Raw genomic sequence first — 55,059 nt, forward strand, 5'->3', positions numbered from 1 at the left:
TTCCCCCCCCCCCCCCCCCCCCCCGCCGCACTACCGGGGTGTCGAATCCGGGTGCGTCAGATCTTGCCTACGAGGTCCAGCGACGGGGCGAGGGTGTCGTCGCCCTCTTCCCACTTGGCCGGGCAGACCTCGCCCGGGTGCGACCGGACGTACTGGGCGGCCTTGACCTTGCGGACGAGTTCGGCGGCGTTGCGGCCGATGCCCTCCGCGGTGACCTCGGTGAACTGGATGATGCCGTCCGGGTCGACGAGGAAGGTGCCGCGGTCGGCCAGGCCCTCGTTCTCACGCAGCACCTCGAAGTTGGTGCTGATCTGCAGGGTCGGGTCGCCGATCATGGCGTACTTGATCTTGCCGATGGTCTCGGACGAGTCGTGCCACGCCTTGTGCGTGAAGTGGGTGTCGGTGGAGACCGAGAAGACCTCGACGCCGAGCTTCTGCAGCTCCTCGTAGTGGTCGGCCAGGTCGCCGAGCTCCGTCGGGCAGACGAAGGTGAAGTCGGCCGGGTAGAAGAAGAAGATCGCCCACTTGCCCTTGATGTCCTCGTCGGACACGGAGACGAAGCCGCCCTCCTGGTAGGCGGTCGCGGAGAAGGGCTTGATCTGCTTGTTGATCAGGGCCACGTTGAACCTCTGTTCGGTCGATATGGGTTTCTGACGTTGTGAACACTAACGACTTTCGATAGATAATGCCAATCGACCGGTCCGATTCGATTGATAGTCTGCATCTATCGGTATGATTGGTCGCGCCCGTCACCGCACCATGAAGACGGCGAGAGTCGTTCTCTCCGCTGCCGAGCGGAGCCGGTGCGGCACGAGGCTCAGCCCGCCTGCAGGAACGGGTAGTCGGTGTAGCCCTCGGCGCCCGGCGAATAGAACAACGCCGGCCGCAGCTCGTTCTCCGGGTGCTCGCCGTGCCAGCGCTCGACCAGATCGGGATTGGCGATGAGCGCCCGGCCCACCGCCACGGCGTCGGCATGGGCGGCCTCGATCAGCTGCACCGCCTCCGCACGGGTGGTCGGGGACGCGAAGCCGCTGTTGGCGATCAGCCTGCCGCCGAACCGCCGGCGCAGCTCCTGCACCAGCTCACCGGCCGGGTCCTCGTGCAGCACGGACAGGTAGGCCAGATTCAGCGGGCGCACCTGCTCGAGCAGGGTGCCGTAGGTGGCCAGGACGTCGTCCCGGTCGGTTTCGTAGGCGTCCTGGATGTTGTGCTCCGGAGAGATCCGAAGCCCGACCCGGCCGGCACCGACGGCCGATGCCACCGCCGTGACCACCTCCACGACGAAGCGAGCCCGGTTCTCCGGCGAGCCGCCGTACTCGTCGGCGCGCTGATTGGCGGCCGGGGAGAGGAATTCGTGCAGCAGGTAGCCGTTGGCGCCGTGGATCTCCACGCCGTCCAGCCCGGCCTCGATCGCCCGGCGGGCCGCGGCGACGAAGTCCCCGATGATCGCCCGCGCCTCCTCGGTGGTCAGCGCGTGCGGCACCGGGTACGGCTGCTTGCCCTTCTCCGTGTGCCCCACACCGTCGATCGCGATCGCGCTCGGGGCGACGACCCGCCGGCCGCCGTTCACGTCGGGGTGCGTGACCCGGCCGCCGTGCATCACCTGCAGCACGATGCGGCCGCCGCGGTCGTGCACCGCCTCGGCCACCCGCCGCCAGCCGGCGACCTGCTCGCCGGTGACGATCCCCGGCTGGCCGACGAAGGCCTGCGATTCGTGGTTCAGATAGGTGCCCTCGGCGATGATCAGCCCGGCACTCGCTCGCTGCCGGTAGTGCTCGACCACCAGGTCTCCGGGGACGCCGGAGGAGCCGGACCGCAGCCGGGTCAGTGGGGCCATGACAACGCGATTGGCGAGTTCGAGGTCTCCGAGGGTGACGGGTGTGAACAAATCCATGTCGGGCGCAACCGGGCTGGCGTACCCGCGATTCCCGAACGTGAGCGACTGCGACCGGCGTCACGTCCACCGCGACGGTTGTGCCGGGTCATGCTGCGCGCGAAGATGGTCCGATGACCGGCCACGTCGAGGTCCGGGCGTACGCCGAGCTGAACGACTTCGTGGCGCCCGAGTCGCGGGGCATCGCGGTGCGGCGGCCGTTCCGTGCCCATCAGACGGTCAAGGACGTCGTCGAGGCGATGGGCATACCGCACACCGAGGTCGATCTGATCGTGGTCGACGGCGAGCCGGTGGATTTCGCGTACCGGCCGCACTCGGGCGCCCGCATAGCGGTCTATCCCTTGTTCGAGGCGCTCGACATCGAGCCGATCACCCGGCTGCGCCCGGTTCCCCTGCGTGACCCCCGGTTCGTGGTCGACGTCAACCTGGGCCGGCTGGCGCGCCTGCTCCGGTTGCTGGGGTTCGACGTGATCTGGACGTCCGACATGGACGACGCGGAACTGGCGCGGATCGGGCATGCGGATCAGCGGATCCTGCTGACCCGCGACCGGGGACTGCTCGAGCGCCGGGAGATCACCCACGGGCTGTTCGTGCACGCCGACCGTCCGCTCGAGCAGATCGTCGAGGTCGTCCGCCGGCTCGATCTCGCGGCGCGGTTCGCCCCGCTCACCCGGTGCCTGCGCTGCAACGGCCGGCTCGTCCCGGTGCCCAAGGGCGAGGTGCTCGATCAGCTCGAGCCGCTCACCCGCCGCTTCTACGACGAGTTCGCCCGGTGCACGGACTGCGGCCGCATCTACTGGGCCGGGTCGCATCACCGGAAGCTGGTCGCTCTCGTGCGGGAGATCGCGGCGGAGGTCTGACGCCGTCAGATGCGCAACCCGACCTCGACGATCGCCTGCGCGACGGCGCGCACCGGAGCCTGATGGCGGCGCGCGTAGGCGCGGATCAGCTCGAACGCCGCGGCCGGCGTGACGCCGCGGGCCTGGGCGGTGATGCCCTTGGCCTGCTCGACGACGATGCGGGCGTCGAGCGCGGTCTGCAGCTGCGCGGAGAGCTGCTCCTGCTGGCGCAGCTTGTCGGAGTTGACGATGTAACCGGTGGCCATGTCGGCGAACACCTGCGCGGCGGCGAGCTCGTCGTCGGCCCATTCCCGGTGCGCGCGGCAGTAGAGGTCCAGGGCGCCGACCTTGACCTCGCCGAGCTGCATCGGGACGCCGGCGACGGCGGCGATCTCCAGCCGCCGCGCCTCGGCGGCGAATTCCGGCCACAGATCGTCGCGGCGGCGGACATCCGGGACGGCGATGGTCTCGCCGTGCGCGAAGGCGTGCGCGCACGGTCCGGCGGCGAATCGTTCCTGGCACCGCTCCATCGCCTCGATCCGTTCGCCGGCGGCGGTGACGAACCGGAGCCGGCCGTCGACGTGCAGAGTCACTCCCGATCCCGACAGATCGAGCACGGTGGTCACCTTGCGGACGACTGCGTCGAGGGCGGCGTCGACCTCGTACGGGGTGAGGAGGCGCTGCGCGAACTTCGACAGCGCGGCGACGAATTCCGTGTGCCGGTAGGCCATCACCACCCCCTGTACCGCGCGGACGGGCCCAGTTTCCGTCGTCTGTACCGGAGTGTTCCCCGAAACGCCGAGATAATGCCGCGAAAGCCCGGATCCGGTTCGCTCGACGTCGCCGAGTGGCGTCGAGCGGCCGGATCCCTAGGATTCGATCACGCGATCCGGGCGCCGCAAGGGCGCGGGCGACGGAGAAGGAGGCAGCGCGATGACCGACGAAGCCGGCGCTCGGGACGTCCCCGTCCCGAGACCCGAGTTCCGGTCCAGCTACCGCCACGGCTTCCTGCGGGTCGCGGCCTGCGCGACGCCGACGACGATCGTCGATCCGGCGGCGAACGCGGCGGCGGTGCTGCGGGCCGCCCGGGTCTGCCATGACGACGGGGTCGGACTGGCGGTGTTTCCCGAGCTGACGTTGACCGGGTACTCGGTCGAGGACCTGTCGATGCAGGACACCGTGCTGGAGGCGGCCGAGCGGGCACTGGCGGAGATCGTCGCCGGCTCGGCCGGCCTGCTGCCCGTCCTGCTGGTGGGTCTGCCGCTGCGGCACCGGCACCGGATCTACAACGCTGTCGCGGTCGTGCACCGCGGCCGGGTCCTGGGGGTCGCCCCCAAGTCGTATCTGCCGACGTATCGGGAGTTCTACGAGCGCCGGCAGATCGCGCCGGGGGACGATGCGAGCGGCACGGTCCGGGTCGCCGGTCAGGAAGCACCGTTCGGTCCCGATCTGCTGTTCGAGGCCACCGACGTTCCCGGCCTGGTGCTCCACGTGGAGATCTGCGAGGACATGTGGGTCCCCATCCCGCCCAGCGCGGAGGCAGCCCTGGCCGGCGCGACGGTGCTGGCGAACCTGTCGGGCAGCCCGATCACCGTCGGCCGCGCCGAGGACCGTCACCTGCTGGCTCGTTCGGCGTCGTCGCGGTGCCTGGCCGCCTACGTGTACTGCGCGGCGGGATCGGGGGAGTCCACCACCGACCTGTCCTGGGACGGGCAGGCGATGGTGTACGAGAACGGGATGCTGCTCGCCGAGACCGAGCGGTTCCCGCGCGGCGAACAGCACGCGGTGGCCGACGTCGACCTCGAACTGCTGCGCAACGAGCGCACCCGCATGGGCACCTTCGACGACAACCGGCGTCATCACGCGGCCCGCCTCGACGCGTTCCGCCGCATCGCGTTCTCCCTCGCACCTCCGCTCACCGACATCGGGCTGCGGCGCCGGGTGGAGCGATACCCCTTCGTGCCGTCCGATCCGGCCCGGCTCGAGCACGACTGCTACGAGGCGTACAACATCCAGGTCGCCGGGCTCGAGCAGCGTCTGCGTGCGCTGAGTGGTCCGAAACGGGGCGGTCCGAAGGTCGTGATCGGCGTGTCGGGTGGACTGGACTCCACGCACGCGCTCATCGTCGCAGTCAAGGCGATGGACCGCCTCGGCCGTCCGCGCGAGGACGTGCTCGCCTTCACCCTCCCGGGGTTCGCGACGAGCGACCGGACCCGGGAGAACGCCCGCCGGCTGTGCCACTCCCTCGGGGTGACGCTCGAGGAAATCGACATCACCCGTGCCGCGCGCGTGATGCTGGAGGACCTGGGTCACCCGTTTGCGCGCGGGGAGCGGGTCTACGACATCACGTTCGAGAACATCCAGGCCGGGCTGCGCACCGACTATCTGTTCCGGGCCGCGAACCAGCGCGGCGGCCTGGTGCTCGGGACGGGCGACCTGTCGGAGATCGCGCTGGGCTGGTCGACGTACGGCGTCGGGGACCAGATGTCGCACTACAACGTCAACGCCGGGGTGCCGAAGACGCTCATCCAGCATCTGATCCGCTGGGTCGTCTCGTCCGGGCAGTTCGACGACGAGGTCGGCGCCACCCTCGAGGCCGTGCTGGGCACCGAGATCAGTCCCGAGCTCGTCCCCGTCGAGGTGGGGGAGACGCCGCAGAGCACCCAGGCCACGATCGGTCCCTACGACCTGCACGACTTCTTCCTGTTCCAGGTGCTGCGCTTCGGGTTCCGGCCGTCGAAGATCGCCTACCTCGCATGGCAGGCCTGGCACGAGGCCGGTGCCGGGGACTGGCCGTCCGGCCATCCCGGGCACGCCCGCCGCGAGTACGACCTTCCCGATATCCGGCGGTGGCTGGGTGTGTTCGTCCAGCGGTTCTTCGCCTTCAGCCAGTTCAAGCGGTCCGCGATGCCGAACGGGCCGAAGGTCGCCGCCGGTGGGTCCCTCTCACCGCGCGGGGACTGGCGTGCGCCCTCCGACGCGTCCGCGCGCATCTGGCTCGACGAACTCGACCGGGAGGTGCCGGAGGACCGGGGCGGGTCAGGTGCCGAGGAATTCCGTCAGCGGTGAGACGGCTCGTCGCCCGCGCATCGCCACCGAGATGCCGTCGAGGATGTGCTCGAGGACAGCCGCCGACGTGGCGAAGTTGATCCGCACGAATCCCGCTGCCGCGCTTCCGAAGGGTGTGCCGCCGTCGACCAGCACCCGGCCGAGGTCCCGGATCCGGCGGATCGGATCGTCGACGGGTGCGGCCGAGACATCGACCCAGCTGAGGTAGGTGGCTTCCGGCAGATGGTGGCGGGCTTCCGGCAAGTGCTCGCGCAGGACCGTGTCGACACGTCGCCGGTTGCGGTCGAGCACTCGGAGCAGCGTGTCCTGCCAGCTCTGGCAGCGTTGCCATGCGGCCAGTGTGCCGAGCACCGCCGGGGTCGAGACGGTTCCGTACAGGTCGGGCGGTTCGCCGTCCCGCACGGCGAGCAACTGCTTCGACCCGTAGTGCGCGACGGCGCAGCGCAGTCCGGCGATGTTGAACGCCTTTCCGGCCGACGTGATGGTGATCGTCCGAGCTGCCGCGTCCGGACTGATCGACGCGAACGGGATGTGCCGGTGCGGCGCGTAGATCAGCTCCGCATGAATCTCGTCGCTGATCACGAGAAGGTCGAACTCGACGGCCAGTTCGGCAATGCGGGTGAGTTCGGAACGGGTGTGGACGCGTCCGGTCGGGTTGTGCGGATCGACCAGGACGAGCACTTTCGGGCGCGTGGCGGCGAGCGACGCCCTGAGCGCATCGAAGTCGAGCCGCCACCCGTCCTGTGTGTCGGCGAACGGGAATTCGACCGTCCTGCGGCCCATGGCCGCGATGGTGGCCAGGAACGGCGGGTAGTTCGGAGTCTGAATCACGACGGCGTCGCCGCGCTCGGTGTGCAGGTGCAGGATCAGTTGCAGGGCCTGGATGAGATCGGTCTGCTCCCGGACGTCGGCGGGGTCGATCGTCCATCCGTATCGGGACTGCATCCGCCGGGCGAACTCCGCACGCAGCGGGGTACCGCCGAGCCAATCGGGGTAGCCGAGTTCTCCCGACCGGGCCGACTCGCACAGCGCGTCCCGGATCTCGGGGGCGATCGGGAAGTCCATGTCGGCCACCCAGGCCGGCAGGGCGCCCGCGCGGACGGCACGTGCCCACTTGACGCCGGTGCGACGGACGAGATCGCCGACCTCGATATCGTCGAATCCGGGATGCCGGGCTGCCGACGCGGGTGGCAATCCGGTCATCGGACGGCCCCGGAACGGGGGTCCCCCCGGGGCGCCGACCGCGGCGCTCCACATCCGGACGGCGTCGCTCCTTGTCGGGTGGCCGAGCAGTCCATGCAGTGAGTGTGCCCGTGCCGCGTACCGGACGGAAGCGAACCCGAAATCCGATCCGCCCTCGGCCGCAGCTGCCGTTGACTCCGCGAGTGGTCGATCGAAGCGCGAAAGCGCCTGCCTGCCGTGCCGGCTGCTGCCACCCGACCACTGGACCGGGCGGGCCTGTGTCCCCGTCGCGCTGCACCTGGCAAGGGGTGTGGTTGACGACGCCTGCGTGGTGGGTGGAGCCTGACGACATGGCGAGGCGGTTGCCGGAGTGGGAGTTGCTGGTACCCGGGGAGGGGCCGTATGTCGGCACGATCCGGATCGAGGACGAGGCGGGGCGGCCGGTGCCGATCGTCGGCGGGGCTGCGGTGGGGGCGTGCGCGTGGCGGGCGAAGTGTCTGCATTGTGACTGGCTGGGCAGCACGGCGGTGCGGGTCGGTTCGGGCGAGGCGTTGCGTCCGGGGCGCCTGACGCGGGAAAAGCTCGAGGAGCAGTGGGTGCGGCACATCTATCGGGTGTCGGCGAAGGCGGCAGTGCTCGATGCGCTCGAGCAGCTCGACCGGTTGGCGGCCGAACAGCAGGCCTTGACCGAAGTGGTGGACGAGGGGGTACGGCGCCTGCGCGCCGAGGGTGCCTCGTGGGCGCAGGTGGGGGAGCTGGTGGGGATGACGCGTCAGTCGGCGTGGGAGCACTGGGCGGACTCGTCGGCGGCGCGCCGGCACCGCCGATGACGGTTGAAGGGTGCGCGCGCCGTTATCGGGGCTGTCAGCCCCTCCTGACCACTGACGTTGATGTGGCGGTGTGAACAGTGGAGATCTGCGCAACGGTGAAGTGCCGGTCGGTGCCGGGGCGCTCGATTTCGTCCAGGGCGGCCACGGCGAGGTCCTCGGCGGTGATGCGTGAGGTGCCGTCCGGCTCGGTGAGCAGGGTGGTGGTTCCCCGACGGTACGTGCCGGTGCGGGTTCCGGGTTCGAGGATCGCGGGCGGGCTGAGGTAGGTCCAGCGGTGGTTCGGGTGCTGGGCGCAGGTGCGGAGTTGGGTGGCGCTGGCGTCGGCGATCGCTCGCCATTCGGTCGGCACATAGTTCGGATCGTCGATGACCAACACGTCGCCCTTGTGAGGTGAGCGTAAGGGCCCGGCCCCGCCGATGACGAGTAGACGGGCCCCGGCCCGGCCTGCCGCGTCCAGAACCGCGGTGGTCAGCGGTGCGATCGTCTGCTCCTGGCCGGGAGCGGCACGGACGGCGAGGATCGCGGCGTGGGCGTCGGCGAGTGCGGCATCGAGTTGCCCCGGTGCGCCGGCATCGACGGCGAGGGGAGTGACGGCGGGGTCCGGGTGCGTGCCGGGGTGCCGGGCGGCGGCGGTGACGCGGTGCCCGCGGGCGGCGGCTTCGGTGACGAGGCGCGAGCCGACCATGCCGGTGGCGCCGATGACGGTGATGTTCACGACGGAAGTCCTTTCCTCGTACGGGGAGGAGGGATGACCTGTCCGGCGCCCAGCGCTGCGAGGGCGAGCGCGAAGCCGACAAGTTGGAGTGCGCTGAGGGTTTCGCCTGCCACGAAGACGCCGAGGACGGCGGCCACGAGTGGGGAGAGCAGCCCGAGCAGAGCCGTCGCGGTGACCGGCAGGGTGCGTAGGCCGTTGAACCAGAGGGAATAGGCGAGAAGCCCCCCGACGATGCCGAGCCAGAGGTAGCCCGCCACGGCGGGGGCGCCGATTCGGCTGGGAATCCCCTCGAGCAGCAGCGTCGGGGCCAGCAGCATCAGGCCGCCGGCGGTGAGTTGCCAACCTGCGAAGCCGATCGCGCTGACTTCCTCGGGCCGGCCCCACCGTTTGGTGAGAACGACGCCGAGTCCCATCGCAGCGGCACCGGCCAGACCGGCGATGATGCCGACGGGGTCGAACAACGCTCCGGGGCCCAGCACCACCAGCCCCACCCCGATCACGCCGATGACGCCCCAGCTCAGGCGCCAGCGCGAGAGGCGTTCGGACAGAACGATCACGGCGAGGACGGCGACGATGATCGGCTGGGTCGCCCCGAGAGTGGCGGCCACTCCGCCGGGCAGTCGTTCCGCGGCGAGGAACAGCAGCGGGAAGAACAGGCCGATGTTCAAGGCGCCCAGCACCGCGGCCTTCCACCACCAGGCCCCGCGCGGAAGCGTGCGGGAGAGCAGGAGGCCGAGTACGCCTGCGGGCAGAGCGCGCATGAGCGCGGCGAACAGGGGGTGGTCAGGCGGTAGCAGTTCGGTGGTGACGAGGTAGGTCGTGCCCCACACCGCCGGGGCCACGGCGGTCGCCGCGGTGAGCGCCGCACGATTCGTCACCGGGCCGGGCGACGTGGGCGGAGAAGTGGTCGTCGTAGTCACCCCACCACTGTCGTGCCCGGCCGGTTGATGAGTCCAACACATGCTTTTCATCACAACGATCGCGATGCACGATAGATGGATGGAGTTGCAGCAACTGCGGTACGTGCTCGCCGTGGCCGAGAAGAAGAATTTCACCCGAGCGGCCGAGCAGTGCTTTGTCGTCCAGTCGGCGCTCAGTCACCAGATCAAGGCGCTCGAACGAGAGCTGGGCGTACCGCTGTTCGCCCGGACCAGCCGTCGGGTCGAGCTCACTGATGCCGGGGCGGCGTTCCTGCCCGCGGCGCGGGCGAGTCTGGAGGCCGCCGAGCGTGCCGCCGCCGACGCGGCCGCGACCGTAGGGCAGATTCGTGGCCCGTTGACGATCGGTGTTATCCCCACCGTGACCGCCATCGACATTCCCGCTGCGCTGGGCGAGTTCCACCGCGCTCACCCGGCGGTGAGCATCGCGCTTCGAAACGGCGGCAGCGACGAACTCATGACCGCGATCCGCGCGGGCGACGTCGACATCGCCGTGCTGGGCCTGCCTGACGCGACCACCCCACACCGTGTCCGGTCCATCGAGTTGGCCCGCGAACGTCTCGTTGCCGTACTCGCCGCTGATCATCGACTGTCGGGGCGGCGCCGTCTGCGCCTGCGCGATCTGGCAGATGAGACCTTCGCGGATTTTCCTGCCGGGACTCAGGGGCGCGCCCAGAGCGACCTGGCCTTCGATGCTGCCGAACTCCGGCGCGAGGTGACCTTCGAATCGATGTCTACCGATCTGATCCTCGACCTCGTGAAACAGCGCCTCGCCGTCGCGCTCCTGCCCCCCGCATTCGTCCCCTCGAACCCGAACCTGGTCAAGGTGCCCGTCAGCGACGGGCCGACCCGAGTCGAATATCTCGCCTGGAGCGACTTCAACCCCGCGCCCGCCGCGGTGGCATTCCTGGACGCATTGCACGCTCAAATGGCATCGAATTAACTGAATTCCAACCTATTCCGATGCGACCATTGCCACGCGGTGCGGCGCCTCACGCCGCGCCCCACATTGCTCTGCCATACAGCCTCGATTCTGTAACTGCGTCAGGAGCGATGACCACACCTGTTCTGCAGGACGAGGTGACTGAGGTCGATGCCGTGGGAGAGTGGGAGGAAGTTCACGAACGCTACGCCGAGCGTTTCGCGATCGACCCGACGCCGAGACGGCGCTTCCTGGCGGCTCAGCGTGTCGGCAAATGATGATCCAGCAAGCCTCGATCCACCGACTCACCGTGATTGAAGGCTGATTCGGCATACGGTGGCGGATCCGACATGCAGATATGAATGAACTTCCGACCTGGGTGTCGGAGTGTCCACTGGGTTTGTTTCGGTCGCCCCGTCTCTGGCCGGGTTGTCAGGTGTCTATCTGATTTGGTGGTCCGCAGACTCGGGTGAACAGTTCGGTCCATGACCAGGCGTGCGGCAACGCAGGGCGATCCACGGGAGCGTTTGCGGAGGCGTTGGGCGACGATCGCAGGTGCGGCCTGCTGGGTGGCGACAGCGTCGAGTTGGCGGATGTTCCCGAAGGTGAACGCCCGCAGGAACGAACCCGATGTCGAGGGCGCATAGGGTCGGTCGAACCCCTTGCCGATCCCCCGTGCCGCAGCAGCGCCATGTCATCGATGCTGTCAGCGCCGGCGATCATGCCCGCGACCAGCGAGGTCACCTAGCGGCCCGCGTTCGCGCCCGTATCCGTGGCCACGGAAAGAGGGTCATCGCCCAGGGTCCGTAACCCGGCATCCTGGGCGGCGTCACCAACGGGATCAGTCCAGCACACGAGACCGGATTCGAGTCGTCGAAGGACGCATCGGTCACCGGACGAGTTGTCGACAGCTGCACGGACGAGCCTCTCGAATCGACGCAATGCTGATACGGCCGGGCCGGGTTTTCGGAAGTGCCGGACTACGGTGCGGATGCCGCGACGTGCTCCGAACACGTCAGCACGACGGGCGCGCCGTCGGTGATGGCGATGGTGTGTTCGCTGTGAGCGGTACGAGATCCGTCGGCTGAGCGGATGGTCCACCCATCATCGTCGTAGATGATCTTGTCGGTGCTGCGGGCGAACCAGGGTTCGAGTGCAAGGGTCAATCCGGGCTGCAGCTCGAGACCGCGTCCCGCACGTCCCATGTTGGGGACGTGTGGGTCTTCGTGCATGGTGCGCCCGATTCCGTGGCCACCGAACTCGGCGTTGACCGAGTACCCATAGTCGGCGGCCACGGCGCCGATCGCAGCGGAGATGTCGCCCAAGCGGTTGCCGGGCAGCGCTGCGGCAATCCCTGCCGCCAAGGCACGTTCGGTGGCTTCGATGAGGCGCTCGTCCTCGGCTCGCGGGGCACCGACGATCAAACTCCGCGCCGAATCGGCGACCCACCCCTCGATCGACACCGCGATATCCATGCTCAGCAGGTCCGCGTCACGCAGCTCATAGTCATGCGGCAGCCCATGCAGCACAGCGTCGTTGACCGACAGGCAGATGACGTTGCGGAACGGACCTCGCCCGAATGACGGCGCGTAATCCCAGTAGCACGATTGGGCACCGCGTTCGGCGATCAGCTGGCGGGCACGGTGTTCGAGGTCGAGTAGGTTCGCCCCTGGCTGGGCCCGGTAGGCGAGGTCGTCGAGCAGCTCGGCGATGAACGCGCCGGTGACGCGCATCGCTTCGATCTCTCGAGGTGTCTTCAGTTCCAGCACAGCAATTCCTCTCCACCCGGCCTGATGGCCGGTATTAAAATACCACCATAGTTGATTGGCCGGTATTTTCATACCGCTTTCGAGTAGGTCGGTGACCTGTTGCGTCTCCCGCCCAACTCGCGGCCGGTCAGCGCCTGGGTGCATACCTGCGCCAAGTTCGAGGCGATCGCCGAGGTGGCCCAGGAGGCGGCGATCGCACCGGAGACTCTGCGCAGAATCGAGACCGGCCGGATGCCGACTCCGGCATTTACGACCATTGCAGCATCGGCCAGCGCCCTCACAGTGCCCCTCGACGACCTTGCGCATATCTGCCTTGCTCGCGCTGACCTCCAGGAGAGCGGCTGACGCAGACTTGCACTGAAGCCGTGCGCGGAGCACGGCCTGGATTGCGATTGTCGATTACGCCATTGCCTCGGCGGTCTCGAAGCGACGCCTGAAGCGTGCATCAGCGAGATGCACACAGGTATCACGCCACGACATTTGCCGCTGTCGGCGCGGAAGACCGTCGTTCGTGCCGACGTTCGCCGCGGGACTCATCGGCAGGTGGCCGATGAGTCCCGCGGGCCGGGGTCATGGCCCAATTCCGTGGGTTCAGTTGATCACTGCGGTGGCCTCGACCTCTATGAGGAGTTCGGGTTCGGCGAGTGCTGCGACACCAATGCCCGTGAGCGGAGGCAGTGGAGTAGCAATTCCTAGCTTTGCGGATGCCCGGGTAACGCCTTCCACGAACTGACCCATCTTGTCGGGGGCCCAGTCGACGAGGTAAACGGTCAGTTTCACGACGTCGTCGAAGGATGCCCCGGCTGCGGCCAGGGCGGTGGCGACGTTGAGATAGCACTGTTCAGCCTGAGTGGTGAGATCTCCGACGCCCACGATGGCACCGTCGACATCGACCGAGACTTGGCCTGCCATGAAGATCAGCTTCGATCCGGTGGCTATCGACAACTGCCGGTATAGATCGACCTCCGGCAGTCCTTCCGGATTCACGAGATTGATGGACATTTGTACTCCTTGGTGGATGAGACGCCGGGACGTTCGCTACGTCCCTGTGGGGTGCGTACCCGAGGAATTAACTTCTCTGACGGTTCATAACAGCCCATGGATATGTATGTGTACGGGGACCGGTCGCGGGGCTGTGGCTACGAATATGTCAGTCCTCCGTCGACCGGGATGATCGCGCCGGTGACGTAGTCGCTGAGGTCGCTCGAGAGGAACTCGATGACTCCAGCGCAGTCCTCCGGCGTACCGTATCGGCCAAGCGGAACATCATCGAGGAGCTGTGCGTCTCCCATTGCGCTCAGTATTGGAGCGAGCCGTCCGGTCGAGATGTATCCAGGAGCAACGCAATTCACTGTGACTCCGAACGGGCCCAGATCGCGCGCCAGATACTGGGTGTACTTGGCGACCGCAGCCTTCGCGGCGCCGTAGTGGGCATAACCTCCGTTGTCTTCGATCCGATGGCCCGCCTGGCTGCCGACGGTGACGATCTTGCCTGATCGCTGCTCCTTCATCGGTACGGCGACGGCTTGGCAGGTGTGGATCGTGCCGGTGAGGTTGCGCGCGAGGACGACGTCGACGAGATCCTTCTCGACAATGGATGCGCGCGTCTCCTCAGGCGATCCGACACCACCGCCCGCGTTGCAGATCGCGATATCGAGTCGGCCCCATTCACCCACGATCTGTTGAACTGCCTCGTTCAAGGTCGTCGCATCGGTGACGTCCGCCTGGAAACCTAGTGCGCGCATCCCGATTTCGCGAATCTCATCGACCACCGTGTCTCCGCGCATCGATGCTGCCTCGAGTTGGTAGTCCTTGTACGAGTGCAGATCGAAGTCCACCACTGCGACGTCAGCCCCGCGTTTCGCGAGCCTGAGTGCGTAGGCGCGGCCAATTCCACGTGCCGCCCCGGTGACCAGCGCGACCTTCCCACGTAAGGGCAGGTTGTCCGTCATTGTCGAAATCTCCTCAGGTTCATTGATCGATCTGGCCGAGTCGGTCCGGTGTGACGTAGGAGCCTCGGCATTGGTTCCCGGTGCTCACACGATGTCTTGCAACGGAACTCCTTTGGTCTCCCTCCAGGTTGAGACAACGGCCATGCCGATGAGGCAGAGCACGATGATGTACACGTTGAACGCCCAGCCAATCTCCTCGCCGTAGAGCCATTGGTTCAGGTACGGGGCCGTTCCACCGAAAATCGCAACCGCAAGCGATAGTGCGAAGCCGAGCATCCGGGTGCGGTACCGCGTGGGCAGTAGTTCGGATAGGACCGCGGGCTTTGATCCTGCGACGAGGGCGATGAAGACCAAGGCGATCGACTGGGCGACGAAGAGGGTCCACGGTTCGTCGGTGATCATGCCCATGAGTGGAAAGATGCCGATGATGAACGCGCCATAGAAGAGGAGGGTGACCGGTTTGCGCCCCCATTTGTCGGCCAGGAACCCGCCGATCGGGATGGCGGCAATGTAGATGAGTTGCGCAAAAACGCTCGCCAAGAACGCGCTTGCGGCGTTCATGTCGTGATACGTGATCGCGAAAACGGCGGCGAACGATGTCCACGTGTAGTAGACGACATTGGTGCCGCCCTCGTACAGCATCAGTTTGAGTCCGCGGAGGACGAGGGTCCGGCGGGGTAGCTTCGGGGTCTCGGTGGCCGTGGTCCCGTCCTCGGCCCCGGCGATTTGTTCCTCGTATACTTCGCTCTCCATCATCCCGCGGCGAAGGAACAAGGCGAACACGGCGAGGCCGGCGCCGAGGAAGAACGGGATGCGCCACCCCCACCGGTCGGCGTCCGCGGCGGGCAGCGCTGCGGAGATTCCAGCTCCTAGAGCAGTGGCACACAGAGTGCCGACGGAGACAGATAGGAACACAGCGCTCGACCAGAGTCCGCGGTGCCGGGGAGGGGCGATCTCGGATACGTATGCGTAGGAGGCGGCCGTCTCTCCGCCGTGCGCAAGACCCTGCATGAGGCGGGCCACTACGAGGATCAGCGAGGCAAGTCCGCCGATGGCGGCGTAGCTCGGTGTGACGGCAATCAGCAGGCTTCCCGCCGCCATCAACAGCATCGTCGTGATCATCGTCGTACGACGACCAACTCGGTCTGCGAGGGTGCCGAACAGAATTCCGCCCAGCGGGCGGAACGCGAAGCCCACAGCGAAAACTGCGAGCGTGCTGAGGAGAGCCGACGTCGGGTCGGAGGGGTCGAAAAGAGCGTTCGCGATGAACGGCGAAAACACCGCGTAGATGGTCCAGTCGAACCATTCCAGGAGGTTGCCGACACTGCTCGCGATAAGCGAGCGTCGACGTACCTGCGTTGTGGCGCCGGCCTCCTTCGAGGGCACGGTCAGAGTTGAATTCTCCATTGACGACTCGTCTCGGTTGTGATTTGTCTATATCTTTCGGTGCACGTACCGACGAAGCCCCCATCGGCATGGTCGGCAAGCTCGTCGCGCGACACAAAGGCGCGTCGAACTCGAACGCCTCTTGCCGGGATGGTCGGCGACCGGTGGGGTTCCAGCTTCCGCAGCCGCGAGCGCGTCAAGGTCACCATCGACGATCACGCTGGTGGGCGTCATTTGCAGGCCGCGACCTTCGTGAACAGCGCGTCGTGCTCCGCGTACTGAATATCCGAAGGCGCCACCATTGCGGCGCCACCCCCACGGAAGGGGTGCGTCAGGCCACGAAGAGGTCCTTGACAAGAGGCATGCCCGGCACCACTTCGTACTTGCGGAAGTCGGTGCTCCCACGCTGCCGCAAGAGATCTTCGTCGATGAAGAAGTTGCCGGTGAGTTCGGAGCTGGGACTGGTCACGATTGCATGCGCGGCATCGGACATAATCTCTGTGGTGCGGCACCCGGCGGCCTCGACGCCGATGACAGAACTCGCGGCGGTTTCGATCATTGTCTGTGGCCACAAGGCGTTGACGGCGATGCCACGATCACGGAACTCCGCCGCCAGTCCGAGCACGGTCATGCTCATCGCATACTTCGACATCGTGTATGCGCAGTGAGCGGCAAACCACTTCGGATTCAGCTCCAGCGGTGGCGACAAGGTCAGAATGTGGGGGTTCGTGCTCCTCGCCAGGTGCGGCAAGCACGCTTGCGAGACCGCGAATGTGCCTCGCACGTTGATGTCGAAGACGAGGTCGAATCGGCTCATGGGCGTCGAGGGTGTTTGCTCGAGGAATATCGCACTCGCGTTGTTGACGAGCACGTCGATCCCACCGAACGTGGCAGCCGCCTTGTCTACGGCGGCGGCGATCTGGTCGTCGTTGCGAACGTCGACCACTAGTGGCAGCGCGCGGCCACCCGCGGTAACGATCTCGTCTGCAACCGAGTGGATCGTGCCGGGCAACTTGGGGTGCGGTGTGTCCGTCTTTGCAGCGATGACGATGTTGGCGCCATCAGCCGCCGCGCGGAGCGCGATCGCGCGCCCGATGCCGCGGCTGCCGCCGGTGATGAATACTGTTCTGTCTCTGAGCGTTGTCATGGAATCTCCCCGCTGAGCGGCGTCGATGAATTATTGATAGAGCGTGGGTGTACACCCGGCGCTTTCGTAGCCGGTGCGGTTGGTGGGCGCCTACTCCGACGTGGCTTGGTCCGCATGCGTGCGCAGGTCTTCGAGATATCGGTCGCGGAGGACGAACTTCTGGATTTTTCCGGACGCAGTCTGCGGCAGCTCGGTTCGGAATTGCCAAACACGCGGGATCTTGTACGAGGCCAGGTAAGCGCCGCAGTGCGTGGCCAGATCGTCCTCGGTGACGTGTGCTCCCCTAGCAGCGACGATGAAGGCCGCCACGATCTCACCCCATTCGGTGTCGGGAAGCCCGACGACGGACACCGCGCTGACCGCTGGGTGTGCGAAGAGGACGTCTTCGATCTCCCGAGGAAAGATGTTCTCGCCGCCCCGAATGATCATGTCCTTGAGCCGGCCGCGGATCGTGACGAATCCGGAGGCGTCCATGGTGCCCAGATCGCCTGTGTGGAGCCACCCCTCGATGTCGATGGTCTCTGCGGTCGCACGAGGATCGTCGAAGTACTCCGTCATCACGCAGCTGCTTCGGGTACACACCTCGCCGAGTTCACCTACATCGATCGCGTCGCGAGTATTCGGGTCGACGATCTTGACCTCGATACCCGGGAGCGGTCGGCCGACGGTGCTCAGCGTCTGCGTCCGCTGGTCTCCGCTCTCAGTGTGGGTGATGTAGGGCGACGACTCCGTCTGTCCATATCCGATACCGACCTCTACTCCGAGGACACGTTGGGCACGCAAAGCCAGATCGAGCGGAACAGGCGCTCCGCCGAGCGTGGTCAGTCGCCAACTCGACACATCACGTGGTTGGTCTTCCTGCCGTTCAAGCATCCGGATGAGCATGGTCGGCACGCTCAGCATCACGGTGCCCTGCTCGGCCTCGAACAGGTCCAACAGCAGGTCGGCATCGAAACTCGGTGGGATGACGTGGCAGCCGCCGGTCTGTAGCGCACCTAAAGTCACGAGACCGCAGCCGGCGGTGTGGAACAGCGGCATGGGATTGATCCATACATCGCCCGGACGCGCACCGATGACGGTCGCGTAGCGCCGACCATTGGTGGCCAATCCGCGATGGCTCAGCAGAGCACCTTTCGGCCGGCCCGTCGTTCCCGAGGTGTATTGGATCTGTGCCGGGTCCTCGGGCCGGACCGCCGGCAAGGGACCGAATGGTATGCAGAAGTCTCTTCCGTCGGCAACAAACTCGTCCCAATCTCCGAACGAAATCACCTCGCGGACCTGCGTGCCGTCGAGTGCGGCGGTCACGATCGGCAGCAGATCCCGGGACCGGAACCGCGGTTGCACCACGATCCCCACCGCCCGAGACTGACGCAGCACGTACGCCAGCTCGGCCTGCCGGAAGGCCGGGTTCACCGTGACCAGCGTTAGTCCCGCCAGCGCGGCGCCGAATTCCAGCTGAATCCACTCCGGGCTATTGGCGGCCCAGACAGCCAGATGCTCGCCGGGGGAGAACCTGAGCAACAGGGCCCGGGCGACGTGGGTGGATGCCTCCAGTAGCTCCTCGAAGGTCCATCGGCGTGCTTCGTCACCTACGACGCCCTCCACGAGAGCCGTTCGGCCTCCCCACTGCGATGCGGCGCGGACGAGGGCATCCCCAATTGTGCTGTCAAGATCGTCTGGATCCACATCTGCACACCAGATCGATGTGGACAGGGGCGGCCGGCTGCTCTGCACGGTCATTTCCTCGCTCCTGCGAAATGTCGTTGTGGGTTGTCGACCAAGATGGTCTCGACGTCGCGTTCGGTGATTCCTGCGTCGAGTAGCGCAGGAATCACGTCCTCGGGGATGTGACGGTAGTTCCACTTGGGGCCGATCTGGTCCCGGGATTCGACGGCGATGAAGTCGAGGAAACAGGACGCATCGTGCGAGATGACGATGCTTCCGGTGTAGCCCCGGCGGACGAGTTCGACAAGGGTGTCGACCCGCTCACGGAACGGCAGGAAGGCGTCGGCCCCGAACCGGTCAAGTCCGAGCAGGGATCCGGCATCGGCCAGACGACACAGGTAGTCCACATCGGTGGTGTCACCAGCGTGACCGATGATCACCTGCGTCAGTTCGACGCCTTCCTCCGCGAGCACTCGCTGCGCAACGAGCCCGGATTCCGATCCGGCATGAGTGTGAACGGTGATCGGTGCACCGGTCTCGACACTCGCCTGACCGACTGCCCGCATTGTGCGCTCGACACCGGGGGTCAGTCCCGGAGCATCGATGGCGCACTTGAGGAATGCGGCACGCACACCGGTATCACCGATGCCCTTGGTCAGATCGCGGATGAACAGCTCGGTCAGCGGTTCCGCGGTGTCGACCATCAGACCGGGTCCGCGGTAGGAGAACTGAGGAGGAAGGTCGTTGAAGGTGTACAAGCCGGTGGCGACAATGAGGTTGAGGGACGTTCGTTCCGCGATGCGCTGGATGCGCGGGATGAAACGGCCGAGACCAAGCACGGTTGGGTCCATGATGGTGTCGACGCCGAGGTTCTTGAGTTCGTTCAGGTCGTGGACGGCCTGCTCGATCTTCTCGTCCTCGTCCCAGTCATCCTGATAGTTCAGCCGGAACTCCTCGCCGAGCACAAAGACGTGTTCGTGAACGAGCGTCCGGCCGAGTTCAGCAGAATCGACGGGTCCGGCAACTGTCTGCACTTCGGTCATGATCTGTTCCTTGTGGGTGTGGGTTCAGAGCGCGACGACGACGGACTTGGTTTCCAGATACTGCTCGAGCACGGCGTCCCCCTTTTCTCGACCCCAGCCGCTCTGCTTGTAGCCGCCGAAGGGAAGTTCGGCGGCGAACACGTGGTAGGTGTTGACGTGCACGGTTCCGGCTTTGAGTCGCTTCGCCAGCAGGTGTGCCTTCGACAGATCGGCGGTCCACACACCCGCGGCGAGTCCGTAGATGGTGTCGTTGGCTTGCCGTGCCAGGTCGTCGATGTCGCTGAACGGCAGTGCGGTGACGACCGGACCGAAGATCTCCTCTCGGACGATCGGATGGTCCCGGTCTGGCCGTGCGATCACACTTGGTTGCACGTAGTAACCGTCACGGTCCAGTACGCTGCCGCCGGCCAAGGTCTGGCCGCCGGAACCCTTGCTCAGGTGGAGGTAGCGGCCCACGCGTTCGAAGTGCTCCGCCGACACCAGCGGACCCATGTCGGTGTCCGGGTCGAGCCCGTAGCCCACCTTGATGCCACGGGCATGTTCCGCGAGGCCTTCCACGACACGATCGAACTGGGACTCATGAACATAGAGGCGGCTGCCGGCCGAGCACACTTCGCCCTGGTTGTAGAAGATCGCAAGGGCAGCGCCGGCGATGGCGGCGTCGACGTCCGCGTCGTCGAGGACGATGTTCGGTGACTTGCCGCCCAACTCCAGCGACACCCTCTTGAGGTTGCCCGCGGCGGCGCGCACGATGCTGCGACCGACCTCGGTCGAACCGGTGAACGCGATCTTGTCGACCCCGTCGTGTGCGGCGAGGTGCGCCCCCGCGCGTTCTCCGAATCCGGGCACGATATTGACCACCCCATCCGGGAGGCCGGCCTCGAGCAGGAGTTCACCGATCCGCAGCGCGGTCAGTGGAGTCTGCTCGGCGGGCTTGAGGACGACGGTGTTGCCCGTGGCCAGCGCCGGGGCCAGCTTCCACGCCGCCATCAAGATCGGAACGTTCCAGGGGATGATCTGGCCTGCGACCCCCAGAGGCTCGCGAGTCGTGTACGCGTGAAACTCCCCGCCGGGCATGTAGGGAACCGAGGGCGTGAGCGTCGACCCGGTGATTCGGCGTGCCGCACCGGACATGTACCAGAACATGTCTGCTGCGAGTGGAATTTCGACGGCGAGCGCTGCACCCGCCGGCTTTCCGCTGTCCAGCGATTCCAGCTCGGCGAGTTCTTCGGCATGCTCGGCGATCAGATCTCCGATCCGGTGAACGAGGCGTCCTCGCTCGCTCGGTGACATTGTGGACCACGGACCCTCTGCCGCGCGCCGCGCGGCCTTCACCGCACGGTCTATGTCGCGTTCCGCACCCTCGGCCACAGTGGCGAGTACTCGCCCCGTACCGGGGTCGATGGTCTCGAACGTCCTGCCGTCCGCGGCGTCGACGAACCGGCCATCGATGAGCAGTCCGTGGCGGCGGGCCAGGAACTCTGTTGAGTGCTTGGGTGATATTGCGGCTGAAGTCATTTCGTTCTCTCCATTCTTGACAGGTGTGCATCTGCGATGCGGACGCTACGACGGTGACGTCGGTGCAACCTTGGCTATGCGCTGTCCACGGAGCGCATATGGCCGATGAGCAGTGCGAAACGCGGGTCGCCTGGATCCGATTCCGCGGCGAACACTTCGAGTAGGGATTGGTCGTACGGGTGTGTCCGGAGGTAACGCAGTGCCAGCTATCGAGACCGGGGAGGCGACAGCGGCTTCCGAGGCGGAGTCTCGACGTGCTCGCGCAATCGAATCAACCAGGGAGACTCCGTAATCGGGGAGATTGGCCTGTTGTGCGCTTCGAGCGCACGGTCTATTTTCCCGGCCTCGGCATGGTTGAGGGTTCTTCCGATGTCGGATTCGATCTCTGCTACGACCCGACAGGGTCGCGTCGTGAGGATCCCGGATCCGACGATTGTCCTCAGCACGGACCACTCTTCGCGGAGCGTCACCGCACCGATATCGACGTCGCCGCACACGTCGGCGCGAATCTCCTCGAACGACAGCGGCGAACCCTTCAGGACGAGCACGGCGAGGACCTCCACCTGTCGTCGCGGCAGAGCGAGGACGGCACCGTTCACCTCGACGCGCGGTGGTCCGCCCGATTTCGTGGCGATGCGATACCCGAAATCGGGCTTCGGTTCGCTCCTCGTCATTTGCTCGACCAGAAGCGCCACCGAACTCGCCAGTGCACCGGAAGACGGTGAGTCCGCGTCCCACGGCGCCGAGATATCTACCACTCCGGCCGGCCGCGCGTCGGAGACGTTTCTGATGGGCTGCGCCCAGCATGACCATCCGTGGAAAAGTCTGTTGAGATGTTCCGCCGCGAACACGCTGACACCCCGTCCGGTTCGTAGCGCCAGGTCGAGGGCATTGGTGCCCATGGATTCTTCCGTCCAACCGGAGCCGTCGAAGGCGGTGACCTGAGCGGCGCGAGTGCGACCTCTTCGAGGTGCATTCCGCCGCGGAAGGACTCCCACAGCCGAGTGCCGCGCAGCCGGCGAGGTGCCAGGTTCTCCTCGGTCCGACGCCGACGGGCATCGAAGCCCACGTGGGGCGACGCTGATTCCACTTCGTGCTCCGGCGGTCGATGAAGTCGACGTAATTCGGCTGGCTGGGGTGACAGGTCTATCACCGGAAGGGGGCTCTTCTGTCAGTGGCCCGCCGAACGGTCACCGATGATCAGGACTTGGCACTCGCCGGGATGTCGGCCGCTCCGACGGATGTACGACGGGAGAGGAATTCGAGGATACGAGGAATGACGATGTCCGGGTCCTCGAGGAGCGGGCTGTGGCCCGCGTTCTTGATCCGCCACAGCTCGGCGTTCGGGATTGCCTCGAACATCTCATCGGACCACGCCGGCGGGCGGGCATGGTCTTGGATTCCGGAGATGACGAGAGTCGATGCCGTGATCTGCGGCAGTAGGGCGACGGCGCTTTCGCGCTGTACAACGCCGCGTGCGGCATGCGCCAACTTCGGCGACAGCTCCCCGAGGCGTCGAGTCCACGTGTCGTGTACATCCCTGCGTTCCGAGTCGTCGAGAACACTTGCCGCAAACAGGATGCTCTTGACGATCTCCACGACTTCGGCGGTGAAACCGTCGCGTTCGAACATGTCGACGAACGCGCCGAACTCTTCCAGGTGTTCGACCGATTCGCCGCGCGCGGACGAACCCATCAACACCAGTTCGTCGACAAGATCGGGCCTACGACTCGCGATTCGGACCGCGACGTCCCCACCCATGGACTGGCCGACGATCGATAACCGGCGGAGGCCGAGTCTGTCGACGAGAGCGAGAACGTCGTCACTGCACTGATCCATGGTCACGGTGGAATCGACCTCGTCCAGGCGGCTGACCTGCCCGAGAAATTCCGGTGCGATGAACCGGAACTGCCCTGCACCCGCAGCGGCGAGACCGTCGAACGATCGCGGGTCGAGGAACAGTGAGTGAAGACAGAGCACCGGCCTCAGATGCGGTTCGCCAGTGTCGAATGTCATCAGAACTCCCTTGGGGTCGGGTTACCTCAGCGTTGCCAGGCGCACCTTTGTGACATCCGGCACATGTTTGTTTCGCCTGACGGTATTCCCCCTCGGGCAGGATGTCAATATTTGCATGTCATTGCAAATAATGAAAAATTCGATAGTTGACACGAACTTCATAGTCTGAAATCTTGGCGTCCTACCTCGAGGAGGGTGTTGAAATGAACAAGACGGTCGCCGATGCCATCGCAGGCGCCTTGGCTCGACATGGTGTGAAAACAATTCTGGGGCAGAGCAATCCAACCGAGCTGATGCTTGCAGCCGAACGTATCGGGATCCGCCAGATCCTCTACCGAACCGAGAACGCGGCTGGTGTCATGGCCGATGGGTTCTCCAGAGTCTCCGGCCGCATCGCCGTGGTCGCGGCGCAGAATGGACCGGCCGCAACGTTGCTCGTCCCGCCGATGGCAGAGGCCATCAAGGCGTCGATGCCGATGCTTGTCTTGGTGCAGGAGGTGCCGGCCGGAAACCGCGACCGCAATGCCTTTCAAGAGTTGGATCACTTCGGACTGTTCGCGAGCGTCTCGAAATGGACCCGGCGAATCGACGACCCGGCAAGGGTCGATGACAACATCGATCTGGCGATCACGATGGCCACCAGTGGGCGACCGGGACCGGTGGTCCTGCTCATTCCGCGCGACGTTCTCGGAAAGCCGGCTGCAGCAGGTCGATTCAAGAGGACGGCGGACCTCGGAGCCTTCCCGCTCGATCGTCCACGACCGGATGCCAAGGCGGTGTCGAAGGCCGCTCAACTCATTGCGGCGGCAAGATCACCTCTCGTCGTCGCGGGAGGCGGAGTTCACGGCTCGGGTGCGGTAGCCGAGCTGGCCGCTCTCCAGGACCTCGGTCAGCTGCCTGTGGTTACGACGAACATGGGCAAGGGCGTGGTCGACGAATCCGGCCCGCTGTCACTCGGCGTCGCCGCGAACGTCACCGGCGAGCGAGGGCCCGCCCACTTCCATCTCCCCCTGATCGCCGACGCAGATGTCGTGTTGCTGGTTGGGACGAGGACGAACGAGAACGGAACCGAGGGATGGACGCTGACATCTCCCGATGCCACGTACATCCATATCGACGTCGATCCCCTCGAGGTCGGACGGAACTACGAGTCGGTGCGATTGGTGGGCGATGCGCGTGCCGCACTCGCAGACCTCACCGAGGCCCTCGCTGCGACTGACCTCACGTTCCGGCGGGCTCAGTCGGACCAGCTCCGCTCCAGTATCGCGGCGGGACGCCGCAAGCATGTCGATACCGTCGCACCTCTGCTCATGTCGGATGATGCCCCCATTGCCCCCGAGCGACTCTTCGCTGAACTCGACCGTGTCCTGAACCCCGACGACATCGTAGTAGCCGACGCCAGCTACTCCTCGTTCTGGATCGCTAGCTATCTCTCGGCGAAGCGACCCGGTCAACGGTTCCTCACGCCGAGAGGGCTTGCAGGACTCGGCTGGGGGCTGCCCTTGGCGTTGGGAGCGAAGCTCGCTGCTCCGGATCGCCGCGTCGTCGCGGTCGTGGGCGACGGCGGCTTCGCGCACGTGTGGGCCGAGCTGGAGACTTCAGTTCGAGAGGACCTTCCGGTGATAGTGCTCGTCCTCAACAACTCGATCCTCGCCGCGCAGCGCCACGCCGAGAATGCCGTGTTCGGCGAAACCACCACAGGCGTGGAGTTCGAAGCTGTCGATCACGCCGCAATTGCCACTGCCGTGGGAACCACGGGGATCGTCGTCGATCGTCCGGAGGGCATCGCGCCTGCCCTCCAGAAGGCTATGAACTCTCCTGGCACGGTGGTCATCGACGTGATCGTCGACCCGGATGCCTATCCACCAGTTCGCGCATGGGACACCTGCGTCGACCGGATCAATGCACAACTCCATCGGGACAGGCCAGTTCTCGCGGCACAGTGATAGTTTCAGATAGTGAACAGAACTTCGGGTAAAGGGCAACCGACACTGCAAACGGTCGAGCGAGCACTGAGCTTTCTCGAGTACGTAGCTGCGGCCAAGAACCCGCCCACGGTTCAGCAGGTTTCTGCCGGTCTCGGCCTCAACATCACAACGTGCTATCACCTGATGCGGACGCTGGTGGCGCGTGGCTATCTCGAGCGCCGGTCCGACGCAACACTGCGACTCGGCGGAAGCATAGGCGCCTTGTTCCGGACCTACCAACTCGGATTCAACGTCAACGAACAGCTCTCGGCCATCGTCGCCGACCTGGCCGAATCCACCGCCGAGACGTCGTTTCTGTCGACACTCGACGACCGCAATGTGATCCTCAAGGTACTGGTGGAAGGTTCGCAGCCGCTACGCGTCGGAGGACTCTACGTCGGGTTGACCGGCAATGAGCCACGCCGCGCGGCGGGAAAGGCCGTACTCGCCCACGTCGACAGCGAGCTGAGGGAGGAGATCATCGACCGTAGCCTCGCTGACCTGGACCCGGCCGCTAGACGCCGCTTCCGCTCGACGCTGTACCGAGAACTGGAGGAAGTCCGGAAAAAGGAATGGGCAGTAGACATCGACACCAGCCCGGGGATCACCTCCATCGGGGCCCCGATCTTCAGCCGAGACGAATCCATCGTCGGAGCCATCGGCATAGTCGCACCCACATCCCGTTTCCACGAAGCCCAGGACAACCTACTCCAAGCCGTGATCGACGCAGCGCATCTGGCAACGGAGACACTGGGTCGCGCAACGGATGGATCCCTTTGACAGCGGATCACACGACGTCGGCGGGAACCATTGGTCCCCGAACCTTCCAGACCTTCTAGCCGGCCATGGTCGTGTCAGGTTGTTTGGGAGGGGAGGACGTCGTCTGAGCCCTGATCAACCGATGTTGGTCGGTGTGATGAGCGTGGCGTAGAACGAGGATGCCCTTCCCGGCAGGGAAGATCCGGATTGCGACGTCCGATCCGAACTGCACAGGAAGGGCACCTCGTAGGCAAAACCTACTCACACGATCGTCAGGGGTTCGACGAATCCCACCCTGGTATCGACCGCGGGCCTGGTCCCGGCGCTGCGGCTGGCCGAATCGGCCGGCCTGTACGAGCTGCTCGAGGCACTGACGGTGCAGTCCCCGAACGCTGCGGCGAAAACGACGAGCGTCCTCGCGGGATGGTTGCGGCCGCGAATTCGATCAACGACCTGGATCTGCACCCCCGCTTGCACGCCAGGTTGAGCCGAGACGGGTTCCCCCGGGCACCCCACCGGACCCGCGGCCCCGCCCCCAACAACCCCCGACCAACTCGGCGACGACCGGTCCCCGAGTCGACCGGGTACGCCCACCGCACGAAACCGGCCGCTCGACTACCGCCTCGTAGGATGCTCAGGCGAGGACGTTGTCGCGCAGGTAGTTCGCCAGCTGGGTGCGGGACCGGACGCCGAGTTTCCGGTACAGCCGTCCCAGATGCATTTCGATGGTCTTGACGCTGAGGAAGAGTTGCTCGGCGATCTCACGGTTGGTGCCGCCGCGGGCGGCGAGCCGGGCCACCTGGAGTTCCTGCGGGGTCAGCCGGTGCCCCGTGGCAGCGGCGGGCGCGTCGACCGGCCGGCCGACGGCGCCCAGTTCCGTCGCGGCCTGCGCGGCCCACGTGCGGGCCCCGATGCGCCGGAACGCGTCGAACGCCGCCTCCAGATGCTTGCGGGCGTCGCGCCGGCGCCCGGCGCGGCGCAACCGTTCGCCGTAGCACAGCGCGGTCCGGGCGGTGTCGAACGGGGACGGTGAGCGTGCGTGTAGTTGCAGGGCTTTGGTGAACCAGGTGTCGTACTCCGCGTCGTCGCCGATCAGTGCCCGGCCGCGGCAGATCAGGGCTCCGAGAGCATCGGGCAGCGCGAGCTCCGTGAGCAGCCGCAGCTGTTCGCGAACCGCGTCCGGCACGTCGCGTCCTGTTCGGACGTACGCTTCGATCAGGTCGGCGGACGACGCTCGCGCGACGAGGAGACCGTCCCCGTACCCGGACGGTCGCCGGTTGGCCTCCTCCAGATGGTCAACGGCACGGTCGGGCCGATTCAGGCTCAGTTCCAGCAGCCCGAGTCCGTCCAGGGCATCGCGGTGCATCTCGCCCAGACGGGTCTTCTCGCGGATCCGCAACGAGTCGGCGGCGTGCGCGCGGCAGGCCCGTTCGTCACCGAGTTGCGCCTCGAGTTCCGCCAGGCATCCGAGCGCCGCGCACAGCGCGAGCAGATCGCCCGTGCGGGTGGCGAGTTCGACGGCCTCGGTGGCCGCGCGACGACCGGAGTGCAGGCGTCCGAGGCGGCTGTCGGCCAGTGCGGTGACGTACAGCGCCAGGGGCAACTGCCCCCAGGCGCCCTCTGCCCGGAGTCGGTGGACCAGCGGGTCGAGCACCTGCCGCGGATCGCCGTCCTCCCCGTGCCAGGCCACCGCGCCCAGTTCCGCGAACAGGACCCATTCGACGTCGGCGTCGGCATCCCACCGCGCGAGCGCCGCCGCATCCTGCAACCAGCGCATCCCGTCGGAGGGGTTGCCGGACAACGACAGCGCGCTGCCGATGACGAGCGTGCCGAGGAGCGTCGTGTCGGTGTCCCGGGGCGGCGCCGATCGGATCGCCCGGCGGGCGAGCCGCAGCGCCCCCTCGGGCTCGCCGGCGACGAGCGCTCCCTCGGCCGCCATGGCCAACAGGTGGGCGCCTCGCGCCGGGTCTCGTCGACCGATGTCCGCGGCGCCCGTCTCCCACACCCGGCGTGCGATACACGCTGCGCCGGTGTGGAGTTCGACCCGTCCGCGGACGCCGGCGCTGGCGGCCCGCAGGGCCGGATCGGTGGTGTGGTCCTCGGATCGGTCCAGCAGCCGCAGCGCGGTCGTGCTGCGGCCCGCGCGCCGGGCCGCGTCGGCCGCCGCGCAGAGACGCCGGGCCGTGCCCGCCTCGTCGGCGGAGAACGCAGCAGCCTGTTCCATGACGACCGCGGCGGCCGCGTACCCGCGCCGTTCCGACGTCAGCCGCGCGGACTGCTCCAGTTCCCGGGCGGTGCCCTCGTCCGGGGCGAGGGTGGCTTCGGTCAGGTGCCACGCACGTCGGTCCTGCTGCGCCGGATCGGTGAGCATCTCGGCCACTGCGCGGTGCAGCGACCGCCGCCGCGTCGGCGGGAGATCGGATACCGCGGCGCTCCGGATCAACGGATGCGGAAAGGACAACCGGCCGTCCGCGAACGACGTCAACCCGGTGTCCTCGAGTGTTCCCAGGGCACTGCCGGCGATCCCCAGGTGCGCCAGGACGGCGGACACCACCGGCAACCCGTCGTCGGCCGCCACCGCCGCGACCTGGAGGGCTCGGCGCGTCGCGTCGTCGAGCGCGGCGATGCGCGCGCCGAAGATGCGGGTCGCTGCGGACCCGGCGCGTACCGGGAGGCGCAGCGGACGGGTTCCGGTGAGTTCGTCGCACGAGAGAGTGCCGGCCAACTCCCGCAGCGCCGACGGGTTGCCTCCCACCTGCGCGGCCGCCGCCGCCACCACGTCGTCCGGCGGGCGCCGGCCCAGGAGGGCGGCCAGTAGCTGCCCGGCCGCCTCGTCGTCGAGGCCCTGCACCACCGACGTCTCGACGCCGGCCGGACCCTGCGGCTCGCGGGTGGCGACCAGTATCCCGATCTGCTCGGTGGTGAGCCGCCGAGCGGCGAAGGCGACGGCGTCCAGGGTCGGCCGGTCCAGCCACTGTGCATCGTCGATCACGACCAGCAGTGCCGCGCTGCGCGCGGCCGCTGTCAGAATCCGGAAGAATCCGGCGTAGACCGCGAATCGGTCCTCCGGCCCGAGGATTGCGCGCGCGGTGGAGCCGCACAGCGCGCGCACCCTGGGCAGCGACGCAATGGGCCCCGGCACCGGCGCCAGCAGGCGTTCGAGCGCCGCGAAGGGGAACGGGGCCTCGGCTTCCGCACCCGTTACCGACAGCACCCCGAGTCCGGAGGCATGCGCGCGGGCGTAGTCGAGGAGGGTGGTCTTGCCGATTCCCGCTTCCCCGCTCAGCACCACTGCATCACCCGCTCCCTGCCGGAGTGCGGCAAGCAGCCGATCGATGCGTGCGCATTCCGGTCCCCGCCCGAACAGCACAGCTTCACCGTAGCCCCCGGGCGGGGGCCGGGACCCTCTTCTCAACCGAAATGGAAGCATCGGGGCCGGCCTCGACCGAAACGAGACCCGTCGGTACGCGGCCATGCCCGAGTCGTCGCGATGCAGGGTTTTCCCCGTCGCCCGGCGTCGGGTTCGTCGGCGATGCTGATACACAGCCGATCCATTTCCGTGCCGTGGGCGCGCACCGATCGCGGCACGCGACGCGAGGAGAAACACCATGAGCAGGACTACGTTTCGCGCGGCGGTAGCGGCGACCGCCATGGCCCCCATGATCGCCCTCGGCACCGGTGCCGCGACAGCGGCTCCCGCCATCCCCACCGCGCCTGCCCCGATCGCGGAATCCGTCCAGCCGGCGGTCCTCGGCCCGCTCGGTGTCGTGTGCGTTCCGTTGCTCTTCGTTCCGGTCGTCGGAGTGCCGCTGTTCGTGGTCTGCCTCGTCTGACATCGGGTCGACCCCTCGTTGCGGCGAGCCGGCCGGGCCGGGGCGCCGCAACGAGACACCCGTACCTGCCGAGATGCGCAGCCGGCATCTCGGCGGCCCCTCCCTGCCGTGACGGTCGTGTACCGACGCGACCGGTGGGTATCCCGAAGGACGGATCGCCGGCATCGGCGGGGCGCCCGACACGGACCACGGGAGGAAACGAACAGTGACCGACTTCGGCTACACCATGCTCTGCGAGCAGTCCCGGCCGGACCACCTCGTCCGCGATGTGCAGATGGCGGAGAAGGCCGGCTTCGATTTCTCGGTGATCAGCGACCACTACAACCCGTGGCTGGAGGAACAGGGGCATTCCGGCTACGCGTGGTCCGTCCTCGGTGCCGCGGCGCAGGCCACCGAGCGGATCCCGCTCATGACCTACGTGACCTGCCCGATCCTGCGCTACCACCCGGCGGTGGTAGCGCAGAAGGCGGCGACGATGCAGATCCTGTCCGGGGGCCGGTTCCGCCTCGGCCTGGGCGCGGGCGAGAACCTCAACGAACACGTCGTCGGCAAGGGCTGGCCCGCGGTGGGCACCCGTCACGAGATGCTCGCCGAGGCCGTGGAGGTCATTTCGGCGCTGTTCGACGGCGGGAACGTGAACTTCCGCGGCGACTACTTCGACGTCGAGTCCGCGCACCTGTACGACCTGCCCGAGACCCGGGTGCCGATCGGGATCGCCGTGTCCGGTTCGCAGTCGTGCGCCCTCGCCGGGGAGAAGGCCGACCTGATGGTGGCCACCGAACCCGAGCCGGCGCTGACCCGGATGTTCGACGAGGCCGGGGGAGCGGGCAAACCGCGAGTCGGGCAGATCGCCGTCTCCTACGACACCGACCGCGACGCGGCGGTGCAGCGGGCGCACGAGCAGTTCCGGTGGTTCGGCCTCGGCTGGAAGGTCAACCCGGACCTGCCCGCGCCGTCCTCGTTCGCGGCGGCCACCCGGTTCGTGACGCCCGAGCAGGTCGGGGCGCAACTGCCGTGCGGCGACGACATCGACGAGTACGTGGACAAGATCCGGCCGTTCGTCGACGCGGGATTCACCGAGGTCGCCCTCGTCCAGATCGGCGGTGACCGGCAGGGGCCGTTCATCCGGTGGGCCGAACAGGAACTGCTGCCGGCGCTGCGCAGCCTGTTGCCGGGCTCGTGAAACGCAGCCTGTTGCCGGGCTCGTGAAACGCCGCGCGCTCGCGGCGCGATGGTCTCGGTAGTAGTCAGTTTTCGCTGACGCCGCAGACCGCGGACCCGCATGCTCCCGCGAGCGCACCCGACGGTCGCCGGCGTCGAAGGGTGCCGAGATGAACGTCGAACCCCGGATGGCCGGGTTGCGCCAATGGCGCACCGATCGCCTCGAGGATCTCGTGGCCCAGCTCGAACGCACGACCGATCCCGCGCTGCCCTGCTTCGCCCGCGACGTCGCGCGCACCGAGCTGGCGCTGCGCCGGGAGGGCGGAACGGTGGACTGGGTGTGCCGTGTCACGGCAGAGTCGAGGTCCGACGGTCGTTCCGTGCTGCTGACCCTGGCGTTGCCCACGACGCTGTCGGAGCCGGAGGTGCGCGACGCGGCTCTGGTCCGCGCTCGCGAACTGTTCGGGTCCGACGTCGTCGTCGACAGCGTGCAGTTCGGTGACTGAGGGGTTCGCCGAGCCGATCAGGGTCCGAGCCGGACGGCCGAGACCAGGCCGGACACGGTGGCGACGGTACCGACCGCCACGAAACCGGTCACCATGGTGGCGACGGCCCCCGCGGCGACGACCGTGCCGAGGACGGTGCCCACGCGGGGACGCAGGCCGGAGGCCGTGCGGATCGGGGCCGGTTCCTCGAGGCGTATCGAGTGGGGCGCCGCCGGAACCGTCGCGGCCGGCAGAGCGAAGAGGGGGTCGGGTCGGTGGGCGATGTTCTCGGACATATCAGTGTCTCCCCGTCCGTCGTTGACACCTTGTGCCTCCAGTGTCGCGGCGGCGGGTCTCCGGCAGATGGCCGCATTTTGAACTTTGGGTTTCGTGGAGTCGGCGTCGTCGGTCCCGGTCCAGGGCACCGCGGGCGTGGCAGTACGGTGATCCGCTCGCGTGTGCCGGCCTGCACGCGCCCGGATGCCGGTCACCGCCCCCTGCGCGGTGACCGGCCCCGCCGGTCCGCATCACCACCCGACGTTCCGGCGCGTTGCCCCTTCGAAGAGGGGCCGGTGGCGACGGCCCGGCCGCACGAGGGCGCAGCCCCGTTCGACAGCCACCATCAATCGGAACGCATCGGGGATCGCCGCGGTTCCGGAGCCGAGGTCGCGAACGGGGTGAAAGTGAGGGTGAAAACCGGGGGAGGGCGGCGGACGATGGAACGGCGCTCCGGGTTGCCGTCCCGAAGGACCCGCGCACCGGTGGCCGACCCTGCGATGCGTGCCGGCCGCCGACATGCATAATGGCCGCAGCGTTGCTGACGCCCGTGCAGGGAAAGTCCGGTCCGAGTCCGGCGCTGACCCGCAACGGTAGGCCGTCCATCCGACGGTGAGCCCGATCGCCTGCACGGGGGTGCGCGACTCCGGTATTTCGTCGTGGTCTACGAGATGGAGTCCAGCAGGGTAGCCGGTGCCCGCTGTCCGGGGCCGCTGCCGTGCCGGAGTCTGCCTCGTGCCACCTGAGCAGAGCACGAGGTCCCATGCCCGTCGACTTCCGCCGTCCCGCGCGAGACGCCGCCGCGGTTCTCGCCGCCCTGACCGTCGCCACCGCGGCCCTGTCGGGTTGCTCGCGAGGCGCAGACACCGGCACCATCCCGCCGGCCGCGGCCTTCGACGAACCGGTGTCGATCACGAACTGCGGACGCATCGCGACCTACGACGCGCCCCCGCAGCGGATCGTGTCGATGAACGATCACGTCACCGAAACCCTGATCCAGATGGGTGTGGGGGATCGCATCGTCGGTATGGGCTACGGCGAGAAGGACGACCCGCTGCCCGAGACGGCCGAGCAGTTCCGGGCGATTCCGTCGCTGGCTGCCGAGTACCCCACGTACGAGCAGATCCGCGACCTCGACCCGGATCTGGTCGTCGGCGGGATGCGCAGCGCATTCGACGACAAGACCGGACGCGGGCGGGACGCACTCGAGCAGGCGGGAATCCACACGTTCCTCTTCTCCGAGTACTGCGGTGCCGGCTTCTCCGATATCGCGTTGCTGGAGAACGACTTCGCCCAACTCGGCGCCCTCCTCGGTACCGAGGAGCAGGCCGCGGCCCTGACCGAATCGATCACGGCGGAACTCGACGCGGTACGCGCCCGGCTGGAGCAGGCCGCCGTCGCGCCGGTGCGCACCTTCTTCTACGATTCGGGCGAAGCCGAGCCGCTCTCGGTCGGCGGCGTGGGCATCGGCAACCTCATCGCCGAATACGCCGGCGCCGACAACGTCACCGCCGAAGGCCCGAAACCGTACTTCACCACCGGCTGGGAGGTCGTCGGCGAGCGCGCACCCGAGGCGATCGTCGTACTCGACTACGGCGCGACGAGCGCGCAGGACAAGATCGCCTATCTGAAGAACCAGCCGATCGTGGCCACCACTCCCGCCGTGCGCAACGATCGTTTCGTCGTCGTGCCGCTCGACGACTTCTTCGAGAGCTCGCGCATGGTCGACTCGGTCGCGACGATCGCCCGCGGGCTGCACCCGGCCGCGTTCACGGATACGGAATGACCCCCGCCGGTACCGTGGCCGATGCATCGGCGCCGCACGCCGGCTCCGCGGCGTCGGCCGCGCGGGGGTGGGACGGGGGCGCGGCGCGTCGTTCGCTGTGGCTGATCCTGCCGCCGCTGCTCGCCGCACTCGTGCTGGCGCTGGCGGGCGCCGTGTCGCTGGGCACGGTGAATATCCCCTTCGGCGACGTGTGGGCGATCGTCGCGCACCGCCTCGCACCGGGCGCCTTCACGCCGTGGTGGAGCGCGGCGCGGGAAGCGATCGTCGTCGAATCGCGCCTGCCCCGGGCGTTGACGGCCGCCGTCGTCGGTGCCGCGCTCGCGATCGCCGGAGTGGTGGCGCAGGCGGTGACCCGCAACCCGCTGGCCGACCCCTACCTGTTGGGCGTGTCCTCCGGTGCCGGATTCGGGGTGGTGCTGGTGACGGTCCTGGGTGTCGGCAGCGGCGCACTCGGAGCCTTCACCCTGCCGTTCGCGGCCTTCCTCGGAGCCCTGTTTCCGCTTGCCGGAGCGATCGCGGTGAGTCTGCGCGCCCATGCCGTCACCGCGATCGTCCTCGTCGGCGTGGCGATGTCGATGGTGTTCTCCGCGTCGACCACCTTCACCCTGCTGGTCCTGGGTGACGACCATCAGCTCGGCACGGTGATGCGTTGGCTGGCAGGAGGATTCGGGGATGCGACGTGGTCGATGCTCGCCGCGCCGGCGCTGGTCCTGCTCACCGTCGGCGGCGGCGTCCTGCTGTGCGGCCGGCAGCTGAACCTGCTGCTCGTCGGCGACGACGGGGCGACCGCGCTGGGAATGGAGGTGCGGTGGTTCCGCATCCTGATCCTGCTGGCGGTCTCTCTGCTCACCGCCGCGGCGGTGGCGGTCTCGGGGACCGTCGGATTCATCGGACTGCTGATCCCGCACATCGCCGGCCATCTCGTCGGCCGCAACACCGTCCGGCTGATACCCGTGGCGGCGGTGGCCGGGGCGCTCGCGCTGGTCCTGGCCGACGTCGTCGCCCGTTCGGTCAGCGGCTCGACCGAACTGCCGGTGGGGGTCGTCACCGGTCTGCTCGGTGCGCCCGCCTTCCTCGTCATGCTGTGGCGCAGCTACGGGCGGGCACGATGACCCGCCTGCGCGCCACCGGGGTCCGCGCGCGGCTGGGCGAGCGCACCGTACTCGACGGGGTGGACCTCGACGTGGCTCCGGGCCGGGTACTCGCCCTCGTCGGGCCCAACGGCAGCGGCAAGACGACCCTGCTGCGCGCCTGTTACCGCGCGGTGCGGGTCGGGGCCGGCACGATCACCGTCGACGACGAGGACGTCACGGACCTGAAGCGCCGCACCCTCGCGCGCCTCGTCGGGGTCGGCGTCCAGGAGCCGGTCTCGCTCGGTGGGACGACCGTGCGCGAATCGGTGCAGCTGGGGCGCACTGCCCGGCGGGGATGGCTCGAGCCGTTCGGTGACGACGACCGGATGGTCGTCGAGGATGTGCTCGGCCGGCTCGGGCTGCTGCACCTCGCCGATCGCGACGTGCTCGCCCTGTCCGGTGGGGAACGCCAGCGTGTGTCCATAGCCCGGGCCCTGGCCCAGCAACCCCGCGTGCTCCTGCTCGACGAGCCGACGAACCATCTGGACCTGCGCCACCAGCTGACCGTGCTGGAGTTGCTGCGCAGCCTCGCCGCGGATGGGCTCGCCGTGCTGGTGACGCTGCACGACCTGCGGCTGGCGACCGCGTACTGCGATCGCATGGCGGTACTGGACCACGGATCGGTGGTCGCTGCGGGAACCCCGGAAGACGTCCTGCATCCCGCCCTGCTGGCCGGGGTCTTCGGAGTTCGTGGCCGGGTGGCTGTGGACGGCGACGGACGACGCACGCTCGAGGTCTGGGGGCTCGCCGATGCCTGACCGACACGCCGACGCCGCGGCGCGTGCCTACGCCGCGGCCCGAACCCTGCTCGGCGACTTCGCGCACACCGTCGACCTCGGGACCGCCGTCCTTCCGGGCACGGTGACGACCGATCCGCAGTGGCTGGCCGGACGGGTATCCGACACCGGCCGCAGGTGGGACTGCGACGACCCTCGGGTCAACGGCACGCTCTGGTGGTACTCGGCCAGTTCTACCCTGGTGGCCGGACCCGTCGCGATGCTCCTGGCCACCGGCTACGCTCCCGATCCCGACCCGGCCCGGTTGCGCTGCGTGCTGCGGGAGGACGGCTACCTCGGCGCGGTGCGTTCCTCGCGCCTGCTGTCCGGGGCCGATGCCTTTGCGCGCGCTCTCGTGCCGGCGCTGTCGGCGATCATCGCGCCACTCGCGCGGGTGTCGGGTGCGCCGGAGCGGGCGTTGTGGGCCGTCGCGTCCGACTCGATCGCCAACCGTGCCCTCGACGCCGGGCGTGCCGCCCACCGCGTCGACGACGGGTGCACCCTCGCCGCCGCGCTGTCGATGCCGCCGCTGCTGCCACCGCGTTTCGTCGACGTCGATCCCACCGGGAGCGTCACGGCGGCAGCTCCCGGATCGCCGGAACCGGCGGACGGGCGACGCTTCGTGCGACGCAGCTCCTGCTGCCTGATCTACCGGGCGACCGACAGCGGCAAGTGCACGAGCTGCCCGCGCCGGTCACCGGCCGACCGCGCCGCGGCGCTGGGGCGGTATCTCGCCGCACAGGCGTGACGCGGATCAGGCTGCCGCGAGCGCGATCAGCGCGATCGCCGGTGGCGTGCACTGCGCCGCGGCACCCCCGAGCCCGGCGCCGCGGGGCCGGCTCATGGCCAGCCGGTCCGAGACGAACAGGGCGATCCCGGCGAGCAGCATGAACGAACACGTGTAGAGCACGAGCGCGCGTCCGACCGTGTCCTCGCCGGCCCGCCACAGGGCCACCCCCATCAGCGCGCCGGTGCCGAGGAACAGGTTGTAGAAGCCGACGTTGAACGCCCACATCCGCACCGCCGCGACGTCGCCGGAAGGGATGCGGAACAGGTCTTTGTGTATCGACGGCCGCCGGAACAGCAGCGTCTCCCACACGAAGGCGAGCAGATGCACGGCCGCGCCGACCAGCGCGGCGACCTGCGCGAGAACGATCATGACGCACCTGCCTCCGCTGCGAGCGTGACCCCGTACCGGTCGGCGACCTCTCGGAGAGCCCGACCCGTCTCGTCCGGTGGACGCTCGTGCCCGAGGGCGTCGACCGCGCCGAAGAAGCCGCCCATCGAGGTCCCGGCGGCGATCAGCAGGAAGGTCGCGGCGTCGGTCAGGACGGTGAAGGAGTTCACCGTTCCCGGCGCAAGGGTGATCGTGTCCCCGGCCGCGAGCTCGTGACCGGTCGCTGCGGCACGGACCAGGATCCGGCCGCTCAGCACGTGATACGACTTGGCCCACGGTTCGGCGTGCAGCGGCGCCGGCTCGGTGCGCGGGGCCTCGACGAGGAAGAGCTCGTAGGCTCCGCCGGCGTGTGCACCGGTGGACAGGACCGTGACGGTTGCGTCGGGCAGGGTGAGGCGACGGCCCTCGCCCATCCTGCAGAGTTCGATGTTGTCGGACATGTCTGTCACGTTAGGAACCGCCCGGCCGGTGGCCCATCCCCGAAAACGGGGATGGGTACAGGCCCGCCACCAGCGCATACTGGGTTCATGCTCGAGATCCGGGCGGAGAAGGTGGGCCGCGAGGTGGTGGCGCTCGCGGCTGCGGGCGCCGATGTGACGCAGGTGCACGGGCGCGCCATCGAACTCGTCGGCCGGACGGTGCGCAGCGACCTGACGTGCTGGGCGATGATCGATCCCCGGTCCCTGACGATCGGTTCCATGACGAGCGGCCCGGACCGGGTTCCGCCGGAGTACGAGCCGCTGCTCGCCGAGAGCGAGTACCGCGGGCGGGATCCCGGCACCTTCGCCGAGCTGTTCCGCAACGGCCGCAGTGCGGCCCGGGGATCCGAGCTGCCCCCGGACGAGGTGGCCCACAGTCTTCGCCACGCCGGGGTGTGGCGTCCGCTCGGATTGGACCACGAACTGCGGGTGATCTTCCGCATCGGCGGACTGTGCTGGGGTGCAGCCGGATTCGTTCGGTCCGGGGCGGACTTCACCGACTCGGAGGTCGAGTTCCTCACGCGGGTGGCGCCGGCGGTGGCGTCGGCGACCCGCGTCGCCGTGTGCGCCACCGCCGCCTCGGGCCAAGGCGACCCGGGTCCGGCGGTGGTACTCACCGGGTCCGCGGGTGAGCCGCTCGCGCTCACGGCGGCCGCCCGCGACTGGCAGGACCGATTCGACGAGATCGCGCCCGGACGGCTGGCCGTCATGGTGCGCGCCGCCGCGTTCGGGGCGCGTGCGAGCGGTTCGGGTGTGTTCCGAACGCGGATCCGCGACGCCACCGGCGGGTGGATCCTGATGCGTGCCACCGCGCTGCTGGGCGGTGCCGAACCGCAGACCGTGGTCACGATCGAGCATGCGACCGGCCTCGAGCTTGCCGAGTTGCTGCTCGCCGCATACGCTCTCACCGCACGCGAACGGGACGTGTGCCTCGAGGTGATGGCCGGATATTCGACCGCCGAGATCGCCGACCGTCGCGGTATCACCCCGAACACCGTCCACGATCACCTCAAGGCGATCTACACGAAGACCGGAGTCCGCAGCAGGGCCGAACTCACCGCCCGCCTGCGGTCCGATCGGGACCTGCGCCGAACTACAGCCGCCGCGCCGGAGTGATCGCACCGGCCGAGTGCATCTGCCAAGATCAGGTATGCCCCTGAACCGGCGGATCCTGTCCGTGTTGTGCGCACTCGGCCTCCTGACCGCCTGCACGTCCACGGACGATGCAGCGCCCGGCCCGTCCGGATCCACCGACACCGCAGCCGCATCGGGGACCGCATCGTCGGCCGACCCCGCGCAGGCCGAGGCCGTGGACCGGATCGTGCGCGACACCATGGCGGAGACGCACCTGAAGGCGGCGGTCGTGCGCGTCACCGTCGACGGCCGGGAGATCCTCACCCGCGCCTACGGCGAATCCACCACGGGCGTGCCGGCGACGACCGACATGCACTTCCGCAACGGCGCGGTGGCCATCTCCTACGTCGCCACGCTGCTGCTGCAGCTCGTCGACGAGGGGAAGGTCCGCCTCGACGACACGGTCTCGACGTGGTTGCCCGACATTCCGAATTCGGACCGGGTCACCCTCGGGCAGCTCGTCCAGATGACCTCCGGCTATGCCGACTACGTGCAGAATCCCGAACTGTCGGATGCGATCTACCGGGACCCGTTCCGGAACTGGACGCCCGAGGAGCTCATCGCCTACGGCACGTCCCAGCCCCTCTTCTACGAGCCCGGCACCAACTGGAACTACGCGCACACCAACTACGTGATCCTCGGCCTGGCCCTCGAGAAGATCACCGGCCGGCCGGTGGCGGAACTGCTGCAGGAGAAGGTGCTCGACCCGCTCGGGCTGGACGGCACGACGCCGTCGCAGACGCCGGCGATCCCGGAGCCGGTGCTGCATGCGTTCAGCTCGGAACGCCGGCAGGCGCTCGGCATCCCCGCCGCGACACCCTTCTACGAGGAATCCACGTTCTGGGACCCGTCCTGGACCATCACCCGCGGCGCCGTCCAGACCACCGACATCCACGACCTGCACGACACTGCGGTCGCCGTCGGCACCGGCACACTGCTCTCCCCGGAGTCGTACCGGGCGATGGTGTCGACGGACCTGCGCGGCCGGACCACCGCCCTGCCCGGCTGCCCCACGTGCTTCCCGCAGTCCGAGGGGTACACCTATGGCCTCGGTGTGGTGATCACCGGCAACTGGCTGATGCAGAATCCGTTGTTCGGTGGGTACGCCGCGGTCGAGGCATACCTGCCCTCGCAGAAGATCGCCGTCGCCGTCGCCGTCACCTTCGACCCGGCGGCGTTCGACGACACCGGTGCGTACCGGAACGAGGCCGACACGCTGTTCCGTCGGATCGGTGCGCACCTCGCCCCGGACGACGCACCCCCGGCGCGGCCCACCCGGTGACTCACGCCGTCACAGCAGCCCCGACAGGCGTGCCGAGCCGTCGACGAGGAACCGCACGAGCGCCGCGTCGTCCGGGGTGACCCGCGACGCCGACCCCTGCAGGTAGAGGCCGCCGACGACGAACGCCGAACGGTCCCGGATGGGCACCGCCAGCGCGGCCCGCCCGGTCCGGCACTCCTCGCCCTCGTACGCGTAGCCCGCGGCGGCGACGGCGCGCAGTTCCTCGGCGAGGACATCGTGGTTGCAGATCGTGTGGTCGGTCAGGCGCCGCAGTTCCGGATCGGGACGCACGTGCGGATGGTGCGCCAACATGAGCTTGCCGAGTGCGTTGGCGTGCAGGTTCTTCGCCAGCACGCCGATGGCGATGATCTCGTGGTCGGGGTCCTTGTCGACGAACCGCAGCCGCCCGGCCGCGAACGAGGCGACGTGCACCCCGAATCGGGTGTGGGTGCGCAGCTCCTCGACGACGTCGTGCAGCGTCGGCGACGGGCTCGTCTCCGCGGCCGCCTGCGCGAGCTCCGCGGTGCGACGACCCAGCGCGAAGCCGGACAGGTCCGGCACGCGGACGAGGAATCCGTCGGCCACGAGCAGGTTGAGCATGCGGTACGCGGTGGTCGGCGGCACCCCGGCGAACCTGGCGATCTCCTTCGCGGACGTGCCGGGGCCGAGCTGCGCGACGGCCTCGAGCATCCCCAGCGCCTTCTGCACCGCGCGCGGCTGCTGTCCGCTGAAGTGCGAATCGTCCGCGCGCACGGACACGTGCGCGGTCAACCCGGGTTCCCGTCGCGGGGACGGGCGTCGTCGCCGGGGTGCGAGGCCTCCGGGAGGATGCGCCGCCGCCCGTCCGCGCCGATCACGAGGGTCCCCGCCCCGGGGAGGATGTCCCCGGTCTCGACCGAGTCGAACGCACCGATGGTCGTCAGGCTGCCGGGCCGGACCCGGCGCAGCACGTACTGCCACACCGTGCCGGACGCCGCGACCGCCGAGAGTGTCGCGGGCACGACCCACGCGCCGTGCGCGGTGCCGTCGACGGCGATGTAGCCGAGCAGGCCCACCCCCAGGACCGAGACGAACAGCGCGGCCGCCCGCGTCGCGACGGTGTGCTCGCCGATGCGGTGCAGGAACCGCAGCGACGCGACGGCCACCAGCGTGTAGGCCACGACGAGGCCGATCTCCACGACGCCGTCGAACGCCCCCGAATCCGCCCCCGCGAGGGACGCGTACAGGCACGCGCCGGTGAAACCCGCGGCGGTGAAGGCGAGCACGCCCACGTGCGGGGTGCGGAACCGGTCGTGGACACGGGCGAGGGCGCTCGGCAGCACCCGCTCGACGCCCATCGAGTACAGCAGCCGCGAACCCGCCTGCGCGCAGCCCAGGGTCGACGCGAGCCACGAGCACGTCATGCCCGCCTGCACCGCGAGCACCACACCGACGCTCGCGCCGGACGCCGTGCCGTCGAAGTACGCGCCGACGACGACGGCGCCGTGGCCGGACAACGCGGCCCAGGCCGCGAACACGAACAGCACACCGACGACGACGGGGGAGATCAGCACGGTGCGGGTGACGGTCACCAACGGCCGCTTGGCCTCCGGGCCGAAGAACGCGGCGCTCTCGAAGCCCGCCATCGACAGCACGGTGAGCATCGCGAGGAACGGCATGAGGCTCAGTGGTGCGTCCGGCAGTTCGGTGGTGGCCGGGCCCGCACCGGCCGGGGTGCCGAGCATGAGCGCCACGATGAGCACGAGCGAGCACGACTCGACGAGCAGGATGGCGCGCGTCGCGAACCGCACGCCGCGCACCGTGGTCACCGCGACGGCGACCGCGACGAGACCGATCGTGACCGACCACGGCGCGGCGCCGGGCACGTGCATGCCGAGCAGGTCGGCGATGCGCAGCAGGCTCTGTGCGGCCTGCGACATCACCGAGATCGAGATGCCGAGATAGCCCAGCAGCAGCGCCGCACCCGTGGTGAGGGTCGCGCGGGCGCTCAGGCCCTGGAACACGAAGCTGTAGAGCGACCCGGCCGCGGCGAGGCGCCGCGTGAACTGCGTGATGCACAGCGCCACCAGCACCACCACGGCGGTGGTCCCCGCGATCGCCAGCAGACCGCCGACACCAGGCCGGTGGGTCACCATCCACAGCGCGATGAACACCATCCCGGTGGCCGGCGCGATCGTCGACAGGGACTGGCCGAGCAGATCGATCGGGGTGAGCTGACGGCGGCCGAGGGCGCGCAGCGGCGAATACACCGGATCCCGATGGGTTTCGGCGTCCCGTGAGCGGGCAATCGCGGCCCGGAGTGCGGTTGTCACGATCGTCGTATCCCGTCTGTGCGTCCGTGCAGCCGGCGGTGCCGGCACCCCCGGGCGGTGAAACGCCTCAGGGCGAGGGACAACGTAGCGCCGCGGTGTTACGCGACGGTTACCTCCGCGAACGACATGTGGACGGCAAGTGGGAATCCGCCCGGCGCGGCGCTGTGGCCCGCGCCACCGCACGGCCCCGTGGCCCCGTGCGGACACGGTCCCCCGAGCGCCGGAGACCGTGTCCCACCTGCAGTGTCCGCATGGGGCGCGCCGCCACGGCCGGTTCCACTCGCGGTGCCCCCGGACGTTTCCCCGACGACCCGTTCGCGACGCATCCGGTGCGCACGATTGACCGGCACGATCACTCGACTGTGAAGGGGACGACGATGATCTGGGCGGTGGTTGCGGCGCTCGTCGGCGGGACGTTGTTGCTCGCCGGGGTGCCGAAGGCCGGCGATCACGAGGGGCTGCTGCGCGTCGTCCGCGGCTATCGGCTGCTGCCGCCCGTGTTGGAACGGGCGGTCGCGCGGGTGCTGCCCGCCGCGGAGATCGCCGTGGGTGCCCTGCTGGTGCTCGGCGTCGCCGGCAGTGCCGCCGCGGCTGTCGCGGCGGTGCTGTTCCTCGGCTTCTTCGTCGGCCTCACCGTGAACCTCGCGCGGGGCCGGCGCGAGCTCGACTGCGGCTGCTTCGCGTTCGGTGGCCACGGCGAGGCGCCGCGCATCGGCTGGTTCCACTCCGTGCGGGCCGGTGCGTTCGCCGCCGCGTCGATCGTGCTGGCCCTCACCGGACCCGCGACGCTCGGCGCGCTCCAGCAGGTGGCGGCGCTCGCGCTCGCGGCGCTCGCGCTCGCCGCCGGGCTCGCGGTGGCCCAGTTGCGCTCCGTGGTCCACGTCGGGCGCCGGCCCGTCGACGAGCACCTGACCGGCGCGTCCATCGAACTGCGCGCGGTCTCCACCGTGTCGCGCTACGGGGCCTGAAACCATTTCGCCCACAACATTTCCCGAGACAGGACGACAGATGGACACCATATTTCTCGTTGCGATCATCGTGCTGGTGGTGGCGGTCGCCGTGTTGTTCCTGATGGTGCTCGCGCTGGCCCGCGAGATCGGCCGGGTGCAGGTCCGGCTCGGCCCCCTCGGGGCCCGCATGATGGACACCGGTCCGAAGATCGAGCAGGCCGGCCCGTCCTTCCGGGGCCTCACCGACCACGTGGGCCGCACCGTCGGCGTCGGCGGCCACCGCGACAGGCCGCAGCTGCTGCTGTTCACGGCGCCCACCTGTTCCACCTGCAAGAGCCTGCTGCCCGGCATCCGGGCGATGGCCAAGGCGGAGAAGGACCTCGACGTCGTGATCGTCTCGGACGGCACACCGGAGGAACACCGGCAGTTCCTCGCCGGCAGCAACATCGGCACCGAACTGAGCTACGTCGACGGCCGCGACGTCGGCATCGCCTACCAGGTCGGCACCACCCCCTACGGGGTGATCCTCGACGAGCACGGCAAGATCCGCGCCAAGGGGCTGTGCAACCACATGGCCCAGGTCGAGAGCCTGCTCAACGCCCTCGAGACCGGCACCCCGTCGCTGCAGCACCTGCACGAACAGGCCAAGGCCCGCGCCGCCGCGAGCGCCTGAATCCCGCCTTCCCCCTGGACGAACGGAGAGATGCGTTGGAAGAGATGTACGAGAACCGGTATCCGGTCGACGAGGAGACCGTCAAGGAACAAGCCGCCTGGATGGCCGGCAAGGGCGGCTCGTTCATGAGCCGGACCGGACGCCGGATGTCGGAACAGGTGTCGCGCCGCTCGATGATCAGCCGCCTCGGCCGCTGGACGATGGGCGTGTCGGGGGTGGCGCTCATCAGTTCGCTTCCGGTGACGCGCACCGCGTTCGCGCAGGAACCCGCCCCCGAGCCCGGCCCGGACCCGCTCGTGCCCGTGTACGACGGCAAGGATCCCGCCGAGTGCGAGTACTGGCGTTGGTGCAACATGGACGGCACCTCCTGCGCTGCCTGCAACGGAGGCGGAGTGACCACGTGCGCGCCGGGCAGCAAGCCGGGCGCCGAATTCTGGGTGGGCTGCTGCACCAACCCCGACACCGGCAAGACGTACCTGATCGCCTACTACGACTGCTGCGGCGCCCCGTCGTGCTCCAACGCCTTCTGCGGCGAACCCGACATGCAGGCCGTCATGTACAACCCGGTCTCGGGCAGCTACGACCAGGAGATCATCTGGTGCGTGTCCGACGAATCCCAGTCGTACACCTGCACCATGGCCCCCATCATCGGCGAGGACTGCCAGGCCCGTCCCGCCGACCGCCCGAAGGTCGGTGCCGGATCATGACATCGCGTTCCCGCCGCCTCGTGCGTCCCGCCGCGGCCGTCGTACCGCTCGCGCTGCTCGTCACCCTCGCCGGTTGCGGCTCGTCCGGCGACGACGCGAACACCGCCGGCGACGTCACCTATCCCACCGTCGAATTCAGCACCCCCGGCGAGGGCATCTCGCTCGGCCACGACGACCAGGAGATCGGCGACACCATCCCCGAACCGCTGCACGTCGGCGAGATCGACCCCATCCGGCGTGACCAGCTCGTCGCCGTGGCAGGCGGATTCGGCAAGCTCGAGCTCGGCGTCAATGTCCTCGACCCGAAGACGGGCGTCGCCGGCAGCCGCATCGTCGTCGGCCCCGGCATCTGGGACCCCGTGATCCACGGCTTCGTCGGCGAGACTCCGTCCGATCCGGCCGTTCTCGCCGCCGAGGTGTGGCGCCCCCGCGGCTCGCGGGGGGCCGCGGACTTCACCGTCAGCACCTACTCCGGGAATCTGCTCGAGCCCGCCGAGGCGCTGCTGCCCGACGTCGCGCGCGTGCACTCGCGGCCCGGTTCCAACGCGGTCACCTCCGACGGACGGTACTTCGTCACGTGGGACGACGGGCTCTACGGCGTCCGCGTCGTGGACCTCGAGACGAAGCAGCAGAGCGGAGCCGTGCAGATCGTCGGCTGCGGACCGTTCACCTGGACCGTGGATCACGAGATCTACAGCGTGTGCGAGGAGACCGGCGAGCTGATCCGGATCTCCGTCGGCGACGACGGCGTGCCGGCCGAGACCGCCCGGGCGAAGGTGCTGCCGGAGGACTTCGTCAGCGCCCGGAAGGTCGGGTGGGCCGCCGAGGCGCGCAAGGCCCTGCTGGTCGGGGAGAACGGCGACGTGTACGTCTTCGACTTCTCGAACGGCCTGCCGCAGGGCGCGGTGACGCCGATCGGCAACGCCGGTCAGCCCGACGGGCGGTTCGCGAGCGACGTCATCGACAACACCGGCACCCGGATCGCGATCGCCTACACCGACTCACCGATCCATCCCAGTTCCGCGCGCGGCGGCGACCTGGCCCGCATCGTGCTGTCCGACGCCGCGAACCTCGCACCTATCCGGTCGCTGAGCCTGCAGGACCTGGGGCTGACCGACATCGCGAGCATGGCGTTCTCCGTCGACGGCGCGACGTTCTACGTCCTCGGTGGCAATCCGGAGGGTCAGGGCGAGGCGGCACAGCGCATCGTCGGGTTCGACGCCGCGACCGGGCAACAGGTCTCCTCGGCGGAGATCAGCGGCAACGTCGAGGATTTCACCGACCTGCTCACCCCCGAGGTGATCGGATGAGACAACCCGAAAACGGGTTGGTGCTGGGCCGGCGCCGATTCCTCGCCCTGGGCTCCCTCGGAGCCGGAGCGCTGGGAATGAGCGCGCTCGGGTTCGGTGCCGCCGGTTGCGCTACCGCATCGTCCGGTACGCAGCCGGCGGCCGCCGGATCGGACACACGATCGGCGGCGTCCGATCTCGACTACATTTCCCCGGCCGATCCGGAGATCGCCGCCGCCGAGGCCGCCCGCGGGTGGAACGGCACCGTGGCGTCGTTCGCGCTCGCCGCCGGATTCTCCACCGTCGACCTGGGCGGACGCCTGGTCGACACCTGGACCTACGGCGGGCACGCCGTCGCCCCGGAACTGCGGGTACGCAAGGGCGACCGGCTCGACGCCGCGGTGCGCAACGACCTGGACGCCGACACCACGCTCCACTGGCACGGCATCCGGATCCGCAACGACATGGACGGCGCAGCGCCCGTCACCCAGGCGGCGATCGCACCGGGCACAACGTTCGACTACAACTTCGTCGTCCCGGACCCCGGCACCCACTGGTACCACTCGCACAGCGGCCTGCAGGCCGACCGCGGCCTGTTCGGGGCCCTGATCGTGGAGGACCCCGACGACCGCACCGGCGCCGACGCCGACGCCGTCCTGGTCCTCGACGACTGGGTCGACGGCCTGGGCACCACGCCCGACGCCGTGCTCATGGCGCTCAACCCCGCGATCTCCGGCGGTCACGTCGGCCACGGCGGTGGTGCGGCACCCGGCGCGCACCCGGCCGGCGACACGGACGTCGCCCGGCAGCTGGTGAGCGCCGGGCACGGCGAGTCCGCGCCCCTCGGCGGGATGACCCAGCACATCGCGTATCCGTTGCACCTGATCAACGGTCGTCCCCCGAACGATCCCGCCCCGGTCGTCGCCGCGGCGGGGCAGCGGTTGCGGCTGCGGATCGTCAACGCGGCGGCGGAGACCCCGTACCGGTTCGCGGTGGCCGGGCACGAACTCACGATCGTCGCGGCGGACGGCTTCGACGTGCAGCCCACCGTCGCCGACACGATCGTCGTCGGAATGGCGCAACGCTACGACGTCCTCGTCACCGTGAAGTCGGGCGTGTGGCCGATCGTCGCGAAGGTCGAAGGGCGGCAGGGGTATGCCTCGACGGTGCTGCGCACCCCGGATGCGGTGCCGATGGCCGACGCCGACGTGGGCGACGCGATCCCCGAACTCGACGGCCGGCTCGTCGCGGAGAGCGCGTTGCGGCCCGCCGACACCGTGCGGCTCGACCCGCGCGAGCCCGACCGGGACTACCGGATCGAGCTGATCCAGGCAGGGGACCGCTACGTGTGGGGCATGGCCGGCGCCGACGCCGGCCGCCTCGTCATGAAACAGGGTGAACGCGTAAGGATCACGATGAAGAACTCGTCCACCATGTGGCACCCCATGCACACGCACGGACACACCTTCGCGATCGGCGCGTACGGCGGGTTGCGCCGCGACACGGTCAACGTGCTGCCCGGCACCGAACTCGCGATCGAATTCGACGCCGACAATCCGGGCGAATGGATGTTCCACTGCCACAACGCCTACCACTTCGAAGCCGGCATGACCGCGAACCTGCGGTACATCCGATGAGAGGAATCGCCATGAAGAAGTCCGTCACCCTGCTCGCCGGCCTGCTGACCGCGGCGAGCCTGTCCGCGTGCGGCAGCGCCGGAGGTTCGGCCGAACCGGCCGTCGTCGTGGAGGTGAAGAACATGGCCTACAACCCGGAGTCGGTGACGATCGAGAAGGGTCAGACCGTCGAATGGCGATTCGACGACGGCGGACTGCCGCACGACGTCGTGGGCGAGGGTCCCCTCGAGGGGGAGCTGAAGAGTGAACTCCTCACCGAGGGAACGTATTCCTACACGTTCGACGACGCCGGCACCTTCACCTATCACTGCACGCCGCACCCGATGATGGTCGGCACCGTGATCGTCCGGGAATGACCCGGCGGCCGGGGTGGGCTGCGGCCCTGCTGCTTCCGCTCGTCGCGGCCTGCGGGCCGTCCGAGCGGCCCCCGGACGCGGTGGTGGTCGTCAGCAACGTCCACTTCGCCCCGCCCGACGTGACCGTACCGGCCGGCGGCACCGTCGAATGGCGGTTCGAGGACGGCGGGGTGCTGCACCAGGTCACGTCGGAGGGACGGTTCGACAGCGGGATCACCGGGGGAGGTACGTACTCCCACACCTTCGACGAACCGGGAACCTACGAGTACACCTGCTCGGTCCACCGGTACATGACCGGCACCGTCACCGTCACTGTCACCGAATCCTGAACCAGCCGTCCGCATCCGGAGAACACCGACCCCCTTGGAGGAAGTCATGACAGCAGTACTCACGCACGAGCCGCTGACGACGGACGTGCCGGACATCCGTCCCACCCTGCAGAAGGCCGTGCCGTCGCGCACCCGGGCGGCACTCATCGCCGCCGCCGGCGTCGCCGGTGCCGGGGCGGCGGCGCTCGTCGCGCCGTCCGGACCCACCGCGACGACCGCCGCGGTCGTGGGTGCCGGAGCCGTCACCGCCCTGGCCGCGAACTGGTCGACGTGCGGCATGTCGGTCGCCGGCGTCGTCGCGGCTCCGAAGCAGCCCGACCGCGCGGGCTCGTCGACGCCGGTGCGCCGGCTCGGCTGGCACGCGCTCGGGTCGGTCGCGACCGGCGCCCCCACCGGTGCGCTCGTCGGCGCGCTCGGTGCGCTCGTCGCCGGATCCGTCCCGATGACGTGGGCGCTCGTCGCGTGGGGCGTCGTCGCGTTCGCCTACGGTCTGCACGAGCTGGGCCTGGTGACGCTGCCGACGCCGATGCGCCGCCGGCAGCTGCCGCGGCACCTGCGCCGGTCGATGGCACCGTGGAAGGTCTCGCTGCTCTTCGGCGCCATGATCGGACCCGGCTTCGTGATCTTCATTCGGTCGAGCGCGTACTACCTGCTGGTGCTCGGCGTCGCTGTGGTGGGCTCCCCGGCGCTCGGCGCCGCCCTGTTCACGCTCGTCTCGCTCGGCCGGTGCCTGCCGAGCCTGCTGGCGATCCTGCACACCCGCGGCGGCGGGTCGATGCCGGGCTTCCTGTCGGCGATGTGCGTGGTCGACCGCCGCGTGCAGACGCTGACCGGCGCCGCGCTCGTCGCTCTCGGCGCGTTCGCGGTCGTCGCCGCACTCTGACGTGCCGGTTCGCGGCGGTTCCCGGGCGCACTACCGCACCGGGGACCGCCGCGACTAACGTCGGGCGGCATGACGACTTCTCTGCAGAACATCGGCATCAACACCCTCGGCGGGGTGCCCACCTCCCTCGCCGAGTTCGACGGCCGCGCGGTCCTCGTGGTCAACGTCGCCTCCAAGTGTGGCCTGACCCCGCAGTACACGGCGCTCGAGAAGCTCGCCGTCGAGTACGCCGACCGGGGCCTGACCGTTGTCGGTGTGCCGTGCAACCAGTTCATGGGCCAGGAGCCGGGCACCGCCGAGGAGATCCAGACCTTCTGCTCCACCAACTACGGCGTCACGTTCCCGCTGATGGAGAAGATCGACGTCAACGGCGAGAGCCGGCACCCCCTCTACACCGAGCTCACCCAGCACCCCGACGCGAACGGGGAGGCCGGTGATGTGCAGTGGAACTTCGAGAAGTTCCTCGTCGCGCCGGACGGGAACGTCGTCGCCCGGTTCCGGCCGCGCACCGAGCCCGACGCCCCCGAGGTGATCGCGGCCATCGACGCCGCGCTGCCCCGCTGACCGCGATGACCGACACCATCGATGCGCGGGCGGCCCTGTACGACGTGATCCGTGCGCGCCGCGACGTCCGCGCGGAGTTCACCGGCGAACGCGTCGACGAGCAGGTCCTGTGGCGGGTGCTGAGTGCGGCGCACGCCGCGCCCAGCGTCGGCAACACCCAGCCGTGGGACTTCGTGGTGGTCCGCGACCCGCAGCGGCTCGCCGAGTTCGCCGACCACGTCGCCGGCTGCCGTCGCGCGTTCGCGGACTCGCTGCCGGAGGAACGGCGGCGCACCTTCGACCCGATCAAGGTCGAGGGCATCGCCGAGTCCGGCACCGGGATCGTGGTCACCTACGACCCGTCGCGGGGCGGGCAGCACATCCTCGGCCGGCACACGATCGACGACGTGGGCGTGTTCTCGGCGGTGCTGTCGATTCAGAACCTGTGGCTCGCGGCGACCGTCGAAGGACTCGGCGTCGGCTGGGTCTCGTTCTACGACGAGGCGTTCCTCGCCGACTTCGTCGGGGCGCGGTCCCCGGTGCGGCCGATCGCGTGGCTGTGCGTCGGCCCCGTGACGCGGTTGCAGGAGGTGCCGGACCTCGAGCGGTTCGGGTGGCGGACCGGCCGGCCCCTCGCCGACGCCGTGCATGCCGAAACCCTTCAGGTGCGCGACGCCTGACGTTCATCCGGCCCTGGCACCGTGGAGCCCATGAGCGGCCAGCTGATCGTGTCGGTGTCGGGCATCAGGGACGAGACCCGCCCGGCGGTGGACGCCTTCGCCCGGGAGATGGACGCCCGCGGCGTGCCGCTGTCGCTGCTCGTCGCGCCGCGACTGAAGGACCACTACCGGCTGGCGCGCGACCCGCACACCCAGGAATGGCTGCTCGAGCGTCGCGAGGGCGGCGACGCCATCGTGCTCCACGGCTACGACCAGGCCGCGACCAAGCGGCGGCGCGCCGAATTCGCGGTCCTGCCCGAACACGAGGCGCGGCTGCGGCTGCTCGCCGCCGACCGGGTGCTCGAGGAGACGGGGCTGCGGACCCGGCTCTTCGCGCCGCCGCGCTGGCTCGCCTCGCCCGGGGCCGTCGCGGCGCTGCCCGTCACCGGTTTCCGGCTCCTGGCCGGCGCCGCCGGGATCCACGACCTGGACCGCGATACCGTCACTCATGCACGGGTGTTCGGCATCGGCGAGGGCGCCAAGGCCGAACCGTGGTGGTGCCGGGCGATGGTCATCGGCGCCGCCCGGGTCGCGCGGCGTGGCGGGCTGCTGCGGCTGTCGATTTCCGGCAAGCAACTCGACCGGCCGGGGCCGCGGCAGGCGATGCTCGACGCGATCGACCTCGCCCTGCACCTCGAGGCGCAGCCCTCCGTCTACCGCTGGCCGCCGCGCCTGCGGAAACTCGGCGCGGCCTGAGCCCGAAGATCCGCCCACACGAACCTACCCTGCAGTAGGTTGGCGGGCATGGACGCAGACGTGATCGTGGTGGGCGCCGGCCTGGCCGGGCTCGTCGCCACGGCCGAACTCATCGAAGCCGGACGCACCGTGGTGCTCGTCGACCAGGAGAACTCACACAACCTCGGGGGACAGGCCTTCTGGTCGTTCGGCGGGCTGTTCTTCGTGGATTCCCCCGAGCAGCGCCGACTCGGCATCCGCGACTCGTACGACCTGGCCCTACAGGACTGGATGGGCAGCGCCGCCTTCGACCGGGAGGACGAGGACTATTGGCCGCGCCGCTGGGCGCAGGCCTACGTCGAGTTCGCGGCCGGAGAAAAGCACGCGTGGCTGAAGGAACGCGGGCTGAAGCTGTTCCCCATGGTCGGCTGGGCCGAACGCGGCGGCTACGACGCCGGCGGTCACGGCAACTCCGTGCCGCGCTTCCACATCTCGTGGGGCACCGGACCGGCACTCGTCGAGATCTTCGCCCGCAAGGTGCTCGACGGCGTCGACCGCGGCCGGGTGATCCTGCGGAACCGGCACCGCGTCGACGACCTCGTCCTCACCGGCGGCGCCGTCACCGGGGTGCGCGGAACCGTGCTCGAGCCGTCGTCGGCGGCGCGGGGCGTGGCGTCGTCGCGCGTGGCGACCGGCGAGTTCGAACTCTCGGCCGGCGCGGTGATCGTCACGTCGGGCGGCATCGGCGGCAACTACGACCTGGTGAAGAAGAACTGGCCGAAGCGGCTGGGAGACCCGCCGAAGCACATGCTCACCGGCGTGCCGGCGCACGTCGACGGGCGGATGCTCGAGATCACCGAACGCGCCGGCGGGCGCATCGTCAACCGCGACCGGATGTGGCACTACACCGAGGGCATCACCAACTACGACCCCGTCTGGCCCAACCACGGCATCCGCATCCTGCCCGGCCCGTCGTCGCTGTGGCTCGACGCGACCGGCAAGCGACTGCCGGTGCCGCTGTTTCCGGGCTTCGACACCCTCGGCACCCTCGAGCACATCGTGCGCAGCGGCCACGACCACACCTGGTTCGTGCTCGACCAGAAGATCATCGAGAAGGAGTTCGCGCTCTCCGGCCAGGAACAGAACCCCGATCTGACCGGACGCGACATCCGCAAGGTGCTGCAGCGGGTCAAGCCCGGCGCACCCGGACCGGTGGAGGCGTTCAAGCGCCGCGGCGTCGACTTCGTCGTCCGCGACACCCTCGCCGAACTGGTGGCAGGGATGAACGAGATCACCCCGGATGCGCCGCTGGATTACGCGACGGTCAAGCAGGTCGTCGAGTCCCGCGACCGCGAGATCGCGAACAAGTACACCAAGGATCTGCAGGTCGCGGCGATGCGCGCGGCCCGCGCCTACCTGCCGGACCGGATCACCCGCATCGCCGCCCCCCACCGGCTGCTCGATCCCAAGGCCGGACCGCTGATCGCGGTCAAGCTGCACCTGCTGACGCGCAAGACGTTGGGCGGGCTCGAGACCGACCTGTCGGGCCGGGTGCTGAAGGCCGACGGCTCGGTGTTCGAGGGCCTGTTCGCCGCCGGTGAGGTCGCCGGATTCGGCGGCGGCGGGGTACACGGCTACCGCTCGCTCGAGGGCACGTTCCTCGGCGGCTGCATCTTCTCCGGCCGCGCCGCCGGCAGGGCCGCAGGCCGCTGACGCGGCCGGTGTGTCCTTTGGGCGGCTACCGCAGCCCAAAGGACACACCGGCGGTTACGCCTCGACCGAATCCTCGGCGGGCAGCACCCGGAACTCGGTGCCCTCCGGCGCCATCTCGGAGTAACGGCCGTAGAAGATGCCGGTGGCCTGCTCCGCGACGATGCCCTGGTGGATCGGCACGGCCACCCGCGGATTGACCGCGCGCAGATAGTCCACCGACTCCCAGATCTTCAGCCACGGTGCCGCGGCGGGCAGCGCGAGCACGTCGACCCTCTCGTTCGGGATGTACAGCGAATCGCCCGGATGCAGCAGTCGCGCCGGGTTCTCGGCGTCGCCGAGCAGATAGGCGGTGTTGTCGATGACCGGCAGTTCCGGGTGGATGACGGCGTGCCGGCCTCCGGTGCCGCGCACGTGCACGTCGCCGACGGTGAATGCGTCGCCCGGGTGCACGGCCTTCCAGCCGCCGCCCAGCTGAGCGGCGGTCTGCGGGTCCGCGTACAGGGCAGCCCCCGGGTTGGCCTCCACCAGCGCCGGCAGTCGCGCCGGGTCGGCATGGTCCGGGTGCTGATGGGTGACCAGGATCGCGTCGAGCCCCGTGATGCCCTCGAAGCCGTGCGAGAAATTCCCCGGGTCGAACAGGATCGTCGCGCCCAGGTGCTCCACGAGCAGGCAGGAGTGTCCGAAGTGGGTCAGTCGCATGCACCCGAGTATGGACCGTCGCGCGCGGCGGCGCGCCGAGCGATCTCGCGTCCAGTTGTGCCGAGCGAATGTATCGTTCCGTCGGCCTACGGAGATGAGCGATACATTCGCTCGGCCCGCGGGCGGGTCAGCGCAGCTCCTCGGACCCGCTCGCTGCCTGCTGGGCGAGCGAGCGGCCCCACTGCTCGGCTCGATCCTCCTCGCCGGGCTCGAGTTTCGACTGCTTGTCGACGAGGAAGCTCTCCGGATCGGCGACGAGCTCGAATCCGTGCTTGCGCAGCTTCTTGGCGATGCCCTTGCCGGCGCGCCCGGTCAGGACGGCCGCCATGTCGATGCGCGTGTCGAACGATGCGGCCTTCCCGCCGCCGGCCGGCAGCGCATCGAGCCACTCGCGGACGCCCTCGCTCTCGGCGTCCGGTTCGAGCGTCAGCCCGCTGTCGGGTTTCTCGGCCTGCTCGACCGCGCCGTGGCGCGTCGACTCCCGGCTCATGCCGTGCGCATGCGTCGGGCCGCCGACGACCACCAGGTCGTATTCGGACAGGTTCTCCTCGTGTGCCTGCGTCACGGGGACCGTGCGCACCGCGTCCGCCGGTCCCAGCCCGCGCGCGACGGCTTCCGCCACGTGACGGGTGTTCCCGAACATCGATTCGTACACCACCAGTGCTCGCATGCCGCACCTCCTCGGCTGGGCGGAAAATCGACGACCGTCCAACTCAGCATAGGAGCCGTCGGACCGAGCGAATGTGACTTTCCGTCGGCCTACGGAGATCAGCGATACATTCGCTCGGGTGGGTGGCGTTGTGAGGAGCTGCGAGGAGAGGAGCGGGGCATGACGGATACGGTGCAGACGACCGGGGGAACGGTACGGGGCACGCCCACCGACGGAGTGTGGGCGTTTCTGGGCATTCCGTACGCGGCCGCCCCGGTGGGAGCGGCGCGGTTCGCGGCCCCGGGCCCGCGGCCACATTGGGACGGTGTCCGCGACGCCACCGCGCCCGGCCCCACCTGCCCTCAGGCGCCGTACGCCGCTCCGGCGGCCGCATTGCTCGGCAACGTCATCGAACCCGGCGACGAGTGCCTGAATCTCTCCGTGTGGACACCCGATCCGGGCGCCTCCGGGTTGCCGGTGATGGTGTGGATCCACGGTGGCGCGTTCACCCGCGGCTCGAACCGGATCGACAGTTACGACGGACGCGCCTTCGCGCGCGACGGTGTGGTGCTGGTCGGCATCAACTACCGGCTCGGCGTCACCGGGTTCCTGTCGCTCGACGGCGCGCCGGACAATCGTGGCTTGCTGGATCAGCTCGCCGCGCTGCGCTGGGTGCAGGACAACATCCGGGCCTTCGGCGGCAACCCGGACAACGTGACGGTGTTCGGCGAGTCGGCCGGCGGGATGAGCGTGGCCGCGTTGCTGGCCTCGCCCGCCGCGAGTGGACTGTTCCACCGCGCCGTCGTGCAGAGCGGCAACGCCACGGCGGCCTCGGACCTCGAGGACGCGCGCCGGGTGGGGGCTGTCCTCGCCGACCGCCTGGGTGTGCCGGCCACGGCCGAGGCGTTCGGGGCCCTCGCCCCGGACGTCCTGCAGGCGGCCCAGGACGCTCTCGGCCTCGACCTCGCCCAGAATCCGGACCCGGCCCGGTGGGGCGCGTCGGTGGTGCAGCGCGGACTGGGCGTGATGAGCATGTTCCCGACGATCGACGGGGAGATTCTGCCGTCGTTGCCGATCGATGCGATCGCCGCCGGAGCGGGAACGGGTGTGCCGGTGCTGGCCGGCACGACCACGGACGAGTTCCGCTTCTTCCTGGTGCCGACCGGTATCGCCGCGGCGATCACCGACGACAACCTGCCGTTCGTCCTGCAGCGGTACGGGATCGATCCCGCGCTCGCCGACCTGTACGCGGCCCACCGGCCGGGCGCGACTCCCGGCGACGTGCTCGCCGCTGTCCTCACCGATTACGCCTTCCGGTCGGGCACGGTCACCCTGGCCGACGCGGTCGCCCGCCACGGTGGCACAGCGTGGTTGTACGAGTTCGCCTGGCCGAGCCCGGTGCAGGATCTGCGGGCGTGCCATGCCCTCGAGATCGCGTTCGTCTTCGACCGCCTCGACGTCTCCCACCGGCTCACCGGCGACCGGCCCCCGCAGGCCCTCGCCGACGAGATGCACCGCGCCTGGGTGCAGTTCGCGACCACGGGAGGTCCGGGATGGGCGCCGATCGATGCCTCACGGCCGGTCCGGGTGTTCGGCGGTGAGGGTGATCCGGTGGTGGCCGATCCGCGCGCCGACGAGCTGGCGTGCTGGATCGGGTGACGTCGCAGCGGAATCCGTGACGGCAGCGCCCGCGGCGGGTAGGGTGGCCGCACGGTATCCCGGTGCCCGGAGGCGTCGCCCTCCGGTCCCTCGTCGAGTGCACCGGGCTGTGATGATGCATCGTTTCACCGAG

At 68.9% G+C, this 55,059-nt stretch carries 53 protein-coding genes and 3 pseudogenes; 31 read left to right on the top strand and 25 right to left on the bottom strand.

Annotated features, from left to right (window positions below; genetic code table 11):
* Positions 1-56: 56 nt before the first annotated feature.
* Both ahpC and ACWPOB_RS01765 read right to left on the bottom strand, forming a co-directional pair.
* Positions 57-620 (bottom strand): alkyl hydroperoxide reductase subunit C, encoded by a 564-nt coding sequence (ahpC, locus tag ACWPOB_RS01760; protein ID WP_050034622.1) that lies wholly within the window; start codon positions 618-620, stop codon positions 57-59.
* Positions 621-817: 197 nt separating this feature from the next.
* Positions 818-1,894: an alkene reductase gene (locus ACWPOB_RS01765; protein ID WP_100055447.1), complete on the bottom strand. Its 1,077-nt coding sequence runs from the start codon at positions 1,892-1,894 to the stop codon at positions 818-820.
* A 113-nt stretch (positions 1,895-2,007) separates the two neighbouring features.
* Between ACWPOB_RS01765 and ACWPOB_RS01770 the strand changes: the two genes are divergently transcribed.
* Positions 2,008-2,754: a Mut7-C RNAse domain-containing protein gene (locus tag ACWPOB_RS01770; RefSeq protein WP_100055446.1), complete on the top strand. Its 747-nt coding sequence runs from the start codon at positions 2,008-2,010 to the stop codon at positions 2,752-2,754.
* Positions 2,755-2,759: 5 nt separating this feature from the next.
* Here ACWPOB_RS01770 and ACWPOB_RS01775 read toward each other — a convergent pair whose 3' ends face one another.
* On the bottom strand, positions 2,760-3,464 hold the full coding sequence (locus tag ACWPOB_RS01775) for an ANTAR domain-containing protein (RefSeq protein ID WP_455399713.1): 705 nt from the start codon (positions 3,462-3,464) through the stop codon (positions 2,760-2,762).
* A 202-nt stretch (positions 3,465-3,666) separates the two neighbouring features.
* Between ACWPOB_RS01775 and ACWPOB_RS01780 the strand changes: the two genes are divergently transcribed.
* Entirely contained in the window at positions 3,667-5,802 is a 2,136-nt protein-coding gene (locus ACWPOB_RS01780; RefSeq protein WP_455399714.1) for an NAD(+) synthase, read from the top strand.
* On the opposite strand, the gene ACWPOB_RS01785 is transcribed toward ACWPOB_RS01780, so the two are convergent.
* Positions 5,773-7,005 carry a MalY/PatB family protein gene (locus ACWPOB_RS01785; protein WP_455399715.1) on the bottom strand — a complete coding sequence of 411 codons (1,233 nt, stop codon included), beginning with the start codon at positions 7,003-7,005 and terminating at the stop codon, positions 5,773-5,775. The genes ACWPOB_RS01780 and ACWPOB_RS01785 overlap by 30 nt on opposite strands.
* A 329-nt stretch (positions 7,006-7,334) precedes the next feature.
* Between ACWPOB_RS01785 and ACWPOB_RS01790 the strand changes: the two genes are divergently transcribed.
* A complete protein-coding gene (locus ACWPOB_RS01790; protein WP_455399716.1) occupies positions 7,335-7,814 on the top strand; it encodes a hypothetical protein in 480 nt (159 codons plus the stop codon).
* Positions 7,815-7,848: 34 nt separating this feature from the next.
* Here ACWPOB_RS01790 and ACWPOB_RS01795 read toward each other — a convergent pair whose 3' ends face one another.
* Both ACWPOB_RS01795 and ACWPOB_RS01800 read right to left on the bottom strand, forming a co-directional pair.
* Positions 7,849-8,529: an NAD(P)-dependent oxidoreductase gene (locus tag ACWPOB_RS01795; RefSeq protein WP_455399717.1), complete on the bottom strand. Its 681-nt coding sequence runs from the start codon at positions 8,527-8,529 to the stop codon at positions 7,849-7,851.
* On the bottom strand, positions 8,526-9,491 hold the full coding sequence (locus ACWPOB_RS01800) for an EamA family transporter (protein WP_455399718.1): 966 nt from the start codon (positions 9,489-9,491) through the stop codon (positions 8,526-8,528). Before ACWPOB_RS01800 ends, ACWPOB_RS01795 begins: the two co-directional genes overlap by 4 nt.
* A gap of 37 nt (positions 9,492-9,528) precedes the next feature.
* Here ACWPOB_RS01800 and ACWPOB_RS01805 point away from each other — a divergent pair, with 37 nt between their 5' ends.
* Positions 9,529-10,410, top strand: coding sequence for a LysR substrate-binding domain-containing protein (locus ACWPOB_RS01805; RefSeq protein WP_455399897.1), 882 nt, complete (start codon positions 9,529-9,531; stop codon positions 10,408-10,410).
* A gap of 110 nt (positions 10,411-10,520) precedes the next feature.
* Complete coding sequence (locus ACWPOB_RS01810) at positions 10,521-10,667, top strand: hypothetical protein (protein ID WP_455399719.1); 147 nt, start codon at positions 10,521-10,523, stop codon at positions 10,665-10,667.
* Positions 10,668-10,870: 203 nt separating this feature from the next.
* Here ACWPOB_RS01810 and ACWPOB_RS01815 read toward each other — a convergent pair.
* Both ACWPOB_RS01815 and map read right to left on the bottom strand, forming a co-directional pair.
* Positions 10,871-11,306 (bottom strand): annotated as a pseudogene (locus tag ACWPOB_RS01815) (IS1380 family transposase); the annotation flags it as partial.
* Positions 11,307-11,369: 63 nt separating this feature from the next.
* Positions 11,370-12,158: a type I methionyl aminopeptidase gene (map, locus tag ACWPOB_RS01820; protein ID WP_455399720.1), complete on the bottom strand. Its 789-nt coding sequence runs from the start codon at positions 12,156-12,158 to the stop codon at positions 11,370-11,372.
* A 134-nt stretch (positions 12,159-12,292) separates the two neighbouring features.
* Here map and ACWPOB_RS01825 point away from each other — a divergent pair.
* Positions 12,293-12,503: pseudogene (locus ACWPOB_RS01825) on the top strand (helix-turn-helix domain-containing protein).
* Positions 12,504-12,749: 246 nt separating this feature from the next.
* Here the strand turns inward: ACWPOB_RS01825 and ACWPOB_RS01830 are convergent.
* The 9 genes from ACWPOB_RS01830 to ACWPOB_RS01870 form a co-directional block, all read right to left on the bottom strand.
* Positions 12,750-13,160, bottom strand: coding sequence for a RidA family protein (locus ACWPOB_RS01830; RefSeq protein ID WP_100055441.1), 411 nt, complete (start codon positions 13,158-13,160; stop codon positions 12,750-12,752).
* 137 nt (positions 13,161-13,297) lie between these two features.
* Entirely contained in the window at positions 13,298-14,110 is an 813-nt protein-coding gene (locus ACWPOB_RS01835; RefSeq protein WP_455399721.1) for an SDR family NAD(P)-dependent oxidoreductase, read from the bottom strand.
* Positions 14,111-14,194: 84 nt separating this feature from the next.
* Positions 14,195-15,517, bottom strand: coding sequence for an MFS transporter (locus tag ACWPOB_RS01840; RefSeq protein ID WP_455399722.1), 1,323 nt, complete (start codon positions 15,515-15,517; stop codon positions 14,195-14,197).
* A gap of 310 nt (positions 15,518-15,827) precedes the next feature.
* Complete coding sequence (locus ACWPOB_RS01845; RefSeq protein WP_455399723.1) at positions 15,828-16,643, bottom strand: SDR family oxidoreductase; 816 nt, start codon at positions 16,641-16,643, stop codon at positions 15,828-15,830.
* Between the two features lie 90 nt (positions 16,644-16,733).
* Positions 16,734-18,383 (bottom strand): AMP-binding protein, encoded by a 1,650-nt coding sequence (locus ACWPOB_RS01850; protein ID WP_455399724.1) that lies wholly within the window; start codon positions 18,381-18,383, stop codon positions 16,734-16,736.
* A complete protein-coding gene (locus ACWPOB_RS01855; RefSeq protein WP_100055438.1) occupies positions 18,380-19,351 on the bottom strand; it encodes a phosphotriesterase family protein in 972 nt (323 codons plus the stop codon). The genes ACWPOB_RS01850 and ACWPOB_RS01855 overlap by 4 nt, the downstream gene beginning before the upstream one ends.
* 24 nt (positions 19,352-19,375) lie before the next feature.
* A complete protein-coding gene (locus ACWPOB_RS01860; RefSeq protein ID WP_100055437.1) occupies positions 19,376-20,869 on the bottom strand; it encodes an aldehyde dehydrogenase family protein in 1,494 nt (497 codons plus the stop codon).
* Between the two features lie 206 nt (positions 20,870-21,075).
* Positions 21,076-21,771: a hypothetical protein gene (locus ACWPOB_RS01865; RefSeq protein WP_455399725.1), complete on the bottom strand. Its 696-nt coding sequence runs from the start codon at positions 21,769-21,771 to the stop codon at positions 21,076-21,078.
* Between the two features lie 298 nt (positions 21,772-22,069).
* A complete protein-coding gene (locus tag ACWPOB_RS01870; protein WP_455399726.1) occupies positions 22,070-22,885 on the bottom strand; it encodes an alpha/beta fold hydrolase in 816 nt (271 codons plus the stop codon).
* A 203-nt stretch (positions 22,886-23,088) separates the two neighbouring features.
* Here ACWPOB_RS01870 and ACWPOB_RS01875 point away from each other — a divergent pair, with 203 nt between their 5' ends.
* The 3 genes and pseudogenes from ACWPOB_RS01875 to ACWPOB_RS01885 all read left to right on the top strand — a co-directional run.
* Complete coding sequence (locus ACWPOB_RS01875; protein WP_455399727.1) at positions 23,089-24,831, top strand: acetolactate synthase catalytic subunit; 1,743 nt, start codon at positions 23,089-23,091, stop codon at positions 24,829-24,831.
* 12 nt (positions 24,832-24,843) lie between these two features.
* Positions 24,844-25,632, top strand: a complete 789-nt coding sequence (locus ACWPOB_RS01880; protein ID WP_100055433.1) for an IclR family transcriptional regulator — start codon at positions 24,844-24,846, stop codon at positions 25,630-25,632.
* A gap of 247 nt (positions 25,633-25,879) precedes the next feature.
* A pseudogene (locus tag ACWPOB_RS01885) lies at positions 25,880-26,073 on the top strand (IS1380 family transposase); the annotation flags it as partial.
* 172 nt (positions 26,074-26,245) lie between these two features.
* Here ACWPOB_RS01885 and ACWPOB_RS01890 read toward each other — a convergent pair.
* Complete coding sequence (locus tag ACWPOB_RS01890) at positions 26,246-29,041, bottom strand: AAA family ATPase (protein WP_455399728.1); 2,796 nt, start codon at positions 29,039-29,041, stop codon at positions 26,246-26,248.
* Between the two features lie 178 nt (positions 29,042-29,219).
* Here ACWPOB_RS01890 and ACWPOB_RS01895 point away from each other — a divergent pair, with 178 nt between their 5' ends.
* The 3 genes from ACWPOB_RS01895 (at position 29,220) to ACWPOB_RS01905 (ending at position 31,111) form a co-directional block, all read left to right on the top strand.
* Entirely contained in the window at positions 29,220-29,444 is a 225-nt protein-coding gene (locus ACWPOB_RS01895; protein WP_455399729.1) for a hypothetical protein, read from the top strand.
* A gap of 205 nt (positions 29,445-29,649) precedes the next feature.
* Complete coding sequence (locus tag ACWPOB_RS01900) at positions 29,650-30,627, top strand: LLM class F420-dependent oxidoreductase (protein WP_455399730.1); 978 nt, start codon at positions 29,650-29,652, stop codon at positions 30,625-30,627.
* Positions 30,628-30,775: 148 nt separating this feature from the next.
* A complete protein-coding gene (locus ACWPOB_RS01905) occupies positions 30,776-31,111 on the top strand; it encodes a hypothetical protein (RefSeq protein ID WP_100057379.1) in 336 nt (111 codons plus the stop codon).
* 17 nt (positions 31,112-31,128) lie between these two features.
* Here ACWPOB_RS01905 and ACWPOB_RS01910 read toward each other — a convergent pair whose 3' ends face one another.
* Positions 31,129-31,386, bottom strand: a complete 258-nt coding sequence (locus tag ACWPOB_RS01910) for a hypothetical protein (protein ID WP_455399731.1) — start codon at positions 31,384-31,386, stop codon at positions 31,129-31,131.
* Between the two features lie 743 nt (positions 31,387-32,129).
* Between ACWPOB_RS01910 and ACWPOB_RS01915 the strand changes: the two genes are divergently transcribed.
* Genes ACWPOB_RS01915 through ACWPOB_RS01930 form a run of 4 tightly spaced genes read left to right on the top strand, consistent with a single transcriptional unit; the run spans position 32,130 to position 35,809 of the window.
* On the top strand, positions 32,130-33,152 hold the full coding sequence (locus tag ACWPOB_RS01915; RefSeq protein WP_455399732.1) for an ABC transporter substrate-binding protein: 1,023 nt from the start codon (positions 32,130-32,132) through the stop codon (positions 33,150-33,152).
* Positions 33,149-34,264, top strand: coding sequence for a FecCD family ABC transporter permease (locus ACWPOB_RS01920; protein WP_455399733.1), 1,116 nt, complete (start codon positions 33,149-33,151; stop codon positions 34,262-34,264). Before ACWPOB_RS01915 ends, ACWPOB_RS01920 begins: the two co-directional genes overlap by 4 nt.
* Positions 34,261-35,043, top strand: a complete 783-nt coding sequence (locus ACWPOB_RS01925) for an ABC transporter ATP-binding protein (RefSeq protein ID WP_100057383.1) — start codon at positions 34,261-34,263, stop codon at positions 35,041-35,043. The genes ACWPOB_RS01920 and ACWPOB_RS01925 overlap by 4 nt, the downstream gene beginning before the upstream one ends.
* The gene (locus ACWPOB_RS01930) at positions 35,036-35,809 is read left to right on the top strand and encodes a (2Fe-2S)-binding protein (protein WP_455399734.1); all 774 of its coding nucleotides are present in this window, start codon (positions 35,036-35,038) and stop codon (positions 35,807-35,809) included. The genes ACWPOB_RS01925 and ACWPOB_RS01930 overlap by 8 nt, the downstream gene beginning before the upstream one ends.
* A gap of 6 nt (positions 35,810-35,815) precedes the next feature.
* Here ACWPOB_RS01930 and ACWPOB_RS01935 read toward each other — a convergent pair whose 3' ends face one another.
* Both ACWPOB_RS01935 and ACWPOB_RS01940 read right to left on the bottom strand, forming a co-directional pair.
* Positions 35,816-36,220, bottom strand: coding sequence for a DUF1304 domain-containing protein (locus tag ACWPOB_RS01935; RefSeq protein WP_100057382.1), 405 nt, complete (start codon positions 36,218-36,220; stop codon positions 35,816-35,818).
* Complete coding sequence (locus ACWPOB_RS01940) at positions 36,217-36,678, bottom strand: cupin domain-containing protein (RefSeq protein WP_050034629.1); 462 nt, start codon at positions 36,676-36,678, stop codon at positions 36,217-36,219. The genes ACWPOB_RS01935 and ACWPOB_RS01940 overlap by 4 nt, the downstream gene beginning before the upstream one ends.
* 87 nt (positions 36,679-36,765) lie before the next feature.
* Between ACWPOB_RS01940 and ACWPOB_RS01945 the strand changes: the two genes are divergently transcribed.
* Positions 36,766-37,833: a helix-turn-helix transcriptional regulator gene (locus tag ACWPOB_RS01945; RefSeq protein WP_455399735.1), complete on the top strand. Its 1,068-nt coding sequence runs from the start codon at positions 36,766-36,768 to the stop codon at positions 37,831-37,833.
* Positions 37,834-37,867: 34 nt separating this feature from the next.
* Positions 37,868-39,133 carry a serine hydrolase domain-containing protein gene (locus tag ACWPOB_RS01950; RefSeq protein WP_455399736.1) on the top strand — a complete coding sequence of 422 codons (1,266 nt, stop codon included), beginning with the start codon at positions 37,868-37,870 and terminating at the stop codon, positions 39,131-39,133.
* Positions 39,134-39,142: 9 nt separating this feature from the next.
* Here ACWPOB_RS01950 and ACWPOB_RS01955 read toward each other — a convergent pair whose 3' ends face one another.
* Together ACWPOB_RS01955 and ACWPOB_RS01960 are read right to left on the bottom strand one after the other, a co-directional pair.
* Positions 39,143-39,904 (bottom strand): IclR family transcriptional regulator, encoded by a 762-nt coding sequence (locus tag ACWPOB_RS01955; protein ID WP_100058268.1) that lies wholly within the window; start codon positions 39,902-39,904, stop codon positions 39,143-39,145.
* On the bottom strand, positions 39,901-41,382 hold the full coding sequence (locus tag ACWPOB_RS01960; protein ID WP_455399898.1) for an APC family permease: 1,482 nt from the start codon (positions 41,380-41,382) through the stop codon (positions 39,901-39,903). Before ACWPOB_RS01960 ends, ACWPOB_RS01955 begins: the two co-directional genes overlap by 4 nt.
* A 440-nt stretch (positions 41,383-41,822) precedes the next feature.
* Between ACWPOB_RS01960 and ACWPOB_RS01965 the strand changes: the two genes are divergently transcribed.
* The 12 genes from ACWPOB_RS01965 (at position 41,823) to ACWPOB_RS02020 (ending at position 51,919) form a co-directional block, all read left to right on the top strand.
* The gene (locus tag ACWPOB_RS01965; RefSeq protein WP_455399737.1) at positions 41,823-42,413 is read left to right on the top strand and encodes a MauE/DoxX family redox-associated membrane protein; all 591 of its coding nucleotides are present in this window, start codon (positions 41,823-41,825) and stop codon (positions 42,411-42,413) included.
* 40 nt (positions 42,414-42,453) lie between these two features.
* Positions 42,454-43,068: a redoxin domain-containing protein gene (locus ACWPOB_RS01970; protein ID WP_065922985.1), complete on the top strand. Its 615-nt coding sequence runs from the start codon at positions 42,454-42,456 to the stop codon at positions 43,066-43,068.
* Between the two features lie 44 nt (positions 43,069-43,112).
* On the top strand, positions 43,113-43,775 hold the full coding sequence (locus tag ACWPOB_RS01975; RefSeq protein ID WP_100058192.1) for a methylamine dehydrogenase light chain: 663 nt from the start codon (positions 43,113-43,115) through the stop codon (positions 43,773-43,775).
* Positions 43,772-45,085 carry a hypothetical protein gene (locus tag ACWPOB_RS01980; RefSeq protein WP_455399738.1) on the top strand — a complete coding sequence of 438 codons (1,314 nt, stop codon included), beginning with the start codon at positions 43,772-43,774 and terminating at the stop codon, positions 45,083-45,085. The genes ACWPOB_RS01975 and ACWPOB_RS01980 overlap by 4 nt, the downstream gene beginning before the upstream one ends.
* On the top strand, positions 45,082-46,701 hold the full coding sequence (locus tag ACWPOB_RS01985; protein ID WP_455399739.1) for a multicopper oxidase family protein: 1,620 nt from the start codon (positions 45,082-45,084) through the stop codon (positions 46,699-46,701). Before ACWPOB_RS01980 ends, ACWPOB_RS01985 begins: the two co-directional genes overlap by 4 nt.
* 11 nt (positions 46,702-46,712) lie before the next feature.
* Positions 46,713-47,057 (top strand): plastocyanin/azurin family copper-binding protein, encoded by a 345-nt coding sequence (locus ACWPOB_RS01990; RefSeq protein ID WP_100058194.1) that lies wholly within the window; start codon positions 46,713-46,715, stop codon positions 47,055-47,057.
* The gene (locus tag ACWPOB_RS01995; protein WP_455399740.1) at positions 47,054-47,386 is read left to right on the top strand and encodes a cupredoxin domain-containing protein; all 333 of its coding nucleotides are present in this window, start codon (positions 47,054-47,056) and stop codon (positions 47,384-47,386) included. The genes ACWPOB_RS01990 and ACWPOB_RS01995 overlap by 4 nt, the downstream gene beginning before the upstream one ends.
* Before the next feature lie 46 nt (positions 47,387-47,432).
* The gene (locus tag ACWPOB_RS02000) at positions 47,433-48,269 is read left to right on the top strand and encodes a methylamine utilization protein (protein ID WP_455399741.1); all 837 of its coding nucleotides are present in this window, start codon (positions 47,433-47,435) and stop codon (positions 48,267-48,269) included.
* 69 nt (positions 48,270-48,338) lie between these two features.
* Complete coding sequence (locus ACWPOB_RS02005; RefSeq protein ID WP_455399742.1) at positions 48,339-48,833, top strand: glutathione peroxidase; 495 nt, start codon at positions 48,339-48,341, stop codon at positions 48,831-48,833.
* Between the two features lie 5 nt (positions 48,834-48,838).
* On the top strand, positions 48,839-49,492 hold the full coding sequence (gene bluB, locus ACWPOB_RS02010) for a 5,6-dimethylbenzimidazole synthase (RefSeq protein ID WP_100057445.1): 654 nt from the start codon (positions 48,839-48,841) through the stop codon (positions 49,490-49,492).
* A 30-nt stretch (positions 49,493-49,522) separates the two neighbouring features.
* Positions 49,523-50,227 carry a DUF2334 domain-containing protein gene (locus tag ACWPOB_RS02015; protein ID WP_100057446.1) on the top strand — a complete coding sequence of 235 codons (705 nt, stop codon included), beginning with the start codon at positions 49,523-49,525 and terminating at the stop codon, positions 50,225-50,227.
* 48 nt (positions 50,228-50,275) lie between these two features.
* Positions 50,276-51,919 carry an FAD-binding dehydrogenase gene (locus ACWPOB_RS02020; protein ID WP_455399743.1) on the top strand — a complete coding sequence of 548 codons (1,644 nt, stop codon included), beginning with the start codon at positions 50,276-50,278 and terminating at the stop codon, positions 51,917-51,919.
* A 54-nt stretch (positions 51,920-51,973) separates the two neighbouring features.
* On the opposite strand, the gene ACWPOB_RS02025 is transcribed toward ACWPOB_RS02020, so the two are convergent.
* Complete coding sequence (locus ACWPOB_RS02025; RefSeq protein WP_100057448.1) at positions 51,974-52,618, bottom strand: MBL fold metallo-hydrolase; 645 nt, start codon at positions 52,616-52,618, stop codon at positions 51,974-51,976.
* Between the two features lie 127 nt (positions 52,619-52,745).
* Positions 52,746-53,288, bottom strand: coding sequence for a flavodoxin family protein (locus tag ACWPOB_RS02030; protein ID WP_100057449.1), 543 nt, complete (start codon positions 53,286-53,288; stop codon positions 52,746-52,748).
* 159 nt (positions 53,289-53,447) lie between these two features.
* On the opposite strand from ACWPOB_RS02030, the gene ACWPOB_RS02035 reads away from it, so the two are divergent.
* The gene (locus ACWPOB_RS02035; protein WP_455399744.1) at positions 53,448-54,926 is read left to right on the top strand and encodes a carboxylesterase/lipase family protein; all 1,479 of its coding nucleotides are present in this window, start codon (positions 53,448-53,450) and stop codon (positions 54,924-54,926) included.
* Positions 54,927-55,059: the final 133 nt, after the last annotated feature.

The organism is Rhodococcus sp. 2H158 (assembly GCF_053764755.1).

What these genes read in the sequence shown, in the direction of transcription:
- ACWPOB_RS01935 (WP_100057382.1), bottom strand. Translation starts at nt 36,220, where the DNA reads ATGATCGTTCTCGCGCAGGTCGCCGCGCTGGTCGGCGCGGCCGTGCAT.
- ACWPOB_RS01980 (WP_455399738.1), top strand. Translation starts at nt 43,772, where the DNA reads ATGACATCGCGTTCCCGCCGCCTCGTGCGTCCCGCCGCGGCCGTCGTA.
- ACWPOB_RS01940 (WP_050034629.1), bottom strand. Translation starts at nt 36,678, where the DNA reads ATGTCCGACAACATCGAACTCTGCAGGATGGGCGAGGGCCGTCGCCTC.
- ACWPOB_RS01785 (WP_455399715.1), bottom strand. Translation starts at nt 7,005, where the DNA reads ATGACCGGATTGCCACCCGCGTCGGCAGCCCGGCATCCCGGATTCGAC.
- ACWPOB_RS01790 (WP_455399716.1), top strand. Translation starts at nt 7,335, where the DNA reads ATGGCGAGGCGGTTGCCGGAGTGGGAGTTGCTGGTACCCGGGGAGGGG.
- ACWPOB_RS02035 (WP_455399744.1), top strand. Translation starts at nt 53,448, where the DNA reads ATGACGGATACGGTGCAGACGACCGGGGGAACGGTACGGGGCACGCCC.
- ACWPOB_RS01870 (WP_455399726.1), bottom strand. Translation starts at nt 22,885, where the DNA reads ATGACATTCGACACTGGCGAACCGCATCTGAGGCCGGTGCTCTGTCTT.
- ACWPOB_RS01775 (WP_455399713.1), bottom strand. Translation starts at nt 3,464, where the DNA reads ATGGCCTACCGGCACACGGAATTCGTCGCCGCGCTGTCGAAGTTCGCG.
- ACWPOB_RS01835 (WP_455399721.1), bottom strand. Translation starts at nt 14,110, where the DNA reads ATGACGGACAACCTGCCCTTACGTGGGAAGGTCGCGCTGGTCACCGGG.
- ACWPOB_RS01965 (WP_455399737.1), top strand. Translation starts at nt 41,823, where the DNA reads ATGATCTGGGCGGTGGTTGCGGCGCTCGTCGGCGGGACGTTGTTGCTC.
- ACWPOB_RS01855 (WP_100055438.1), bottom strand. Translation starts at nt 19,351, where the DNA reads ATGACCGAAGTGCAGACAGTTGCCGGACCCGTCGATTCTGCTGAACTC.
- ACWPOB_RS02020 (WP_455399743.1), top strand. Translation starts at nt 50,276, where the DNA reads ATGGACGCAGACGTGATCGTGGTGGGCGCCGGCCTGGCCGGGCTCGTC.
- bluB (WP_100057445.1), top strand. Translation starts at nt 48,839, where the DNA reads ATGACCGACACCATCGATGCGCGGGCGGCCCTGTACGACGTGATCCGT.
- ACWPOB_RS01830 (WP_100055441.1), bottom strand. Translation starts at nt 13,160, where the DNA reads ATGTCCATCAATCTCGTGAATCCGGAAGGACTGCCGGAGGTCGATCTA.
- ACWPOB_RS01945 (WP_455399735.1), top strand. Translation starts at nt 36,766, where the DNA reads ATGCTCGAGATCCGGGCGGAGAAGGTGGGCCGCGAGGTGGTGGCGCTC.
- ACWPOB_RS01840 (WP_455399722.1), bottom strand. Translation starts at nt 15,517, where the DNA reads ATGGAGAATTCAACTCTGACCGTGCCCTCGAAGGAGGCCGGCGCCACA.
- ACWPOB_RS01930 (WP_455399734.1), top strand. Translation starts at nt 35,036, where the DNA reads ATGCCTGACCGACACGCCGACGCCGCGGCGCGTGCCTACGCCGCGGCC.
- ACWPOB_RS01770 (WP_100055446.1), top strand. Translation starts at nt 2,008, where the DNA reads ATGACCGGCCACGTCGAGGTCCGGGCGTACGCCGAGCTGAACGACTTC.
- ACWPOB_RS01810 (WP_455399719.1), top strand. Translation starts at nt 10,521, where the DNA reads ATGACCACACCTGTTCTGCAGGACGAGGTGACTGAGGTCGATGCCGTG.
- ACWPOB_RS01865 (WP_455399725.1), bottom strand. Translation starts at nt 21,771, where the DNA reads ATGGGCACCAATGCCCTCGACCTGGCGCTACGAACCGGACGGGGTGTC.
- ACWPOB_RS01895 (WP_455399729.1), top strand. Translation starts at nt 29,220, where the DNA reads ATGAGCAGGACTACGTTTCGCGCGGCGGTAGCGGCGACCGCCATGGCC.
- ACWPOB_RS01780 (WP_455399714.1), top strand. Translation starts at nt 3,667, where the DNA reads ATGACCGACGAAGCCGGCGCTCGGGACGTCCCCGTCCCGAGACCCGAG.
- ACWPOB_RS01915 (WP_455399732.1), top strand. Translation starts at nt 32,130, where the DNA reads ATGCCCGTCGACTTCCGCCGTCCCGCGCGAGACGCCGCCGCGGTTCTC.
- ACWPOB_RS01985 (WP_455399739.1), top strand. Translation starts at nt 45,082, where the DNA reads ATGAGACAACCCGAAAACGGGTTGGTGCTGGGCCGGCGCCGATTCCTC.
- ACWPOB_RS01910 (WP_455399731.1), bottom strand. Translation starts at nt 31,386, where the DNA reads ATGTCCGAGAACATCGCCCACCGACCCGACCCCCTCTTCGCTCTGCCG.
- ACWPOB_RS01995 (WP_455399740.1), top strand. Translation starts at nt 47,054, where the DNA reads ATGACCCGGCGGCCGGGGTGGGCTGCGGCCCTGCTGCTTCCGCTCGTC.
- ACWPOB_RS01975 (WP_100058192.1), top strand. Translation starts at nt 43,113, where the DNA reads ATGTACGAGAACCGGTATCCGGTCGACGAGGAGACCGTCAAGGAACAA.
- ACWPOB_RS01950 (WP_455399736.1), top strand. Translation starts at nt 37,868, where the DNA reads ATGCCCCTGAACCGGCGGATCCTGTCCGTGTTGTGCGCACTCGGCCTC.
- ACWPOB_RS01890 (WP_455399728.1), bottom strand. Translation starts at nt 29,041, where the DNA reads ATGCTTCCATTTCGGTTGAGAAGAGGGTCCCGGCCCCCGCCCGGGGGC.
- ACWPOB_RS01970 (WP_065922985.1), top strand. Translation starts at nt 42,454, where the DNA reads ATGGACACCATATTTCTCGTTGCGATCATCGTGCTGGTGGTGGCGGTC.
- ACWPOB_RS01850 (WP_455399724.1), bottom strand. Translation starts at nt 18,383, where the DNA reads ATGACCGTGCAGAGCAGCCGGCCGCCCCTGTCCACATCGATCTGGTGT.
- ACWPOB_RS02015 (WP_100057446.1), top strand. Translation starts at nt 49,523, where the DNA reads ATGAGCGGCCAGCTGATCGTGTCGGTGTCGGGCATCAGGGACGAGACC.
- ACWPOB_RS01875 (WP_455399727.1), top strand. Translation starts at nt 23,089, where the DNA reads ATGAACAAGACGGTCGCCGATGCCATCGCAGGCGCCTTGGCTCGACAT.
- ACWPOB_RS01920 (WP_455399733.1), top strand. Translation starts at nt 33,149, where the DNA reads ATGACCCCCGCCGGTACCGTGGCCGATGCATCGGCGCCGCACGCCGGC.
- ACWPOB_RS02005 (WP_455399742.1), top strand. Translation starts at nt 48,339, where the DNA reads ATGACGACTTCTCTGCAGAACATCGGCATCAACACCCTCGGCGGGGTG.
- ACWPOB_RS01860 (WP_100055437.1), bottom strand. Translation starts at nt 20,869, where the DNA reads ATGACTTCAGCCGCAATATCACCCAAGCACTCAACAGAGTTCCTGGCC.
- ACWPOB_RS02025 (WP_100057448.1), bottom strand. Translation starts at nt 52,618, where the DNA reads ATGCGACTGACCCACTTCGGACACTCCTGCCTGCTCGTGGAGCACCTG.
- ACWPOB_RS01925 (WP_100057383.1), top strand. Translation starts at nt 34,261, where the DNA reads ATGACCCGCCTGCGCGCCACCGGGGTCCGCGCGCGGCTGGGCGAGCGC.
- ACWPOB_RS01905 (WP_100057379.1), top strand. Translation starts at nt 30,776, where the DNA reads ATGAACGTCGAACCCCGGATGGCCGGGTTGCGCCAATGGCGCACCGAT.
- ACWPOB_RS01800 (WP_455399718.1), bottom strand. Translation starts at nt 9,491, where the DNA reads ATGTGTTGGACTCATCAACCGGCCGGGCACGACAGTGGTGGGGTGACT.
- ACWPOB_RS02030 (WP_100057449.1), bottom strand. Translation starts at nt 53,288, where the DNA reads ATGCGAGCACTGGTGGTGTACGAATCGATGTTCGGGAACACCCGTCAC.
- ACWPOB_RS02000 (WP_455399741.1), top strand. Translation starts at nt 47,433, where the DNA reads ATGACAGCAGTACTCACGCACGAGCCGCTGACGACGGACGTGCCGGAC.
- ACWPOB_RS01990 (WP_100058194.1), top strand. Translation starts at nt 46,713, where the DNA reads ATGAAGAAGTCCGTCACCCTGCTCGCCGGCCTGCTGACCGCGGCGAGC.
- ACWPOB_RS01765 (WP_100055447.1), bottom strand. Translation starts at nt 1,894, where the DNA reads ATGGATTTGTTCACACCCGTCACCCTCGGAGACCTCGAACTCGCCAAT.
- ACWPOB_RS01805 (WP_455399897.1), top strand. Translation starts at nt 9,529, where the DNA reads ATGGAGTTGCAGCAACTGCGGTACGTGCTCGCCGTGGCCGAGAAGAAG.
- ACWPOB_RS01845 (WP_455399723.1), bottom strand. Translation starts at nt 16,643, where the DNA reads ATGACAACGCTCAGAGACAGAACAGTATTCATCACCGGCGGCAGCCGC.